General features: G+C 40.2%; 53 protein-coding genes and 2 pseudogenes (1 of these 55 running past the window's edge). 44 read left to right on the forward strand and 11 right to left on the reverse strand.

Annotated features, from left to right (window positions below; translation table 11 throughout):
* The 4 genes and pseudogenes from H5183_RS21965 to H5183_RS13115 form a co-directional block, all read left to right on the forward strand.
* A pseudogene (locus H5183_RS21965) lies at nucleotides 1-153 on the forward strand (transposase); the annotation flags it as partial.
* Between the two features lie 263 nt (nucleotides 154-416).
* Nucleotides 417-938 carry a hypothetical protein gene (locus tag H5183_RS13105; RefSeq protein ID WP_145241529.1) on the forward strand — a complete coding sequence of 174 codons (522 nt, stop codon included), beginning with the start codon at nucleotides 417-419 and terminating at the stop codon, nucleotides 936-938.
* Between the two features lie 478 nt (nucleotides 939-1,416).
* The gene (locus H5183_RS13110; RefSeq protein WP_182731886.1) at nucleotides 1,417-2,412 is read left to right on the forward strand and encodes a DUF2268 domain-containing putative Zn-dependent protease; all 996 of its coding nucleotides are present in this window, start codon (nucleotides 1,417-1,419) and stop codon (nucleotides 2,410-2,412) included.
* A 584-nt stretch (nucleotides 2,413-2,996) separates the two neighbouring features.
* Complete coding sequence (locus H5183_RS13115) at nucleotides 2,997-5,549, forward strand: excinuclease ABC subunit UvrA (protein WP_182731887.1); 2,553 nt, start codon at nucleotides 2,997-2,999, stop codon at nucleotides 5,547-5,549.
* A 50-nt stretch (nucleotides 5,550-5,599) separates the two neighbouring features.
* On the opposite strand, the gene H5183_RS13120 is transcribed toward H5183_RS13115, so the two are convergent.
* Nucleotides 5,600-5,854 (reverse strand): transglutaminase family protein, encoded by a 255-nt coding sequence (locus H5183_RS13120; RefSeq protein ID WP_182731888.1) that lies wholly within the window; start codon nucleotides 5,852-5,854, stop codon nucleotides 5,600-5,602.
* Nucleotides 5,855-6,286: 432 nt separating this feature from the next.
* On the reverse strand, nucleotides 6,287-7,066 hold the full coding sequence (locus H5183_RS13125) for a hypothetical protein (protein ID WP_182731889.1): 780 nt from the start codon (nucleotides 7,064-7,066) through the stop codon (nucleotides 6,287-6,289).
* A gap of 2 nt (nucleotides 7,067-7,068) precedes the next feature.
* Between H5183_RS13125 and H5183_RS21970 the strand changes: the two are divergent.
* Nucleotides 7,069-7,471: pseudogene (locus tag H5183_RS21970) on the forward strand (transposase); the annotation flags it as partial.
* 38 nt (nucleotides 7,472-7,509) lie between these two features.
* Here H5183_RS21970 and H5183_RS13130 read toward each other — a convergent pair.
* Nucleotides 7,510-8,403: a LysR family transcriptional regulator gene (locus tag H5183_RS13130; protein WP_145241538.1), complete on the reverse strand. Its 894-nt coding sequence runs from the start codon at nucleotides 8,401-8,403 to the stop codon at nucleotides 7,510-7,512.
* Between the two features lie 117 nt (nucleotides 8,404-8,520).
* Here H5183_RS13130 and H5183_RS13135 point away from each other — a divergent pair, with 117 nt between their 5' ends.
* The 3 genes from H5183_RS13135 to H5183_RS13145 all read left to right on the forward strand — a co-directional run bounded on the left by H5183_RS13135 (nucleotide 8,521) and on the right by H5183_RS13145 (nucleotide 10,712).
* Nucleotides 8,521-9,168, forward strand: a complete 648-nt coding sequence (locus tag H5183_RS13135) for a DsbA family protein (protein ID WP_182731890.1) — start codon at nucleotides 8,521-8,523, stop codon at nucleotides 9,166-9,168.
* A 67-nt stretch (nucleotides 9,169-9,235) separates the two neighbouring features.
* The gene (locus H5183_RS13140) at nucleotides 9,236-10,117 is read left to right on the forward strand and encodes an MBL fold metallo-hydrolase (protein WP_182731891.1); all 882 of its coding nucleotides are present in this window, start codon (nucleotides 9,236-9,238) and stop codon (nucleotides 10,115-10,117) included.
* An 85-nt stretch (nucleotides 10,118-10,202) separates the two neighbouring features.
* Entirely contained in the window at nucleotides 10,203-10,712 is a 510-nt protein-coding gene (locus H5183_RS13145) for a nuclear transport factor 2 family protein (RefSeq protein WP_259397261.1), read from the forward strand.
* A 168-nt stretch (nucleotides 10,713-10,880) separates the two neighbouring features.
* Here H5183_RS13145 and bcp read toward each other — a convergent pair whose 3' ends face one another.
* Nucleotides 10,881-11,357, reverse strand: a complete 477-nt coding sequence (gene bcp, locus H5183_RS13150) for a thioredoxin-dependent thiol peroxidase (protein WP_145241547.1) — start codon at nucleotides 11,355-11,357, stop codon at nucleotides 10,881-10,883.
* A gap of 10 nt (nucleotides 11,358-11,367) precedes the next feature.
* On the reverse strand, nucleotides 11,368-11,901 hold the full coding sequence (locus tag H5183_RS13155) for a glycine cleavage system protein R (protein WP_145241549.1): 534 nt from the start codon (nucleotides 11,899-11,901) through the stop codon (nucleotides 11,368-11,370).
* Between the two features lie 352 nt (nucleotides 11,902-12,253).
* On the opposite strand from H5183_RS13155, the gene bamC reads away from it, so the two are divergent.
* On the forward strand, nucleotides 12,254-13,315 hold the full coding sequence (gene bamC, locus H5183_RS13160) for an outer membrane protein assembly factor BamC (protein WP_182731892.1): 1,062 nt from the start codon (nucleotides 12,254-12,256) through the stop codon (nucleotides 13,313-13,315).
* Nucleotides 13,316-13,382: 67 nt separating this feature from the next.
* Nucleotides 13,383-14,801, forward strand: coding sequence for a YjiH family protein (locus H5183_RS13165; protein ID WP_182731893.1), 1,419 nt, complete (start codon nucleotides 13,383-13,385; stop codon nucleotides 14,799-14,801).
* A gap of 59 nt (nucleotides 14,802-14,860) precedes the next feature.
* Here H5183_RS13165 and H5183_RS13170 read toward each other — a convergent pair whose 3' ends face one another.
* Nucleotides 14,861-17,230: an EAL domain-containing protein gene (locus H5183_RS13170; RefSeq protein ID WP_145241554.1), complete on the reverse strand. Its 2,370-nt coding sequence runs from the start codon at nucleotides 17,228-17,230 to the stop codon at nucleotides 14,861-14,863.
* Between the two features lie 249 nt (nucleotides 17,231-17,479).
* On the opposite strand from H5183_RS13170, the gene pyrC reads away from it, so the two are divergent.
* The 9 genes from pyrC to H5183_RS13215 all read left to right on the forward strand — a co-directional run bounded on the left by pyrC (nucleotide 17,480) and on the right by H5183_RS13215 (nucleotide 26,214).
* Nucleotides 17,480-18,532 carry a dihydroorotase gene (gene pyrC / locus H5183_RS13175; RefSeq protein ID WP_145241556.1) on the forward strand — a complete coding sequence of 351 codons (1,053 nt, stop codon included), beginning with the start codon at nucleotides 17,480-17,482 and terminating at the stop codon, nucleotides 18,530-18,532.
* A gap of 322 nt (nucleotides 18,533-18,854) precedes the next feature.
* The gene (locus H5183_RS13180; protein WP_145241558.1) at nucleotides 18,855-19,064 is read left to right on the forward strand and encodes a cold-shock protein; all 210 of its coding nucleotides are present in this window, start codon (nucleotides 18,855-18,857) and stop codon (nucleotides 19,062-19,064) included.
* Nucleotides 19,065-20,126: 1,062 nt separating this feature from the next.
* The gene (locus H5183_RS13185; RefSeq protein WP_145241560.1) at nucleotides 20,127-20,897 is read left to right on the forward strand and encodes a DUF3450 domain-containing protein; all 771 of its coding nucleotides are present in this window, start codon (nucleotides 20,127-20,129) and stop codon (nucleotides 20,895-20,897) included.
* A 6-nt stretch (nucleotides 20,898-20,903) separates the two neighbouring features.
* A complete protein-coding gene (locus tag H5183_RS13190; RefSeq protein ID WP_145241562.1) occupies nucleotides 20,904-22,268 on the forward strand; it encodes a MotA/TolQ/ExbB proton channel family protein in 1,365 nt (454 codons plus the stop codon).
* Entirely contained in the window at nucleotides 22,268-22,792 is a 525-nt protein-coding gene (locus H5183_RS13195; protein ID WP_145241564.1) for a MotA/TolQ/ExbB proton channel family protein, read from the forward strand. Before H5183_RS13190 ends, H5183_RS13195 begins: the two co-directional genes overlap by 1 nt.
* Nucleotides 22,793-22,806: 14 nt before the next feature.
* Nucleotides 22,807-23,211 (forward strand): biopolymer transporter ExbD, encoded by a 405-nt coding sequence (locus H5183_RS13200; RefSeq protein WP_054205753.1) that lies wholly within the window; start codon nucleotides 22,807-22,809, stop codon nucleotides 23,209-23,211.
* Complete coding sequence (locus H5183_RS13205) at nucleotides 23,211-23,828, forward strand: energy transducer TonB (protein WP_145241566.1); 618 nt, start codon at nucleotides 23,211-23,213, stop codon at nucleotides 23,826-23,828. Before H5183_RS13200 ends, H5183_RS13205 begins: the two co-directional genes overlap by 1 nt.
* Before the next feature lie 11 nt (nucleotides 23,829-23,839).
* The gene (locus tag H5183_RS13210; protein WP_145241568.1) at nucleotides 23,840-25,099 is read left to right on the forward strand and encodes a hypothetical protein; all 1,260 of its coding nucleotides are present in this window, start codon (nucleotides 23,840-23,842) and stop codon (nucleotides 25,097-25,099) included.
* Between the two features lie 62 nt (nucleotides 25,100-25,161).
* Complete coding sequence (locus tag H5183_RS13215) at nucleotides 25,162-26,214, forward strand: hypothetical protein (RefSeq protein ID WP_182731894.1); 1,053 nt, start codon at nucleotides 25,162-25,164, stop codon at nucleotides 26,212-26,214.
* 16 nt (nucleotides 26,215-26,230) lie between these two features.
* Here the strand turns inward: H5183_RS13215 and H5183_RS13220 are convergent, their stop codons facing one another.
* Both H5183_RS13220 and H5183_RS13225 read right to left on the reverse strand, forming a co-directional pair.
* Nucleotides 26,231-26,575 carry a TraR/DksA C4-type zinc finger protein gene (locus tag H5183_RS13220; protein WP_145241572.1) on the reverse strand — a complete coding sequence of 115 codons (345 nt, stop codon included), beginning with the start codon at nucleotides 26,573-26,575 and terminating at the stop codon, nucleotides 26,231-26,233.
* Between the two features lie 71 nt (nucleotides 26,576-26,646).
* Complete coding sequence (locus tag H5183_RS13225) at nucleotides 26,647-27,603, reverse strand: tRNA-dihydrouridine synthase (RefSeq protein WP_182731895.1); 957 nt, start codon at nucleotides 27,601-27,603, stop codon at nucleotides 26,647-26,649.
* Between the two features lie 208 nt (nucleotides 27,604-27,811).
* On the opposite strand from H5183_RS13225, the gene H5183_RS13230 reads away from it, so the two are divergent.
* From H5183_RS13230 to recR, 8 genes are all read left to right on the forward strand, one after another.
* Nucleotides 27,812-28,327, forward strand: a complete 516-nt coding sequence (locus H5183_RS13230) for a hypothetical protein (protein WP_182731896.1) — start codon at nucleotides 27,812-27,814, stop codon at nucleotides 28,325-28,327.
* Nucleotides 28,328-28,444: 117 nt separating this feature from the next.
* Nucleotides 28,445-29,269, forward strand: coding sequence for a DUF692 domain-containing protein (locus H5183_RS13235; protein WP_145241663.1), 825 nt, complete (start codon nucleotides 28,445-28,447; stop codon nucleotides 29,267-29,269).
* 1 nt (nucleotide 29,270) lies between these two features.
* The gene (locus H5183_RS13240) at nucleotides 29,271-30,020 is read left to right on the forward strand and encodes a DUF2063 domain-containing protein (protein WP_182731897.1); all 750 of its coding nucleotides are present in this window, start codon (nucleotides 29,271-29,273) and stop codon (nucleotides 30,018-30,020) included.
* A 73-nt stretch (nucleotides 30,021-30,093) separates the two neighbouring features.
* The gene (locus H5183_RS21830; RefSeq protein WP_257325665.1) at nucleotides 30,094-30,216 is read left to right on the forward strand and encodes a hypothetical protein; all 123 of its coding nucleotides are present in this window, start codon (nucleotides 30,094-30,096) and stop codon (nucleotides 30,214-30,216) included.
* A 137-nt stretch (nucleotides 30,217-30,353) separates the two neighbouring features.
* Complete coding sequence (apt, locus tag H5183_RS13245) at nucleotides 30,354-30,899, forward strand: adenine phosphoribosyltransferase (RefSeq protein ID WP_145241580.1); 546 nt, start codon at nucleotides 30,354-30,356, stop codon at nucleotides 30,897-30,899.
* 3 nt (nucleotides 30,900-30,902) lie between these two features.
* Nucleotides 30,903-33,269, forward strand: coding sequence for a DNA polymerase III subunit gamma/tau (dnaX, locus tag H5183_RS13250; RefSeq protein ID WP_182731898.1), 2,367 nt, complete (start codon nucleotides 30,903-30,905; stop codon nucleotides 33,267-33,269).
* Nucleotides 33,270-33,324: 55 nt separating this feature from the next.
* Complete coding sequence (locus tag H5183_RS13255) at nucleotides 33,325-33,651, forward strand: YbaB/EbfC family nucleoid-associated protein (RefSeq protein WP_145241584.1); 327 nt, start codon at nucleotides 33,325-33,327, stop codon at nucleotides 33,649-33,651.
* An 8-nt stretch (nucleotides 33,652-33,659) separates the two neighbouring features.
* On the forward strand, nucleotides 33,660-34,268 hold the full coding sequence (recR, locus tag H5183_RS13260; protein ID WP_145241586.1) for a recombination mediator RecR: 609 nt from the start codon (nucleotides 33,660-33,662) through the stop codon (nucleotides 34,266-34,268).
* A gap of 84 nt (nucleotides 34,269-34,352) precedes the next feature.
* Here the strand turns inward: recR and H5183_RS13265 are convergent, their stop codons facing one another.
* Nucleotides 34,353-34,970 carry a LysE family translocator gene (locus H5183_RS13265; RefSeq protein WP_145241588.1) on the reverse strand — a complete coding sequence of 206 codons (618 nt, stop codon included), beginning with the start codon at nucleotides 34,968-34,970 and terminating at the stop codon, nucleotides 34,353-34,355.
* 294 nt (nucleotides 34,971-35,264) lie between these two features.
* Between H5183_RS13265 and H5183_RS13270 the strand changes: the two genes are divergently transcribed.
* The 5 genes from H5183_RS13270 to ihfA all read left to right on the forward strand — a co-directional run bounded on the left by H5183_RS13270 (nucleotide 35,265) and on the right by ihfA (nucleotide 40,861).
* A complete protein-coding gene (locus tag H5183_RS13270; protein WP_182731899.1) occupies nucleotides 35,265-36,320 on the forward strand; it encodes a DUF2066 domain-containing protein in 1,056 nt (351 codons plus the stop codon).
* Nucleotides 36,320-37,030 carry a DnaA inactivator Hda gene (hda, locus tag H5183_RS13275; protein ID WP_182731917.1) on the forward strand — a complete coding sequence of 237 codons (711 nt, stop codon included), beginning with the start codon at nucleotides 36,320-36,322 and terminating at the stop codon, nucleotides 37,028-37,030. Before H5183_RS13270 ends, hda begins: the two co-directional genes overlap by 1 nt.
* A 151-nt stretch (nucleotides 37,031-37,181) precedes the next feature.
* Nucleotides 37,182-38,162: a phenylalanine--tRNA ligase subunit alpha gene (pheS, locus tag H5183_RS13280; protein ID WP_182731900.1), complete on the forward strand. Its 981-nt coding sequence runs from the start codon at nucleotides 37,182-37,184 to the stop codon at nucleotides 38,160-38,162.
* A 15-nt stretch (nucleotides 38,163-38,177) separates the two neighbouring features.
* The gene (gene pheT, locus H5183_RS13285; RefSeq protein WP_182731901.1) at nucleotides 38,178-40,565 is read left to right on the forward strand and encodes a phenylalanine--tRNA ligase subunit beta; all 2,388 of its coding nucleotides are present in this window, start codon (nucleotides 38,178-38,180) and stop codon (nucleotides 40,563-40,565) included.
* Between the two features lie 2 nt (nucleotides 40,566-40,567).
* Entirely contained in the window at nucleotides 40,568-40,861 is a 294-nt protein-coding gene (gene ihfA, locus H5183_RS13290; RefSeq protein WP_016707763.1) for an integration host factor subunit alpha, read from the forward strand.
* A 58-nt stretch (nucleotides 40,862-40,919) separates the two neighbouring features.
* Here ihfA and H5183_RS13295 read toward each other — a convergent pair whose 3' ends face one another.
* Nucleotides 40,920-41,720 (reverse strand): DUF2989 domain-containing protein, encoded by an 801-nt coding sequence (locus H5183_RS13295; RefSeq protein ID WP_145241594.1) that lies wholly within the window; start codon nucleotides 41,718-41,720, stop codon nucleotides 40,920-40,922.
* Nucleotides 41,721-41,896: 176 nt separating this feature from the next.
* On the opposite strand from H5183_RS13295, the gene H5183_RS13300 reads away from it, so the two are divergent.
* The 10 genes from H5183_RS13300 (at nucleotide 41,897) to H5183_RS13345 (ending at nucleotide 54,156) form a co-directional block, all read left to right on the forward strand.
* On the forward strand, nucleotides 41,897-43,339 hold the full coding sequence (locus H5183_RS13300) for a glyceraldehyde-3-phosphate dehydrogenase (protein ID WP_145241596.1): 1,443 nt from the start codon (nucleotides 41,897-41,899) through the stop codon (nucleotides 43,337-43,339).
* A gap of 208 nt (nucleotides 43,340-43,547) precedes the next feature.
* Nucleotides 43,548-44,678 (forward strand): carboxypeptidase family protein, encoded by a 1,131-nt coding sequence (locus H5183_RS13305; RefSeq protein ID WP_182731902.1) that lies wholly within the window; start codon nucleotides 43,548-43,550, stop codon nucleotides 44,676-44,678.
* Between the two features lie 370 nt (nucleotides 44,679-45,048).
* Entirely contained in the window at nucleotides 45,049-46,554 is a 1,506-nt protein-coding gene (locus H5183_RS13310; protein ID WP_145241599.1) for a sodium:alanine symporter family protein, read from the forward strand.
* A 181-nt stretch (nucleotides 46,555-46,735) separates the two neighbouring features.
* A complete protein-coding gene (locus H5183_RS13315) occupies nucleotides 46,736-47,062 on the forward strand; it encodes a hypothetical protein (RefSeq protein ID WP_145241601.1) in 327 nt (108 codons plus the stop codon).
* 1 nt (nucleotide 47,063) lies between these two features.
* Complete coding sequence (locus tag H5183_RS13320) at nucleotides 47,064-47,345, forward strand: YeaC family protein (RefSeq protein ID WP_182731903.1); 282 nt, start codon at nucleotides 47,064-47,066, stop codon at nucleotides 47,343-47,345.
* A complete protein-coding gene (locus H5183_RS13325) occupies nucleotides 47,335-50,019 on the forward strand; it encodes a DUF349 domain-containing protein (protein WP_182731904.1) in 2,685 nt (894 codons plus the stop codon). Before H5183_RS13320 ends, H5183_RS13325 begins: the two co-directional genes overlap by 11 nt.
* Before the next feature lie 95 nt (nucleotides 50,020-50,114).
* Complete coding sequence (locus H5183_RS13330; RefSeq protein ID WP_182731905.1) at nucleotides 50,115-50,669, forward strand: DUF1439 domain-containing protein; 555 nt, start codon at nucleotides 50,115-50,117, stop codon at nucleotides 50,667-50,669.
* A 264-nt stretch (nucleotides 50,670-50,933) separates the two neighbouring features.
* On the forward strand, nucleotides 50,934-51,704 hold the full coding sequence (locus H5183_RS13335; RefSeq protein ID WP_145241609.1) for a hypothetical protein: 771 nt from the start codon (nucleotides 50,934-50,936) through the stop codon (nucleotides 51,702-51,704).
* Between the two features lie 307 nt (nucleotides 51,705-52,011).
* Complete coding sequence (locus H5183_RS13340; protein WP_145241611.1) at nucleotides 52,012-52,314, forward strand: H-NS family nucleoid-associated regulatory protein; 303 nt, start codon at nucleotides 52,012-52,014, stop codon at nucleotides 52,312-52,314.
* Between the two features lie 84 nt (nucleotides 52,315-52,398).
* Nucleotides 52,399-54,156: a DEAD/DEAH box helicase gene (locus H5183_RS13345; protein WP_182731906.1), complete on the forward strand. Its 1,758-nt coding sequence runs from the start codon at nucleotides 52,399-52,401 to the stop codon at nucleotides 54,154-54,156.
* Between the two features lie 21 nt (nucleotides 54,157-54,177).
* On the opposite strand, the gene H5183_RS13350 is transcribed toward H5183_RS13345, so the two are convergent.
* Nucleotides 54,178-54,513: a ribonuclease E inhibitor RraB gene (locus H5183_RS13350; protein ID WP_182731907.1), complete on the reverse strand. Its 336-nt coding sequence runs from the start codon at nucleotides 54,511-54,513 to the stop codon at nucleotides 54,178-54,180.
* A 203-nt stretch (nucleotides 54,514-54,716) separates the two neighbouring features.
* Between H5183_RS13350 and H5183_RS13355 the strand changes: the two genes are divergently transcribed.
* Both H5183_RS13355 and H5183_RS13360 read left to right on the forward strand, forming a co-directional pair.
* A complete protein-coding gene (locus tag H5183_RS13355; protein WP_257326364.1) occupies nucleotides 54,717-56,402 on the forward strand; it encodes an autotransporter assembly complex family protein in 1,686 nt (561 codons plus the stop codon).
* Nucleotides 56,402-57,671 carry the 5' end (the start) of a translocation/assembly module TamB domain-containing protein gene (locus H5183_RS13360; protein WP_182731908.1) on the forward strand. It continues 2,417 nt past the right edge of the window, so only the first 1,270 of its 3,687 coding nucleotides appear in the window; its start codon is at nucleotides 56,402-56,404; the stop codon falls past the right edge of the window. The genes H5183_RS13355 and H5183_RS13360 overlap by 1 nt, the downstream gene beginning before the upstream one ends.

The raw sequence follows: 57,671 nt of genomic DNA on the forward strand, positions 1-57,671 counted from the left end.
ACGACTTGGCTGTATAGAGCCTGCTTTCCTTTAAATAAACAGCGGAATATTACAGTTAACAAAGGCATGAATAAATTGACCTTACGCGGTCAAACGAAAGTGAATGCCCAATGGCAACTGTATTGTTTAGTTCATAATATAGAAAGGCTGTAAAACACGATACATTAATAAAGGTAAGCTGCTACCTCTGCAAATAAGCCACTTAAACACCTGCAATCCCTTCCAAAATGCTAATTAAAACAACACCTAGTCCTCTTTTTATATTTTACGTAAAATCGAGGTAACCGATTGAATCAAAATAGGAACTCAGCTATGGTTAATGCATCAATAAAAATAAATTAAAAACGAGTTATTCTACAGGCTCGTTATGTTTACATTCGTAGCTTGATGGCTATGTTGATATCAAAGAGAGAAGTATGAAATTATTATATGTATTTATGTTATTTATCATTACTGGTAATTCACAGGCAGAAGAATTAAAAAAAATCGAAGCGCTTGGTGGAAAAGTGTCAATTCTTGCCCCACAAAACTTTGGGAAAATGCCTTCTGATATTCTAGAAATAAAATACCCGGCATCAAGAAGACCTAGTGAAGTATTAAGTGATAAAACGGGAGGTGTAACATTAGCCTTTAATCACACAAACAACGCAATGCAACCATCACAAGTTAAAGATGCTCACAAATCCATATCCAAAATGTTTCATAGCATGTACCCGTCAGCAACTTGGTTAAGAGATGAGGTAATTGTTCAAAATGGTAAAACCTTTATGGTTATGGAATTAATCACTCCCGCAATAGATACCAAAATCCATAACATTATGTACGGCACTTCTGTTGATGGGCGTTTTTTATTAGCGGCATTTAATACTACCACTGAACAGGCTGACGAGTGGTTACCTATAGGTAAGAGAATAATGACTTCACTGTCTATAAAGTAAACATAACACATATGAGCCTTAACTCTATCAATAGGCACTAGTATTTTATTTGACCGTTTTTATTCAGTGACGGTCAATTCTAAACCAATAAACAAATTCGTTTACTTCGTCTGTCGATGTGGCTGTTAAGCAAGTAGCTTATGGCAAATACATATAAGGGTCGCTGCGCAATAATCCTTACGTTATTAGCACAGCATTTACTTATACTCCTTTAAAGCGTAGCGCCTCTTAACCTATTTGTGAATAATTCAATTAAAAGTTTTTTGCACAAAGAGCAGAGAAAGAGAAGTAAATGAGGGTTATTTTAAAGGCTAATATCAGCATGCGTAAAACACGATGCATTAATAAAGGTAAGCCCTTATTACCTCAAATAAGCCACTCAAACACTTTTCAAAACGCCAATTAAAGCAACAGCAAATCCTGTTTTATATTTTATGTGAAAGTCAGTTGTCGATTGAATCAAAATAGGAACTCGGCTATGGTTTATGCATCAATAAAAATAAAAACGAGTAATTTTGCAGGCTCGTTAACCTTACTGAGATTATTTATCAGAATTATGCGAAATTTTTCTAAAATTCATCTACTAACAATACTTGTATTTGGGATATTGTCATTTAAAACACTTGCCCACGACCAACCAGGTGCCTACGAAATAATTAATCTTGCTGATGATTTTTACTCTGTATATCAGTCAAGCAAAAAGTTATCCCCTGAAAAGAGAGCAGAGCGGTTTTCACAATATTTTACCACTCAGTTTGAACCCTTTTATAGTAATAAGAACTTTGTTAAATCCATTGAAAGTTTCAGTGAGATAGAAAAAGTATACTTATTAAAAAGCAATCAGCTATCTAAGGATTTAAATGGCAGCATGAAGTCATTTATTGCTACTTTTGCAGATTTTAAATCTGAAACACCAATATATATACTTCATTCGCTCGGTAGGTTTAATGGTGCAACACGTGATTTGAAGGGTAAGTCTTACTTAATGTTTGGTGTAGATCTAATGGCTAAATACCATAACTGGAATAATGACACCCCATTTTTTCATCATGAGTTATTTCATGTCTATCATGAAAACTTTTTTCAATGTAATGATGAACTCTGGTGCTCGCTTTGGACTGAGGGCTTAGCAACGTACGTGTCACACCAGTTGAATTCGTCCGCGAGTAATGATGAATTGATGCTAAACATACCTGACAGTATGATTAAAAATGTCCGCTCTAGACTGCTTTATTCGCTTACTGATCTTAAGAGAAAGTTTTACTCCAAAAACCCTGAAATATATTCCTCATTCTTCAATTTCAGAAAGGATGAGACAAATTTGCCATATCGCAGAGGTTATTACTTAGGCTATATTTTAGTTAAAGAAATAGGCAAAGATTACAGTATAGAAGAGTTGGCTAAAATGGAGAAAAAGACCGTAGAGCTATTATTACTAAAAGAACTTGATTCATTTATTGAATCGGAAGGCTAACAAATAATTAAACTGGGACTTAAAACAGTTTATTTTCTTCGTTCCTCAAAATTTTAACAAACTATTTTAAGCTCGTTAATGTCGATATTGGTGCGTCAGGCTAGGCTTGATCCATCTTACATAGTGTAAGGCCCTGTCGGGTAAGGTTTAACCAACCACCTGTATTGAGTTTTGCGCATTTGGCGGAGTGCGGGATTAGCAATGGCTTTTCAGCTGTGAAGACTGCACCACACGAACAAGATTGGTGAAGCGTACACAGAGAATTATAGGCATAGGGATTATCGTGATTCTGAAGTGCTGGTATCGCTCCGATAAATATTAGATCTGACTGCCGAGGTTTGCAACCCCATCGAAGTCCATGCAAAACAGCCGTATTGGTAAGGCTATGGCGAGTCTGCGGGGTTTTAAAGCCGTGGCATGTATAAAGAGATGGTTTGAGATGTTATGGCTCTTTCATTAGGTAAGGAGTCAAGTCTGACTTATCCTGCCAAAATAAATTCATTCCAATCAATTATGCTGAATAATTTTAGCCTTGCTAATTTATCATCAACCTCCATATCTATAAAACCGTAAGATGGTTTTTTATGCCAACACGCGACAAAAAGGAGATAACAATCGTTCGACAAAAAAACAAACCTAGTTATATCGAGCCTGATGAATGTATCCAAGTTAGAGGTGCACGGGTTCACAACTTAAAAAACATCGATGTTGATTTGCCCCGTAATGCCTTGGTGGTTTTTACTGGTATTTCTGGCTCAGGAAAGTCGTCATTGGCCTTTGGCACTTTGTTTGCTGAATCTCAGCGTCGTTACCTAGATTCTGTTTCGCCTTATGCCCGTCGCTTGATTGATAAAGTAGAGGAGCCAGATGTTGATTCAATCGAAGGGTTACCGCCAGCAGTAGCACTGCAACAGCAGCGAGGAACTCCATCGGTGCGTTCATCTGTTGGTAGTGTTACCACGATTTCTAATGGCTTGCGCATGCTTTATTCCCGTGCAGGGCAATATCCAACAGGTCAAAATATACTTTACGCTGACGCCTTCTCGCCAAATACCCCAGAGGGCGCTTGTGAGCGATGCCATGGTATAGGTCGTGTATTTGAAGTGACAGAGAAGTCGTTGGTACCAGATGACAGCAAGACCATTAGGGAACGCGCTATCGCGGCATGGCCGCCAGCATGGCAAGGGCAAAACTTATTGCGTATTTTGATTGCATTGGGCTATGAAGTTGATACTCCCTGGAAAAAATTGCCGCAAAAAACGCGGGATTGGATCTTGTTTACCGATGAAACCCCTGAAGTGCCGGTTTATCGAGACTACAATATTAGCCAAATACGAGAGGCAATTGATAAAGGGGAAAAGCCCAATTACATGGGGACCTATACAAGCGCCAAGCGTTTTATTTTGCAGTCGTTTGCTACTACGCAAAGCCCGCGTACCAAAAAGCGGGTGTCGCAGTTTATGCAGATTTCTCAATGCCCCGAATGTCAGGGAAAAAAACTCAAACAAGCGTCACTGTCGGTTAAATTTGCTGGACTTGATATTGGTGAATTGTCGCAATTGACGCTGACTGAGTTGGCGTTGCGGTTAAAGGATACTGCTAATAGCAAGCCCGACGATAACACCGCTAATCGAGAAAAAGCCATCGTCGCACAGCGTATTGCCAGCGATATCCTTACTCGTGTTGAAGCGCTTACTCGACTTGGTTTGGGTTATTTGTCGCTTGAACGTGGTACGCCCACGTTATCTCCGGGCGAACTACAGCGCCTGCGCCTTGCAACGCAGATCCGCTCTCAATTATTTGGTGTCGTTTACGTATTAGACGAACCCTCAGCCGGTCTGCATCCCGCTGATACTCAAGCATTGCTAGGTGCCTTAGATGAATTAATCGCAGCGGGTAATTCAGTATTTGTGGTAGAGCATGATGTTAGCGTTATTCGCCATGCAGATTGGATTGTTGATGTAGGTCCCAATGCTGGAACCCATGGCGGAGAAATTATTTACAGTGGTCCGCTTGAGGGCTTACGCGAGGTAACCGAGTCTCACACTGGTCGATTTGTGTTTAATAAAGATGACAGTGCAGCACATAGGCCAAGACAGCCGAATGCTTGGCTCAAATTAGTTCAGGTTAAGCGAAACAACCTGAAGAATATCGACATTGAGTTTCCGCTAGGGCTTATGACTAGCGTTACCGGTGTATCGGGTTCAGGAAAATCGAGTTTAGTCAGTCAGGCGCTGGTGGAGCTTGTGTCTGATGCCCTTGGTCAGCAAAATACCGTCGAGGCACCCAATGATGAGACTGATTTACTTGAGGAAGAATTAGAAATCGCCACCAGCGGTAAAATTGTTGATGGCATACAGCACATCCGACGTTTAGTGACCGTGGATCAGAAAGCTATTGGCCGCACACCACGCTCAAACCTTGCCACTTACACCGGTTTGTTTGATCATGTACGTAAGCTATTCGCCGCCACACCCAAAGCAAAAGCGAGGCGCTACAACGCAGGGCGTTTTTCGTTTAATGTAGCTAAGGGGCGTTGTTCGAATTGTGAAGGTGTAGGATTTGTGAGTGTCGAATTGTTGTTTTTGCCTAGTGTTTATTCGCCTTGTCAGGTATGCCAAGGGCAGCGTTACAATGACGAAACGCTCGATATTACTTATCGAGATAAAAATATCGCTGAAGTGCTTAATTTAACCGTTGAAACTGCCCGTGAATTTTTTATGGATGAGCCTTTAATAGCGCGCGCTTTGGATGCCTTGTTGCAAGTGGGGCTCGGCTACTTAAGGCTTGGTCAGCCTGCTACCGAATTATCGGGCGGTGAAGCGCAACGGATAAAATTAGCTACTGAGTTGCAACGGGCGCAACGCGGTGACACCTTGTATATTCTCGATGAACCCACTAATGGCCTTCATCCCGCAGATGTTGCTATGTTGATGTTGCAATTAAATGGTCTGGTAGACGCAGGTAACACCGTAATCATGGTTGAACACGATATGCAGGTCGCGAGCCGTAGTGACTGGGTCATTGATATTGGTCCTGGTGCGGGCGATGAAGGTGGGAATATTGTTGCTCAAGGACCACCGGCCAATGTCGCTAAGTCAAAGGCCAGCCAAACAGCACCCTTTTTGTCGCCTTAGCATTAGCCTGACTTTAGGTTATCGACGTTTTTCTTTACTTAAGTTGGTGATTAATTGCGATGTTGCGCTGCCCCGTATACCACCATAAATAGGCATGGTGTTTTCGGGGGGGCGCTGGACGCGACAGCAAAGTGGGTATTATCAGTCAAAATACCATGGTTGGGGTTAAAACCTAACCAACCTGTACCAGGTAAAAAACCTCTGCCAAGCGTGCAGTTCATCGAAGGGGTTTCCATATCAAAATAGAAATAGCCGCTGACAAAACGCACGGCAATGCCAAAATGGCGCAGCAGATTAATTTGCATCTAAGACAATTCACTACAAGATCCTTTGTTAATTTTAAAGGTTTTATTAGCGGGTAATGGTGGGCTATCTTCGCGATATTCAATACTAAAATCTTGGTGTATCTAGGTGATATAGAGCTTGAACGTCTCACTAAAAATCAGTGATATCTACTCATTTAAAAACGTTGTGTGAGTGATGATATAAAAAGGGATGATTTTTAATCTAAAAGAGCAAGCTTGGTAACACAGTTTTGGTTGCTCAATAAAAGTGGCTGTCTAGTTTGATTTTTATGTTTTCTAAAAGAGTTGACTGAGACTATAACAACTAAAAGATAACCCACACTTACTATACAAAAAAGCTTCTGTACTAGTACAAAAGCTTTTCTGATTAAGATAAATTGAATCGACCTAAGCTGAAAATTCGATAAAGGTTTATCAAGCAAGATTTAATCATTATGGGGTGAGTTGGTCACAGATTTCAAATGTGTGCTCAACAACATCATTTGAGTTAGCACGTAAATCTAATTGCCATTCTTCCTTATGATCATAATCTCCTTTTTCGGTGTTTTTTATCCAAGTAACAGGATAATCATCTGGTTCTACACGATATAAAAAAGGTGCAAGTATTGAAAAATCTTTGGTTTTGCCAATAGTGATTGTTTGATTGTCAGAAACGGACTGATCTAATTCTCCCCCTTCTAACGTGAAATCTAATGAGTTAAATTTAAGCTCAAGCTCAGTAGGGCCGCTATACCCTTCACAAGCTGTCAAACCAATACGGACATTTTGCTTAATAAGTGCTGTTTTTGTACCTAAATCAATAGTGAAGTGGTTGGTAGTTACCTGCTGCTCTCTCACAACGGTAGCAGATGTAAATGGAGAGCTAAAACCCATAATGCTAAATTTCTTCTCTACTCCTACGCCTATTACTGCTTGATAATAGCCATTATCATCCGTAGAGAAATATAAACTGTCTATTATTGCTTCACTTGAAAACAGATCGACATTAGCAAGGCCGCGCCCTAAAGCATCAACCAGACGACCGCTAACACTACCAAGCCAGCTAACATCATGCAGAGAAACAGCAATTAAAATCTGCTTTACAACCGTATTACCCGCATCGTCCGTTACACTAACCGAAGCAGTATAAGTACCAAGGGTTAGTGGCGTAAATGAGGTTATCGCTTCAGTGGTATTTGCTAGAATTGAATTACTAAGTCTTGGTTTACTCAACAATAAGCAAGACAATAAGCAAGACACTCAGCCTAAAATTTGGTCATTGTATTTCCCTGTGTGTACGCCGTACTGTTTTATGCGGTGAAGACCGTTTTACAGGTCAGTCCTACGAGCACCGCAGAGGCTGGGTAAAAGATAAACTATTCGAATTGGCTAAGTAAGGTAGTTGCATTGATGTGTGTGCGTATGCAGTGATGAGTAATCACACGCATTTAGCACTTAAGTTGATGATAAAAAACAAATAGACTTAATGACAAAGCTATAATTCTACGCTGGCATAAGCTGTGTAAAGCTACGTTATTGACGAAAAAGTATTTGCAAGATGTAAAATTGTGTAAAACAGAGCTCACCTTTTTGAATCAAACGATTGAGCAATACCACGAGCGTTTAAGTAGCATTAGCTGATTTATGCGCTTATTAATTTTAAGTTATTTATATTTTTAAGTGTCTGTTTTTTCAAAATGCGCAATTAGGCGCTCGAGTAACTTTCTAATCGCGATAGATTGATGTTTGCGAGAACGGTATATGGCGTAAATACCTAAGGACGCTGGCTCATAGTTGGGGAGCACATGAACCAGCTTTTTATCATTGATCAACTGTTGTACGGCATGTTTAGGTTGCAAAGAGATACCGCGTCCTTTGAGTGCTGATTGAAGTAAGAGCATTGATTCATTCGCACTGAAGTTGCCGGCGACTGAAGTAACAACCGCGAGTTCTTCTTTGCTGAAATGCCACAAACTTTTTCCAAAATTAGAATAAATTAAGCAATTATGTTTGGCCAAATCATCAGGGTAAACAGGGTAACCAAAACGATTTAGGTAATCTTCGGTGGCGCATAACACTGAGCGGCAACGACCCAGCGGGCGTGCAATGATATTGGGGTCTAAGTCGTTGGTAATACGTATTGCTAGATCGATTCTATCTTCAACTAAATTAGTTACTTGGTTACTGATATGAATATCTATATGTACTTTGGGATACTCATCTAAAAACTGATCAATTACTGCTGGCAATAAATTAGCGGCGACAAATTGAGAGCAAGAAATACGGATCGACCCTTCAGGTTGTGCGACATGATCTTGCTCTAAAGGGATAGACACTTGTTTGGCTAAATCTAATAACGACAGACAATTTACAAAAGCTTTTTCACCTGCGGCGGTGAGCGTGAGTTTACGCGTAGAGCGATGTAATAACTGACTATTCGCCCAACTTTCCATTTCGCTTAAGTACCTAGTTACCATCGAGCGCGACATATCTAACGAATGCGCTGCGCTGACCATACTACCTTGCTCGACAATTCTAACAAAGACTTGAGCTGCGGTGATCCTGTCCATTTTATTTCCTATATGTTCGATATATGCAATTAACTATTGCCTGTTGTGATGTTTATTGCAACATATTTGCAATTTATACTTGTTTCATAAATTTAATACTGCTGACAGGAAAATAAAATGAAGACCTTGCATTTCATTATGGATCCGCAGTGTGGTTGGTGTTATGCCGTCGCACCGCTGATTGATGAGCTCACTCAATTAACAACAATAGATATTAAGCTGTATGGCGGCGGCTTATTTTCAGGGGCTAATAAACGTCAGTTATCAGCTGATTTTCATCAGCAAATAATCGCCATGGATAACAGGATCACGAGTTTAACGGGGCAAGTATTTAGTCCAACTTATTATGAAACGTTATTAGATGATAAGCAGCGAATTTTAGATTCAGATACGCCGATCACGGCGCTATTAGCTGGTGGATCTTTAGGTCTTAATACTGTTGCCATGCTGCATAGAATGCAAGTTGATCAATTTGTACTTGGCCGTTCTCAGTCTGATATAGCTAATTTAGCTAACATAGCCACTCAACTTGGTGCTAGCTCTAGGGCTTTTTTAAATGCGTTTGACCTTTTTAGTGGCGAAAAAACGCAGCAGCAAATAATTAAAGCGCGGCAGATGTTGAATTTAGTTGGCGGTAGTGGGTTTCCAACACTTGCGTTTGAGCACAGCGATGGCGCATTTACTAAATTAGACCACTCGCGTTATTACGGTCAGCCACAGCAGTGGTTAGCTTATGTAAAACAATTAATTAATACGATTGATTAACCAATAATTTTACACGTTTAAAAACACCCAATTTACTCGCTAAATGAGCGACATTTTAGAGGCTACTATGACATTTTTATCTAAATTAATTCAGGCAAGCACGCTTGCTACAATGATGGCAGTATCTGCCAATGCGGTTAGTGCAACACTTGAAACCAGTGTGTTTAATCCACAACAAAAAAGCACGTTCCCAGTTAGTTCGGTGTTGATCAGCGGTCCAACCGAAGCGGTTTTAGTTGATGCGCAATTTCAGCGTAATGATGCACAATCAGTGGTTGAGTTGATTAAAAAATCAGGTAAAAAATTAACCACTATTTACATTAGTCATGGTGATCCTGACTATTATTTTGGCTTAGACGTGATCACCGAGGCCTATCCTGATGCTAAGGTATTATCAACTGCTAAAACCCGAGATTATATTAAAGCGTCAATGGCGCCTAAAAAGGCTTATTGGGGGCCAATTCTTAAAGAAAACGCACCGCAAAAACTAGTTTTGCCAGAAGTATTGCAAGGCGACACCTTATTGGTTGATGGTGAAAAAGTGAATATTGTTGGTCTTGACGGTCATGATCCAAAACATACTTTTGTATGGATCCCTTCGACTAAAACTATGTTGGGTGGTGTTGTGGTATTTAACAACATGCATGTTTTTTTAGCAGATACGCAAACACCTGAATCACGTCAAAGTTGGTATAAAACCCTTGATGTTATTAAGCAGCTGCATCCTAAAACTGTGATCTCTGGTCATATGTTAGGTGATAAGCCATTGACTATTGAAGCGGTGCACTTTACTCGCAAATACATTCAAGACTTTGAAGCTGCAGCCAAGTCTTCAGCTAATTCAAGTGAATTGATGAGTAAAATGAAAGCAAGCTATCCAAATATTGGCGGCGATAGCGTATTGGCGTTAAGTGCCAAAGTTATTATGGGCGAGATGCCTTGGGGCTAATTACTACAGCTTAAATTTATTTAGGGCTTTTCAAGCTGCTTGCAGTTTGAAAGGTCTGTTCAACTCTTTGTACAGGCTTCATTTCATGGGGGAAATTCAGCGAGTAATCACGATAGTAATGGCTTTGGCTATGCTTCAAGCATGCAGTACCACTGCCAAAATATCGTCATTAGAACATTACAATAGTTTTAATCTGGAGACTAAATCGATGACCAATCTTGATATTGTAAAAAGTACTTATGAAGGTAAGACCTCAGAAGAAAACGGTAAAAACCTCAAGCGTTATATAACAAACGAAACACAATGGACGGAAGCCGCTGGTTTTCCATATGCCGGAACCTACCAAGGCTTTGATGAAATTGAAAAAAAAGTATTTGTACGGTTAGGCAGTGAATGGAATGGTTATAATTTTGCGGTAGAAGACTATGTTGCTGCTGGCGACAAGGTGTTTGCTTATGGTAGCTATAGCGGAACCAATAAAGCCACAGGCAAATTTTTTAAGGCCAGAGTCGCCCATTTATGGATACTCAAAGAGGGTAAGATCATCAGTTTTGAACAATTTGTTGATAGTAAAACCGTTAGCGATGTCATGTAAAAAAGTAGTTTTTTAATAACAACTACAAGTATGTTGTAGGTGCGCTTTTATTTCGTACTCTCGTGCATAAAAAAAGCGTTGCCAATAGGCAACGCTTAAGTTCAACTCTGTAGCACCTAGCACCTAGCACCTAGCACCTAGCACCTAGCACCTAGCACCTAGCACCGATTATTTAGTCAAATAATCCAGCACCACTTGATGATGGTCTTTGGTTTTAAATTTATCGAAAAAGTGCTTTATTGTTCCGTCTTGGCCGATCAAGAAGCTTAAACGGTGAATACCGTCGTACTCTTTACCCATAAACTTTTTGTAGCCCCATACGCCGAATGCTTCTGCAATCGCGTGATCTTCGTCTGAAAGTAGGTCAAAGTTTAATTCTTTTTTGGTTTCAAAGTTCTTTAATTTTTTTACCGGATCAGGGCTGATACCAACCACGCGGGTATTTAGCTGTGCTAACACGGCTTTTTCATCACGTAAGTTTTCAGCTTGCACGGTGCAACCAGGTGTTGATGCTTTTGGATAAAAGTACACTAATACTTGCTGCTCTTTTAATAGCTCTGCAAGGACGATTGTTTCGTCATCTTGATTTTGTAGGCTAAAAGCGGGTGCTTTGTCACCGGCTTGTAATGGATTAATTGTGTTCATGCTTTGCTCCTTAGCGAATGCGTCGAAATATGTAATCTACGTTTAGAGTACGCGACAGATCTTCAAATTGGACTTTAAACGTATCAATGTCAACCTCAACAGGAATGTTAAACTCCAGTTCACAGCGCATTTTTGTATCTTTTTCTTCGTCATAGGTATCTGACTTTAAAGAACAAATACTAATGTGGTTGTCGGCAAAAAAGCGGGTAACTTTACTTAACGTGCCTGGTGTGTCGATACCTGTATATTCGAGGGTGTAGCCGGCACAAAATTCACTTTGAGTATGACTGGCTGTCCGCTTCATCATAGTGAGTAAGCCCAGCTCCATGCCTTTGAGGGGCAGGGTGTGTTCAATGCGGCTGATTGCCGACATATCACCTGATAACAGCATAATAAATGTAAATTCATTGCCTAAGATGGCAATGCGACTATCAATAATATTACAGTGACAGTCACTGACTAATTGGGTTAATTCACTGACAATACCAGGGCGATCATCGCCAATAGCAGTTAAAACGATCTGATGATTTGAAAAAGCAGTCATGAATTCAAGTACCTAGGTTATATTATTAATAACAATCAGAGTAAGCTGAGCCGGCAATTACCACCACACGGCGGCGAAGTTTAACACAAAACAATCGCTAAACTACAGGCCGAGATAATTAAGCTGTTATTAAAGCACGGTGTTTCTTGTTTTTAGTGGCATGGGAAAGTACCATAGTTAAAATTTTGCATATAGACTGGCTTACATTTACGTTTAGCCGTGCCCTAAAGTAACGGGGTTTGCATAAAAACAAGATACGTAAAGTTAATATTGGCTTTACACTGAACCAAATCGGCATAACCCACTCATATATTTGTTAAAACAATTAAGGGTATGCTAAGGAGAATTATCTGTGCAGTATTGGATCCCAAAAGCGCTTGCTGTAAGCGTATTGGTTAGCTTGTCAGGATGTGGTGTGTTCACTGACGAAGCGCATCAAAAACGTAATTACCGTGCCAGTGAGCCGGTACAAGTGCCAGGACAATTGGCTCAGCCAGCTTTAGACCCCATTTATAAAATGGATGTGGCAGAATATAATAATGATCCGGATTCAACAAACTATCGTCCCCCAGCACAAGTATTAACTGTGGCAAAAGGCAGTTGGGTTGAAGAAGGTGATAAACAAGCACGCGTTTATTTTGATAAAAACGATGGTATTGCAAATTTAGATGAGTTTATTTGGGATTCAGTACACGCTGTGTTAACTGAGCATCAAACAAAGGCAATCAAACAAGATAAGTCATTAGGTTCGATTGAAACTGACTGGTATGCGATTATCAAACCCGAGGAAGGTTGGTTGTGGAATAGCGATACCGCTGTATCTGAGCAACGTTTTATTTTTACTATTGAAGAGAAGTCACATCAGCGTACTGCTTCGTTAAGCGCTAAGCTAGCGGAATACAATAGTAAAGATGTGCCATTGACGCCAATTTTGCAACAGCAACTAGAAGTGCGTGCACTAAATCAAGTTGTGGCTGAATTTGATTATCGTTATCGTCAACTTGAAGTTGAAATTCGCAAACAACATGGCATTATTTCGTTGGAAATGGGCTTTGACAATAAAGGTAATGCGGCGCTGGTAACGGAACAGGATTACTCATTAATATTTGATCGTTTCTCAGGGTTCCTTGAGCGCTTGTCGTTTACGATTGTTGAAATTGACCAAGATCGTGGTTTGATCACAGCTGATTACAACAAACCTGAATCAAGTGTTTGGGATTCAATTTGGGGTGAAGAGCTTGCTGAATTACCGATTGAAAATGGCCAATATCAAATTTTAGTCAGTCGCACCAAAGAAGGTGGTACTAGCTTAACGTGGATGGACGATGAAGGCACAACGTTAGAGCCTGGTACGATGAATGACTTACAACAAGCGTTAGAAAGTGCTTTGCGTCAACGCGGTATTAAAATTTAATAATAAATAATAATAACACCACAAAAAGAGCTTTTGCTCTTTTTGTGGTTTTTACAGGTTGAAAACAATGTCTAATCTAACTTCCTCTCACCCGCAGTTTGACTTTAAGATATGGTTTAATTTTTTAGTTCCGTCTCTGATTGGGGTTCTCTTATTCATGACTCCAGTGCCAATGGACGGGGCAATGACTATTCCTATCGCTGTTATGGCAAAAGCGGTGCAAGCTCATATTACATCGTATGCCGATACGTTGATTACATTAATTATTTGTACTACAGGTGTTTTATCATTGATATTCAAGGTTTTTAAGCCTGCGGTATTAATGAAATCTACTATTTTAAAGCATCTTTTTGATGTGCATTGGCTTTGGCTAGTGATCCGTTTATTTGGTATGGCGTTTATTATCTTAACGGTTTTAAGCATTAATAATCCGGATTTTAAATCGACATTACCAGAGTTTTTAATTCCGCTTTTCGATGGTATTACATCAGGAAGTACCGGTGGCTTAGTGCTAAAAGATTTATTACCAGTGCTATTTTCGGTGTTTATTTTAGCGGGCTTATTACTGCCTTTATTGTTAAATTTTGGTTTGCTGGAGCTAGTAGGCACGTTATTAACTAGAGTAATGCGCCCGTTATTTGGCGTGCCAGGACGAAGTGCTGTTGATTGTGCAACCTCTTGGTTAGGCGATGGCAGTGTGGGTATTTTAATGACCGCGCGCCAATATGAAGAAAAGCATTACACTCAGCGTGAAGCTGCGATTATCGGTACTACATTCTCTGCGGTATCAATTACGTTTTGTTTGGTGGTATTAGGCCAAGTAGGACTAGAAAAATTATTTGCCCCATTTTATTTAACGGTTTGTTTAGCGGGAGTTGTTGCTGCGCTGATCGTGCCACGCATACCGCCATTGAGCTTTAAGAAAGATATATATATTGATGGTAGTCAGCCTGATCAGCACAAAGAGCGCGTGCCGCATGGCAAAAATGTGTTTAAACATGCCCTACATGTCGCGCTGCACAAAGCTAAAAACTCACCGGGCTTTGCAGGTACAATGAAAGAAGGCATTCACAACGCATTAGATATGGTGTTTGCAGTATTACCTGTAGTGATGGCTGTGGGCACATTCGCATTAATTATTGCTGAATATACGCCGATATTTGCTTATTTAGGTAAACCGTTCATCCCATTTTTAGAGTTATTACAAATACCAGAAGCAGAAGCTGCCGCGCAAACGATCATGGTTGGCTTTGCGGATATGTTTATTCCATCAATCTTAGCTGCTGGCACGATTGAAAGTGATGTTACTCGCTTTATTATTGCGGCAATGAGTGTAACCCAGTTAATTTACATGTCAGAAGTGGGCGCGCTTTTATTGGGTAGTAAAATCCCAGTAAATATATTTGAATTGTTTGTAATATTTATTCTCAGAACCTTGATCACGTTACCCGTTATTGCTCTGATGGCACATTGGTTGGTTGGCTGATTCTGCCTGTTTTTTATTTGCAAGAAGCCCTGATTAATCAGGGCTTTTTTATGGTTGTTTTAAAGTGGTTTATCAATCAATAAAATTGCTTGAGCGGCGGGCAGGGGTTTGGCTTTTAAGAAGCCTTGGCCAAAATCACATTGAGTTTTTTGCAATATGGCTAGTTGCTCTTGCGTTTCAATTCCTTCGGCTACAACATCTAACTTAAGTGATGATGCCAATGACAAAATGGCATCAACTAATGGCGTGGCGGTGTCTTTAAGACGGTCAATAAAGCTCTTATCAATTTTTAGCACATGAATTGGCAGTTGGTGTAAGTAACCCAAAGAAGAGTATCCGGTGCCAAAATCATCTAAACATAACTTTACTTTTAATGGCGCTAACCCTTCAATTATCTTGGTTGCTAATTCTAAGTTTTCGATCAAACCTGATTCGGTGATCTCTAAACATAAGGAGCCTAATGCTAGCTCATATTTATTATAAATAGCATGAATTTGCGAGATAAAGTCTACACTTGCAAAGTGTCGTGAGGAAACATTCACCGTCACACGCAAGAAACGTTTACCTTGTTGTTGCCACGCAGCTATTTGTTTTCCTGCCAGATCTAATAAATGCAGGTCGAGATTAATTATTTGCCCAGTGTTTTCTGCTATTGAAATAAAATCATTAGGTGAAACAAAGCCTTTGCGTGGGTGGTGCCAACGAACGAGCGCTTCAAAACCTACAACGTTACATTGCTGTATAGCAAAGATCGGCTGATAATATAACTCAAATTCATGATGCTCAATGCCATGTTGTAGATCATTTTCTATATCTGCGTGACTTTTAAGCTTTTTACGCATGGTGTTATTAAAAAACCTGACTTGGCCACGGCCTGTTGATTTAGCTTCGTACATTGCAGCATCTGCATGCTGTAATAACTGATAGGCTTTATCATTTTCGTTTTCGCAAAATGCAACGCCAATACTAGTAGAAGCTTGCAGTAAATGGCCATCAATATTAAGTGGTTTAGCGAGTACTTTTTTAATCCGCTTTAATGCATCATTAACTTGGTTTTTATGAGTGATGTTTTCCATAAAAATAGCAAACTCGTCACCACCGAGTCGTGCGAATGTATCGGTATTTCGAATTGTGCCTTTAATTAACTTACAAATGGCGATTAAAAAGTGATCGCCCACTTCATGCCCTAAAGAATCATTGATGCTTTTGAAGCGGTCGAAATCTAGATACAGCAACGCATGATATCGCCCTTTGGGTGTTCGAGTTAGCCGTAAGATGCCGTGCTTAATGCGGTCAATCAGTAAAGAGCGATTAGCAAGCCCAGTTAATTCATCATGCAAAGCGCGATGTTCAAGTGCTTGGCGAGATAGTTGTCTGTCGATAGCCATACTAATTTGGCGGCTGACATACGTCAGTAGAGCGCGGTCATGATCATTATAATGGTGAGTTTTATCGTAACTTTGTACTACGATCACACCACTTATATGTTCGCTTACTTTAAATGGAACACCAAGCCAAGATTCTGACTGGCGGCCTACCATTTTAAAATGGCCATCATTTATATGTTGTTGATATTCTTTTTTATTTAATAGTAATGGCTGTTCGGAATTTAAAAGGTAATAGGATGCGGTATGTTTTAGTTGCTCTTTTGATATTTTTTTATGAGCATTTGAACGTACTCCTTCCTCGACAATGTAAACAATATCGAGGATATCGATATTTTTGTTGTATAGCCCTACCAAAAAGTTATCAGCGCGTAGCAAGTTGGTCATAATGCCATGCAATGCTTCTAAAAAAGTATCTAAGTCATTGGCTTGATAGGTTAAATTTGCTATTTGTAAGAGCGTTCCTTCTAGCTTTTGTGCAGCATTTAATTTACTCACCGTTTGTTGCAAGTTCTCAACAGTATTGACCTGATTTATTTTGGCACTGAGTAAATGCGCAACGGTGGTTAAAATTTCAAGATGGGCATCACTAAAATAGTTACGCACCGGGTGCTCGCAGTCTATAACTCCTAAAACCTGCTGCTTATAAACTAATGGTACGCATAGTTCAGACATTGCAGGGCGTACATCTGCGATATAACGGCTATCAGTACTGACATCACCAATGATAACAGCGCGACTTGTAGAAGCAACATAACCAGTAATGCCTTGATTAAATGCGATAGTTTTTCGTTCTACGGCATAGTTACTATCTGCAGGTGACACTCCCATTGATGCGACTTCATGTAAGGTTGTAGCACTTTCATCGGCAATATAAATAACACAATCGACAAAGCCTAACCGCTTAACTACTTCAGTGGTCACGTAGTCGAATAATTCATCGAGTTTATCTAACTGTAATAAGCTTGAAGAAAACTGATTAATAATACTCAGTTGCTCGGTTTTTGCATCAAGCGCTGAAGATAAGTCTACTTTATTCTGCATATGCCACGCGTGAATATACCGTTTTGTGTCATTGATATACTTATAGATTAACGGAATGTTAACGTTTAGACAAAGAATAAATAAAATTAACGAGGTATGTTTGTAAAGGTAAACGCACGCCAAACGATTGATGAACCAGTGTTTTCATTCTATCTGTTGATAAAAAGCATCAGGAAAAACCGCAATAAAATCTTTACTCAGATAGGGCATATGCATATGATCAACTAAATTCAGCCGAGGAAACAAGTAATGACAAAGCAAGCCTTCGACACTCAGTCAACGTTAACTATCACTCGTCCAGATGACTGGCATGTTCATTTACGTGATGGGGATCAACTAAAAGATACAGTGCGTGATATTAGCCGCTATATGGGACGCGCTATTATTATGCCAAACTTAGTTCCTCCGGCAACCTGTACTGAAACTGCTTTAGCGTATCGCGACCGTATTATGGCGGCAGGGCCACAAGGAAATTTTGAGCCATTAATGGTGCTTTATCTAACAGATAATACGAGCGCGGATGAGATTAAAAAAGCACATGCAACTGGTAAAATTGTTGCTGCTAAAGTGTATCCAGCAGGTGCGACAACAAATTCTGATTCTGGTGTAACATCAATTAAAAAGATTTACCCAGCATTAAAAGCCATGCAAGAAGTCGGTATGTTATTGCTGATCCATGGTGAAGTGACAGATTCATCGATTGATATATTTGATCGTGAAAAAGTATTCTTAGAAACTATTTTAGTGGATGTTGTACAAGACTTCCCAGATTTAAAAATTGTGCTTGAACACATCACCACTAAAGATGCCGTTGATTTTGTAAATAATGCCTCTGATAATGTGGCTGCAACCATTACTGCACATCATTTATTGTATAACCGTAATCATATGTTAGCGGGAGGGATCCGCCCACATTACTACTGTTTACCAATATTAAAGCGTAATACACACCAACAAGCACTTATTAGTGCTGCGACCAGTGGCAGTGCTAAGTTTTTCTTAGGTACAGATTCGGCGCCGCATTATAAAGATAAAAAAGAAGCCGCATGTGGATGTGCCGGTGCATACACCGCTCATGCTGCACTTGAGTTATACGCTGAAGCATTTGAGGAGGCCGGAGCGCTTGATAAGCTTGAAGGCTTTGCAAGTCATTTTGGTCCAGACTTTTATGGTTTAGCACGTAATGCAGATACTGTTACCCTTATAAAGCAACCATGGACAGTGCCAGCAAGTTACCCATTAGGAAATGATCACGTGGTGCCAATTAAAGCCGAAAGTACAATTGATTGGCTGATCAAATAACCATAGAGTAAGTAAAGCACAGCTGAGAAAGGTGTGCTTTTTGTATTAAAATTAATCACTTGAACAGTTTTATTGAGTTGATGTTAAAAGCATTAAAATAATTCTGAATTAATAGAGCTAAAACAATTATATTGTGTTAACCTTAACTTGCTTTGAGTTTTTGCGTATTGAATTTTTTGGTTAATGTGCGGCGTGTAAGGTTTCCGGTTAATGGTTATTACTTCTTCCTGTACTTTATCCCAGCGATTTATTGGGCATTCACTCAGGGAGGATATAGCCAATCTGGCTGAATTTTAATTATTGACTTACAGGAAAATTTGGTATGTCAAACACGGTTACTGGTAAAGTTAAGTTCTTCAACGAAGCTAAAGGTTTCGGTTTTATTGAACAAGAAAATGGTCCTGACGTATTCGTACATTTCAGCGCTATTACAGGCTCAGGTTTTCGCACTCTAAGCGAAGGCCAACAAGTGTCTTTCGGCATCAAGCAAGGCCAAAAAGGCCCTGAAGCTGAGAACGTAGAATTAGCATAATTTTTATTATGTGAACCTAGGTTCAACTTGGTGAAACAGGACTCTGTTTCACCATAATTTCCCCCTCATCAAATTCTTTTTTAAAATAAACTTTCTACCGCTACTTTTTAAATTCAATAAATATACACTAAATTCTGAATGCTATTTCACTAGACCAAATGCTGCTCAATACAAGCGGTGTACATCTTTGCGTCCCTCAATAAACTTTTTATACCAACTGTATACAGTTAGTCAGCTACTCAACACCAATAACGATGATGTTTTTAATTAATACCAATCGACTTAAATATTTAACCATTCTAGCGAGCTAAATAAAGCGCTAACTGCGTTATAATTTTTTCAAGTAGAACAATTACATGTCAAAAGTTACGCCTTGTTATCACTGTATTTATATGTCGCTATAAATGGTCAGTAACTTAACACGATTGGTATAAATTAGTATTTAATTAGATAATGCTATTTTACCTCTGATTGTTCATAGACAAGTTTGGCACGGTTAGTAATCGGTATAAAAGAAATTGGGTATATAGCGTTATTATTTCGAATATATTGGTAACATTTACAGTGCGCCTTTAAGTCTTGTAGATAAAAAAACAAATATAACTTCTGTTTGTAAAATTGCGGCTACGTTTTCTTTTAAAGGTCGGGCGCTTGTTTTTTGTACGAAACACCTAGGTTATTGCTGCATAAAAAGGCTTTTTTACTGAATGATTACGCTTATTCGAAATTATTATGAACTTTTTTTAACCCTGCTTGATTACACATAAAATGTTACATTAATGTTTTCTCTTTCATTAAGGGAGGTAAAACTGTTGTTAGTAAGCGGCTTTCATCCTATATGAAAATCCACCTCTGTTACATTTATGTTAATCCTTTGTTTTTTGTGTTTTAGTTTGCAATGATTGAATTAATTTATTTATGGTTAATTCCAAACATCAAGTTGACAGCGTGCATTGCATTTAGCATTATTGGAGGGTTGATATCTATTAAAAGATATCAGGGTTGTCTCCTTCGGGAGGTAATTAAATTATAAAAGTAACATTACTTAATTGGTTGGGAACTATGTCTGTTAAAATCAGAAAGAGTCTTGTAGCAACTGCGTTGGTTGGCGCTTTTGCATTCGCAAGCAGCAATGTGATTGCAGATCCTTTGAATGACGTGCAAAAAGCAGGTCTACAAATTCAAACGGCTGCGGTTAAGTCTCAAACTAAAATTGACAATGTATATGGTCAAACTCAAGAGCTATTAGCTGAGTACCGTAGCGTTGTTGATGAATCTGAGCTATTAAAAGTATACAACGATCACGTTGCCCGTTTGGTCGCTGACCAAAACGCGTCAATTGAATCGTTTGACCGTCAAATCGCTACGATCGACAACACAAAACAAAACGTTGTGCCTTTGATGTATCGCATGATCGATACGCTCGAGCAATTCATCAAAGCGGACGTTCCGTTTAACAGTGACAATCGTTTGGCGCGTGTTGAAAGATTACGTGAAACAATGGTTTCTTCTTCTGTTACTACTTCAGAGAAGTTCCGTCAAGTGTTAGAAGCGTACACTATCGAAGCTGCATATAGCTCTTTAGTAGCTGCTTCACAAGGTACTTTAGAAGTTGATGGCAAGAGCATTAACGTTGATTTCGGCCAACTTGGTCGTATCACTTACGTTGCTCAATCGTTTGACTTAAAGCACGCATGGGTATGGGATAACAATACTAAACAGTGGAAAGAATTAGGTGATGAATACCTAAAACCTGTTAAAGAAGTTATTCGTATGGCGCGTAAGCAAGCGACATTAGAACTTGTTAAACTACCAATCTTTGGCGCGGAGTAATCAATAATGAAGAAACTATTTAAAGGTTTTGCTGTTGCAGCAGTACTATCTGTTTCTGCAGGTACCGCGCTTAATGCACATGCAAATACCACTGCTTTAGATAAAATTCTTGAGCAAGTAAAGCAAGAGCGTATATCTGAAGGCAAAATCAATAAGCAACGTGAGCAAGAATTCTTATCAGATCGTGCTGATAAGCAAGCGTTACTTAATAAAGCAAAAAGCCAATTAGCTGCTGAAAAAGCTCGTGGCGATCGTTTAACTAAAGAATATGCACAAAACGAAAATACTTTAGCTGAGAAAGAGGCTGCTCTTCAAAGCGCACAAGGTACGTTGGGTGAAATGTTTGGTGTTGTACGTCGTGCTGCGCAAGATGCAATTGGTTCAATCGAAGCATCACTTGTTTCTGCTGAAAAACCTGGCCGTGCTGAAATCTTACGTTCATTAGCTGCTGCTAAAGAACTACCAACAGTTCGTGAACTTGAAGAGCTTTGGATTTCACTACAAACTGAAATGACTGAGTCAGCTAAAGTTTCAACATTCGAAACTGAAGTTGCAGGTCTTGACGGTAACGCGACAGTTAAGAAAGTAACACGTATCGGTAACTTCAACTTAGTAACAGACGATGGCTACTTAATCTATTCGCCTGAAACTAAATCAATTCAGCCTTTAGGTAAACAGCCTGATGGTTACATCCTTGCTGGTATTAAAGACTTAGAAAATACGTCTTCTGATAACTATGCTGGTGTATACGTGGATCCGACTCGTGGTGCTATCTTACGTATCAATACACAAAAAGCGACACTTGATGAATACTTCCACCAAGGTGGCGTAGTTGGTTACATCATTACTGCGTTATTAGGTTTAGGTATCTTAATCACACTAGTACGCTTTATTGACCTTACACTTACTCGTAGTAAGATTAATAGCCAGCTTAAAAACGTGTCTACACCGAATACAAATAACCCACTGGGTCGTATTCTTAAAGTGTATCATGACAATAAATCGCAAGATGTTGAAAACCTTGAGCTTAAACTTGATGAAGCGATTCTTCGTGAAACGCCACGCATTGAAGCTGGTATCAATATCATTAAAATCCTTGCTGCAATCGCCCCGTTACTTGGTCTACTAGGTACGGTAATCGGTATGATCTTAACGTTCCAAACAATCACATTGTTCGGTACAGGTGATCCGAAGATCATGGCAGGTAACATCTCTCTAGCACTTGTAACTACTGCGCTAGGTCTAATTGCTGCACTACCACTTATTCTTCTTCACGCTGTTGTTGCGGGTCGTAGTAAGTCGGTATTACACATCCTTGATGAGCAAAGCGCAGGTATTATTGCTACTCACGCGGAGAAGGAGAAAGCCTAATGCTAGTCCTGATGGAGATCTGGGAATCTATCAGGGATTTTGTTGGCACAGGCGGCCAGGTTTTATACGTGGTCGCGATAGCACTCTTTCTTATGTGGGTTTTAATGATTGAGCGCTATTGGTTCTTACTTGCAGAATTTCCTCGTTTATCGTCGGAAATTGTAGCAAAGTGGGATGCCCGCCAAGACACTACGTCTTGGTACGCACACAGAATCCGTGAAGCATGGATTTCTGAAGCGTCTGAAAAATTAGATCAGCGTATGTTGTTGATTAAAACATTAGTAGCTGTTTGTCCTTTAATTGGCTTACTTGGTACAGTAACAGGCATGATCGCGGTTTTTGAAACCATGGCAAGCCAAGGTACAGGTAATGCACGTTTAATGGCATCAGGTATTTCAATGGCAACAATCCCAACAATGGCTGGAATGGTTGCGGCATTATCTGGAGTATTCTTTAGCTCACGCCTTGAGGCAAGAGCGAGAATGGTGAAAGCCAAGCTTGTTGATAGTATGCCTCATCACTAGAGAGAGAATTAAATATGGCACGTAAACAACGTTTTCGTGAAGAAGAAGATGCAACGGTAGATATGACACCGATGCTTGACATCGTATTTATCATGCTTATTTTCTTTATCGTAACTACATCGTTCGTTAAAGAGGCTGGTATCGAGGTCAATAAACCAAAAGCGGCCCAAGCTACGAAGCAAAAAAATGCTAACATTTTTATTGCAATTCGTGACAACGGCGAAATCTGGATTGATAAACAGCAAGTTGATGTTGAACGTGTTTCAGCAAAAATTGAAAGTTTATTAGCAGAACAACCTACTGAAGTTGTAATTTTGCAAGCTGACAAAGATGCAAAACACGGCGTAGTGGTTAAAGTTATGGACCAGATCAAAGCGACGGGCGACAACCTGAGAATTTCAATAGCTGGAGATCAGTAATGATTCGTTTTCTGTTTTCACTGATTGCAGGTGGGGCAGTTACTTTCGGCTTGTTCTACTTCATGGCCTTCCTCATCTCTGGTGGGGCTGACCGTAATACGGAACAAAAAGAGCAGATCATAGTCGAAATTATGACGAATCCGCCTGAATCTAAGGTGCAGGAACGGAAGCGAGTACCGCCTCCGCCGCCTCCACCGCCAAAGCAGCCGCCTAAACCGCAGCCGCCACAGCCGGAAAACAACAACCCAAATCCAGGTGCTATGTCATTTAACATGCCAAGCATTAATGTGGGAAGTTCGGCAGGTGGTCTAAGTGGTCCAGGGGCATTCGGACGAGACGGTGATGCGACACCAATCGTTCGTATTGAACCAAAATATCCAACACAAGCAGCACGTGATGGCAAAGAAGGTTGGGTACAACTTTCATTCTCAATCGATGAATTGGGTGGGGTTACTGATGTTGAAGTAATCGACGCAGACCCTAAACGTATTTTCGATAGAGAAGCTAAACGCGCCTTGAGCAAGTGGAAATACCGTCCTAAAATTATTGACGGTAAGCCACAAAAGCAAGTTGGCTTACAAGTTCAGCTAGACTTTAAAATTAACCAAGGCAATTAAGGAGGCAAGTAATGAGAAATTTATCTAAAGTAACAGCACTTGCGGTACTTATGTCTTTCTCGGGTGCAGTATTTACTGCACCGGTTCTAGCAGCGCCAGATCCCGCGAAAATTGAAGCGCGGAAGAAAGCAAAAACTAGAATCATGGGTGAGCGCACTGGTAAAAAAGTTATAAAAGCGTTTGACTTATATAACGAAGAAAAGCTAGACGAAGCAATTGCCATGTTGAAAGAGATCGATGCTTCTGATGATTTCGACAAAGCAACAGTTAATCGCTATTTAGGTAGTATGTATGGCCAGAAAGAGCAGTACAAAACTGCGATTGGTTACTTAAAATTAGCTGTTGCCCCTGATGTTTTGAACTTTGCCGATCAAGAACAAAGTTTAAAAACATTAGGCGATATGTATGCTGGTACTGAGCAGTATGAAAAAGCCAAAGATGCTTATGTTGCATGGATGGACTTTACTGGTGAAGAAGATGCAACGGTTTATACTCGTATAGCCCAAGCTAATTACCAGTTACAAAAGTTCAAAGATGTTTTTGCACCTGCAGATAAAGCAATTAAACTTCAAAAAGAGCCTAATAAAGGCCCTTACCAATTAAAATTAGGTTCTTATTTTGAACTTAAAGACTATAAAAATATGGTTAAAATTGGTGAAGAAATTGTTCGTATCTGGCCAGATGATAAAAAAGCATGGGTAAGTTTAGGTAAATACTACCTTCAGACGGAAGACTACAAAACTGGTCTTGCGACGATGGAAGTAGCTTACAAAAACGGTTATTTTGAAACTGAAGTTGATTATAAAGTTTTGTCTAACTTCTATTCATTGAATGAGATCCCTTATAAAGCCGCTAAGGTTTTAGAGAAGTCTATCGATGATAAGATTGTGAAGCGTAATAAACAAAATATCAGTGCAGTGGCAAGTAACTACCATCGCTCAAAAGATATTGCAAAAGCAGCTAAGTACTATGAAGAAGCGGCAAAATTTGATGACGATGCTGAGCTTTATCGCAAAGCAGGTTCATTACTTTTACAATCGCAAAATTATAGTGCTGCCGTTGTTCGTCTGAACAAGGCGCTTGAATTTGGTTCTGATAAGAAAGGAACTATTTATTCAGATTTAGCGGAAGCTTATTACTATCAAGAAAAGTATAAGCAAGCTTATGCTGCAATTACTAAAGCAATGGATGACCCTCGCACGCGTAAGTTTGCGAAAGGTTGGTCTGTATTTATTAAAGATAAAGCCGCTCGCAACGGTGTTAAGATTTAACTTTAATTCGCTATAGCAATTTATAAAAAGCCCCTATGGGGCTTTTTTTATTGGATTAACTCATGATAAAACACCTAATATGGATATGCTTCTTAGCGCTTTTCTTGAGCGCATGTGGTGATACGAATAATCAGTATCAAAGTAAAGAGCAAGCTCAGCAAGCGTTGCAAACACTAAATCAATTTTTAAGACCAACAGGTGAAATTAAACCAGTTAACGAGCAACAGTTTCCATTCAGTGATGCGTATTTAAAAGAGCGCCACAGCATATATCAAGCAATGCAAACCCTTGAATTAACTCCTGTCGCTCAGCGCACATTGGATTACCTCATTATTGCAGAGCGTTTTCCGCAGCGTTACTTTACGTGGCCGGTGTATATTCCTGTGCTCGATAACATGCTTGCCTATAACCAGCAACACGATATTACTGCAAACATAAACAATTGGCTTAGTTTTACCCAGCAGCAGTTAATACTTGCTAAAGAGAGCAAACTTAGACTCAACTCAATCGAGCTTAATGCCTTACAAGCGCAGGTAACTAAAAATCTTGCTCGCGTTGATCTTCCAGAAAATCTTAAACACACTCTAACTGAATTTAATGATTATTTAGCTCTCTATACACCCCGAGGTAGTGTTGGTTTACATGGCATATCAAATGGTGGGTCTTGGTATCAAAGTAAGTTAAATTACTTCTCAGGCGTCACTAAAGCACCAATAAATTGGCTAGTAGCAGTACAATCTCAGTTGAAGGAAATGCAGCAAGAAGCATATTCTATCCATGTAGCAGTTGATCATCGCTATTCCGTGCTTGCACAGCGTTTTGCATTGTCTAATAAAAAGCTTGTTGGCTTTGATTGGGCACAAGATTATCAGAGTCTGATAGGCTATGCTGGGCAAGCTGCAACAGGACTAAGTAATGAAGAGCGTACTTTTTGGTTAGCTATGATGGAAACCGATCTTGGCATACATTACCATGCTTGGACTGTCCAACAAGCGAAAGTTAATTTGCTTAAACGGCTGAAAATGACGCCACAACAAGTCGATTATTTAGTGGCTGATATCATTTTTTATCCGGCGCAAAGTTTTGCGTTTGCAACACTTTTAACAACTTCGTAAGTCCGCTTGCTGATTTTTATAGCCTTGGCTCGCAGTTGCCACAGCGCTGCGCTGTTGGATCGGCATTCAGCCGTTGCGAGTCAATTTTTTCTTCACAGTCACAGCAATAACCATATTGGCCGATATCGATTTGGCAGACCGCCGCTTCAAGTTGTTCTAAGCGTACTATGATATCTTTATATTCAGTGCCAAGTTGCTTTTGCGTAAGCTCTAACCATTGTTCAGGGTTATTTTTGTGCAAGGTTTCAGCTAGCGAGTGATGCGATTTGTTACTTGAGCTTGATAGTGTCGTAAGCAAGCACTGCCTTACTTGCTCTAACTCTGTATTAAGTCTTAGAAGGTGATGTTGAGCATTGATCATTGTCATTGTCCTCGTTGAGCAATGCTGCAGTATTCATTAATTTAAAAAAGCCGACTATGATGTGTGTCAAATTAAGGTGCGATAGCATATTTTTTCAAAACACCTGCAACATCTTCTTTTGTTTTAAGGCGCCTGATCTCATCGAATAAAGTATCGGCCTGGCTATATTGGCGCTTTAAATAGCCTAGCCACTGTTTAGTACGAGAAGCAAAATACTTTTCATCTTTCGCTGGGTCATGATGTATGGCTGAATGGATCAGATGATAGAGAATATGCTCCCACTGCAGGCCATCATAGTGCTCATCATTAAAGTGTGCTTTTATTTTACGTGCTAAATCAGGATGCGATAATGCACCGCGACCAAGCATTAAGTCTGTGCAACCACTACGTTGCTGGCAAAGTAGTGCATCTTTTACTTGCCAAATTTCACCATTTGCGACCACGGAGATGTTTTTATCTTTGATCAGTGGTGGAATCTTCTCCCAGTAAGCGGGCGGGTTATAACCGTCTCGCTTTGTACGGGCATGTATGGCAATACTATTGGCACCGGCACTGACAACGGCATCAACAATTTCTTGACTGTTACTGTCATCATCAAAACCTAAACGAATTTTAGCGCTTACTTGATGCTCGCTTGGCACGGCATCACGGACTGCTTTAATGATTTCATACATGTGTTCAGGATCTTTTAGTAGTACGGCGCCGCCTTTACTGCGATTGACTGTTTTAGCAGGGCAACCAAAATTAAGATCAACGCCGTGAGAGCCAAGCTCTATTACCTTGATTGCGTTTTCAGCCAATGCGTGTGCAACTTGGCCAAGTAATTGGATACGCACAGGAGTGCCTGAACGAGTGAAACCGTTATTATTTAGCTCTGGGCAATAGCGATGAAATACTTTATCAGGCAGGCAGGCATCAATAACACGAACAAATTCAGTGACGCATAAATCAAAACCGCCAATTTCGGTGAGTAGTTGACGCATTTTAAAATCGACAACCCCTTCCATAGGCGCTAAAACTAATTTCATGATAGGGGCACTTTGACTTTACATAAGGAGGCGTATTTTACCTGTAACATTGATAAATGCCAATTTTACTCCCATAGTTAACTCCAGTTTTGTACTCCTTTGTAGCGTTATCATCAATAATAAATAAAAATATGTGATTAAATGAAATATTATTTTTGTAGCAAGGTCTACTTAGTACAACCTTTGTATGTTTAGAGAGAGTCATAAAATGAATACACTTAAAAAAAATTCAATCGCGTTAACATTAGGCGCGGTAGTAGTAGGTAGCACAAGTTTTATTTCTGCAGATGTTCAAGCGAATCCGTTTGAATTTCAACAAATGGTAACGGGCTACCAAGTCGACGCGACAGAAGGAAAATGTGGCGAAGGTAAGTGCGGCGAAGGCAAATGTGGTGGCGATGCCAAACACGACAAAGCTAAAAAAGAAGGCAAGTGCGGCGAAGGCAAATGCGGTGGCGATGCTAAACATGACAAAGCTAAAAAAGAAGGCAAGTGCGGCGAAGGCAAATGCGGTGGCGATGCTAAACATGACAAAGCTAAAAAAGAAGGAAAGTGCGGCGAAGGCAAATGCGGCGGCGATGCTAAACACGATAAAGCAAAAAAAGAAGGTAAGTGCGGCGAAGGAAAATGTGGCGGCGACGCTAAACACGATAAAGCTAACAAAGAAGGTAAGTGCGGCGGCGATGCTAAAGCTAAAAAAGAAGGCAAATGCGGTAGCCATTAATTAGATAAGTTAAGTAACCTGCACTTTAGCTAAGTAGTATGTTTATAAAAGGGCCGCATTGTGGCCCTTTTAAATGAAGGAGTTGATATGACTGTATCTAGTAACAGTGAATTTGGCATGGTAGGGCTTGGGCTGCGTAGAGAAATGCTCGATGAATTGCTGATGCAGATACCAAAGCAAATTGATTTTATGGAAGTGGCGCCTGAGAACTGGTTAAAACTCGGTGGTCGCTTTGCTAAGCAGTTTAAGTCACTGACCGATACAAATAATTTTGTTTGTCATGGCTTGTCATTATCCATCGGCTCTCCTGAACCGTTAGATATTGAATTTGTTAAAGCATTAAAAGTCTTTTTCAAAGCACATAATGTTAAGCTTTTTAGTGAGCACCTTAGTTATTGTTCCGGCAGCGGCCACATGTATGATCTGATGCCGATCCCATTTACTGAAGCTGCGATTGCCCATGTTGTTGGGCGGATAAAACAGGTGCAAGATATTCTCGAGCAGCAAATAGCTATCGAAAATGTGTCTTATTATGCCGCACCTGGTCAGCAAATGAGCGAGTTAGAATTTACCACTGAAATATTACAGCAAGCTGATTGTAAGTTATTACTCGATGTAAATAATATTTATGTGAATTCGATAAATCATGGTTATGATGCAGAACATTTTCTAGCTAGCTTGCCATCGCAACGTATAGCATATGGTCATGTCGCAGGGCATTTCAATGAGGCGGATGATTTACTTATTGATACTCACGGCGCTGACGTGATTGACCCTGTTTGGCAATTACTTGATCGTGCTTATCAACATCATGGAGTGTTTGCGACTTTATTGGAACGTGATTTTAATATTCCAGCTATCGCTGAGCTTACCAAAGAGCTGGATATAATTCATCAACTACAAGCCAAGCACGCAATAATACAGCGTAAAGAAAGTGCCTGATATGAATTTTATTGAAACCCAACAAGCGTTTATGGCGCATATTCGAGCGCCAGATACACAACCAAAGCCCGATGACATTGAAGAGCGTCGTATGGCGATCTACCGTGATTTATTTTTCAATAATATCAATGGCTTTATTTCCTCAGCATTTCCGGTTCTGAAAACACTCTACAGCGATAACAATTGGTTAAGATTAGTTCGCCAATTTTTTGCTGAACACGATTGTCAATCACCTTATTTTTTGGATATTGCTAGTGAGTTTATTGCGTATTTAAGTAGTGATTACCAATTGCAAGAAATTGATCCCCCCTTTATGCTTGAACTTGCTCATTATGAATGGATTGAGCTTGATGTCTCGGTTGCGCATGCGGATCCAACTGATTGCATCATTAATGCACCGCTGAGTAATGTGCCTCTTTATATGAGTAGTTGCGCGCGAAATTTAAGTTATCAGTTTGCTGTACAGCATATCAGTGTTGATTTTCAACCACAGCAGCCTAGTGAACAGCCTCATTATTTTGTGGTGTATCGCGATACCGATGACGAAGTACAATTTCTTGCTACCAATGCAATGACCGCATTATTACTGGCAATTATAGACACAACACCGAGTATCAAATTAGCTTCGTTGGTGGAGCAAGTTGCTTTACAAGCGCCGCAATTTACTACAGAACAGCTTGTTCAAGGTGCTACAGTAACATTACATGCAATGGCGGAACGTGGCGTTATCGTGACAAAAAATCACCCTTAAAGTCTTTATTGATTATTTTACATCGTCTATTATGTGCGCCTTAATTCGTCGCGCTTAATAAAAGGTAGTACCTATGTCAGAAGATAAAGATTTTAAAGATCCGTTTAATGCAATGTATTTTCTTGCGTTCTTAGCTGTGTTTGCAGGAATCGGCTGTTTAAATGCAATCCTAGGCTGGATCACCACAGTCTCTTAATTTAGCACTGCTAAATTATAATAAGGCTGTATATAATACAGTCTTATTACTTAATTATTTAACTTCTTACCGACAACTCATTTTTGTGATGTTATAATTGTCTGCTTTGTAATATTACAGATAAAACAGTTTAAATTATGACTCAAGTAACTCCATCTATCATTAAAGATAGCATAACTACTATTGCAGATTACCCTAAAGCAGGCATTATGTTCCGTGATGTAACTACGCTAATGGCTAATCCCGCTGCATTTCAAGCAACAATTAATGCATTTATTTCAGCTTATAAAGATCAAGGTTTTACCAAGATTATAGGTACTGAATCACGTGGTTTTATCTTCGGTGCGCCGCTTTCATATGCATTAGGTATTCCTTTTATTCCAGTGCGTAAACCGGGCAAACTGCCACGTGCAGTGATCTCTCAAGATTACCAGCTAGAATATGGTGAAGATGTATTAGAGCTGCATATAGATGCCATTGTCCCAGGTGACAAAGTGCTTTTAGTCGATGACTTATTAGCAACCGGCGGTACCATTGAAGCGACCGCTAAATTAGTCAATAAGCTGGGTGGTCATGCGACAGATGCAGCATTTGTAGTCTCTTTACCAGAACTTGGTGGCGAGCAACGCATTGCAAAAATGGGGATTAAAATCCTAAAATTGGTTGAATTCGAAGGCGAATAATTAATGAGTTATCAAGTCCTAGCGAGAAAATGGCGTCCACAGACCTTTCATGAATTGGTCGGTCAGTCCCATGTGAAACAAGCGCTTATTAATGCTTTAACACAAAACAGACTGCATCACGCTTATTTGTTCACTGGGACTCGCGGGGTGGGTAAAACCACCATCGCACGTATTTTTGCAAAAAGCTTAAATTGTGATGAAGGCATTTCGGCGCAACCGTGTGGCAAGTGTAGCAGCTGTATAGATATCGAAACTGGTCGTTATATTGACTTACTTGAAATAGATGCAGCATCGCGCACTAAAGTTGAAGATACCCGTGAGATATTGGATAACGTGCAGTACGCGCCAACTCGCGGTCGCTACAAAGTGTACCTGATCGATGAAGTACACATGCTTTCAAAGCATAGTTTCAATGCATTATTAAAAACCTTGGAAGAGCCGCCTGAGCACGTTAAGTTTTTATTAGCGACGACGGATCCACAGAAACTGCCTGTCACCATTTTATCGCGTTGTTTGCAGTTTAATCTTAATGCGTTATCGCAACCTGAAATACTCCAACAACTTGAATATGTGTTAGGCGAAGAAAAATTAAGTTTTGAAACTCAAGCCCTGCAAATTATCGCCAAAGCGGCTGATGGCAGTATGCGTGATGCATTGAGTTTAACTGATCAAGCGATTGCTCAAACGAATGGTGATATTAAGCATCAAGCGGTGCAAGCAATGCTAGGGTTGATGGACAACCATTATAGCCAGCACTTGCTGGTTGCATTATTAGCCCAAGACGGCCATGCATTGATGGCGCAAATCGAGCAAGTTGCCACCCAAAACCCAAATTATATTGCTTTGTTAGATGATCTAATTGGCCTTACACATTTAGCACAATTAACCCAATTAGTGCCCGATGCCGCCAAGTTAGATGAATATAATCGCGAGTTTATTAATGAAGTAGCAAAGAGCTGCGATTCACAACAAATCCAAATTTATTATCAATTACTGCTTAATGGCAAAAAAGACTTACAATGGGCGCCAGAGCCTCGTTTAGGTTTTGAAATGGTTATGCTGCGCTTACTGGCATTTCAACCAGTTGATAGCCAAATGCTTGCAAGTACTGCGGCGCAGGCTCCAGCGGCCGATAACAACCGGTCTCGCTCAGCAGCATTGAGAGATATTCTCAATAAAAATAAGCCTGCAACACCACAGCCTGTTGATAACCAAGTATCATTGCCTCAAGCTGCACCGCTACAAACGACCGTGAGTGCGCCTGAACAAGCCGTTGCAACAACTGAACACTCTGTAACCAGTGAGCAAATTGCACCTGTCGATACGCAGCCAACTGTGACCACAGCACCACATACAAATTCGGGAATTATGCACGAAGCCGCGCATGGTAATGAGCATGATTCAGATGCTGAGCTTGAGCAACAATTAGTATCCCAATATGATGAGGTAATGAATAACGCATTGGAGCAGGGCTTTCATAGTGGCTTTGAGCATGCGCCAGAACAATCTTTACCTGAGCATCAACATAGCGCAGAGCAAACCGCTCCAGCACAAAATAACAGCTCATTCTCTGACTATTCAGATACCACAGATATTAGCCAAAAAGAAGCACAAGCGCAGTCCGCAATTGCACGTATTTTACGAGATAGAAATATTTCTGGTGCAGGTACGCTCTCTGGTGGTAAAACATCTGTGGCGCCATCAACGAATAAACCAGCTGCGGTTGAGCGCGGTACTGCGGTAAAAAAGTCACAGCCCCAGATAACGGGGGCAAGTAGTCAGCCTGAGACTGATGGTTACACGCCGAATATCGCCCCAAATAAGCGTGTGAAACCTGACTTTAAAGAAAAACATCAGACTATTACTGAGAATTTAGCACCGGAATTGCTAGAGCAAATTAATCCACAAAAAGTAGTTGCTGCACCTGATCCTGAAATAAATATTCAAATACCGGATGATTTTCAAAGCCCGATCAGCGATATTCGTTTTGCACATCAACAAGATGAGTGGGCATACTTAATTAAGCGGATGGGACTTGGCGGGCGGATGCGTCAATTTGCTTTGCATTCAATTTATTCAAAGCAACAACAACAGCTGCACTTAGAAGTGGATGAATCGCAAAAACATCTCGATACCCCTATGTTAAGACAAAAGCTTAGTGCGGCGCTGGCCAGTATTTACGGGTATAATGTTGAGCTGACAATCAATTTTGCCCCTGGGGTGATAGATTCGCCTTACTTAATTCAGCAAAAGATTGATGCAGGGCGCCATCAGCAAGCAATTGATGTGATCAACGGTGATGAAAATATCGTACAGTTACAGCAGCTATTTTCTGCAATTATCGATGAAAACAGTATTCAGGCATTGTAATTCACTGCAATAGCCCTTATCTTCATGGCAATTAGAAATAGAAAGAGAGAAAGTTATGTTTAAAGGTGGAATGGGTAACATGATGAAGCAAGCGCAGCAAATGCAAGAGCGCATGCAAAAAGCCCAAGACGAAATTGCTAGCTTAGAAGTGGTTGGTGAAGCAGGTGCTGGTTTAGTTAAAGTAACTATGCTTGGAAACCATAATGTTCGACGTGTTGAACTTGATGAAAGTTTAATGGAAGACGAAAAAGATCTTATTGAAGACTTACTTGCCGCTGCGTGTAATGACGCAGTTCGCCGTGTAGCAGAAGAAACACAAGAGCGCATGGGTAAAGTAACTGGCGGTATGCAATTACCACCAGGTATGAAAATGCCATTTTAAGATAAAATATGCAGCTTTCAGAGAGTTTAAACCAGCTAATTGAAGCATTGCGCTGTCAGCCGGGCATAGGCCCAAAGTCAGCGCAGCGCATCGCGTTCCATTTGCTTGAGCGTGACCGTAAGGGGGGCACTCAGCTTGGTAATGCACTTACCAAAGCGATGACTGCTATTGGACACTGTCAATCGTGTCGTACTTTTGCAGAGCAGCCGCAGTGTGAAATCTGTTTAAGCCCCAAACGTCAAGATAGCGGAATTTTATGTGTGGTTGAATCACCTACCGATGTGTTGGCGATTGAACAAACTGGCCAGTATAAAGGTTTGTACTTTGTATTGATGGGACATTTATCACCTATCGATGGTATTGGTCCAAATGAAATTGGCCTTGATATTCTTGAAAGTAAGTTGCAACAAGGTGGGATAAACGAGGTTATATTAGCGACCAACCCTACAGTTGAAGGGGAAACTACAGCGCATTATATTGCCCAGCTTTGTCACCGTTATAAAGTTGATGCATCGCGGATAGCCCATGGTATTCCGGTCGGTGGCGAACTTGATTTGCTCGATGGCATGACATTAATGCATGCATTTAGTGGCCGACGAGTGGTTAGTCAAAATTAGCTTTGCAGTTAAGTAAATAAATTCTTTGAAAGCGAAAAGCCTGCATTTGCAGGCTTTTTTATAGTCGCTCTAAAATAAAGCGACTCAGCTAAGCGCTAACCATACTCCAACGCCAACCATCAAACTGCCAGCGATGCGGTTCATCCACTTGATATTGTCACCTTGGTTTAAAAACAGCCGTAAACTTTTACCGCCAGTGGCATAGAGCATCATGCAAGTGAACTCGCTGAGCATAATGATGGCGACTAACATACTCAATTGTGGCGCAATCGCGTAGTCAATATTTATAAACGGCGGTAGCAGGGAAATCATAAACGCCCAGCCTTTAGGGTTGGCAATCGCGGTGATAAACCCTTGTGAGAATAGCGCTTGGCGAGATACTTTTAATTTACTGTCTGCGCCTAATTTGATGGTTGCTTTTGCTCGCCACATTGCAACCCCAATATAGACTAAATAACCTGCACCGAGCCATTTTAATACGCTAAAAAGTGTCGGGTAGTTGAGCATGATACTTGCCACCCCTGCGACTGCTGCAACAGCCACAATAGCAACGCCAAGTAATTCGCCAATCATCATCCACATAGTTCTGCGCACGCCAATACTCATTCCTAAGGTCATGGCTAAAGTCATACACATCCCAGGTGTAATAGAGACAAAAAAGAAGGTGGGTATAAATACCCCCAGGACTGCGAAGTCGAGCATGTAAGCATCCGTTAGTTGCTGTAATAGAATGCGCAATGGTAATTGTTTTTGAAAGAGTTAGAAACCAATTTGGGATGGTTAAGCACAATTAAGAGATTGTTAGCACTGGCGATAAAGCATAAGCTGATTACTAATACGCAAGCTAATTTAGATCTTTGAGGAGCATGTAGCAGGAAGCTTCTATGCACTGATCACAAGCACTTATTTGTAAGTGGGTTTTAACAAATATATTTTTGCTTTGTTGGGTGCTTTGAATTAGGATCAAAACAGTTTAAAACCAAGAACTAATGCCCTGTGTCTAGATTATTTATTGCTATTATCATCATTTTCCTAAGTTTTACTGCGACTGCTGTTGAAGTTACTGATCTATATCAGGACGTATTAAAAGTATCTGACAAATCTCGCGATGCTCGACTCAGCGCCAGCCGAGAGGCGTTGCTCAATGTACTGGTTAAGGTTAGTGGCGATCCGAATGCGGATCAAAATCCAATCGCTCAGCAACGTAGTAAAGATATATCAGATTACATGCTCAAATTTGAATACGACGAAAAAGCCAATGGTCAACTTAATCTCGTGGTTAAATTTGAAGCAAATAAAATTAATGCACTCGTCAAAGAGCTTAATTTACCATTGTGGGGTACGCGTCGCCCGCTGGTGGCTATTTGGCTTGCCATTGAAGATAACTGGCGTCGTGAACTTGTTACCCAAGAAAGTTATCCGCAGCTAGAGCAACTAATTTATAGCACCGCAGCGCGACGTGGCTTGCCAGTCGTGGTACCGTTGCTTGATTTACAAGACCGTGCATTAGTGGGAATACCTGAGGTGTGGGGTAATTTCTCCACGCCAGTCGAACAGGCATCAAGCCGTTATAGTGCAGAACGCAGTATTACCGCGCGTTTATACAAACAACCTGACAGCGAGATTTGGTTGTTGGATTGGCGCTTTACTAATGATGAGCTGTTTGAAGCAAATAGAGTAAGCGGTGATAAACAACAAGCCATAGCCTTAATGATCGACAGCTTAGCAGCTGGCTTGGCCAATGAATATGCGGTTGATCCAAATTCTACAACGCAGCTTGCCCAAGCGGTATTTAAATTAAAAGGCACCACTAACTTTGTCGATATTGAGTTGGCTAAACGTCAGCTTCAGAGCTTAAGCGTAGTTACCCAAGTGACAATTCGTTCTCGTACTGCTGATGTAGTTAGTTTTGCGATCAATCACACTGGTAGTATGCATGATTTACAAAAAGCCTTAGAGCTCGACCGTGCTTTTCAACCATTTGTTGATCCTCGTGCGTTTTATCCCGTAATAGCGCAAGACGATTTAGAATATCAATGGGTTGGTTTGTAATGCAGACAATTGAGCCGGTGCAAATGGCATTACCGGTAACGTTGCCGGATGATGAAACCTTTGCATCTTATTTTGGTGGTGAAAATTCACTGGAAGTGAGTCATTTAAAAAATGCTTTTAAAAGTTTAGCAACCACTTTTCAATATACATATTTATGTGGCTTAGGAGATTCGGGTAAATCACATTTACTGTATGCAACCTGTATTCATGCTCAAGAGCATGGCCTATCGACTATGCTGCTATCAATGCGCGAAGTGATTGATTTTGGCCCTATGGTGCTCGATGGCTTAGACGCGCTTGATGTGTTGTGTATTGATGATGTGCACTTAGTAGCTGGTAACGATGCGTGGGAAAAAGCGTTGTTTAATTTTTTTAACCGTTTTAACGAACCGGGTAAATGCTTGGTAGTGACAGCGGATCTGTTACCAGACATGCTTAACATTAACTTGCCGGATCTTGAGTCACGATTAAAATGGGGTACGACATTTCAAATCCGTTCTATGAGTGATGATGATAAAGCCGAAGCCTTAGTAAAGCGCGCCAATATGCGCGGTTTAGAGCTTAGTGATGAATGTGCGCGCTTTTTATTAACGCGTTTGAGTCGTGATATGCGAGCGTTACTTGATGTGCTTGATAAACTTGACCATGCCTCGATGGCTGCACAACGTAAATTGACAATTCCTTTCATAAAATCCACTCTAAAACTCTAGTTTTCTCTACAAAATCGTCTAACTTCCCATTTTGCTTAACCAGAATGGGAAAGAATTCAATAAGATTGGTATAAGGTCTGGAATCTAGCCATTGCTTTCAGTTATCATTAGCTATTACTTAAATCACCTTCTGTGACAGATCAGGTATCGAATGAACTTAGAAAATATATTAGCGCAAGCACTTGAGGCGGTCGCCAGTGCCAGTGAAATCGCGCAGCTTGAAGATATCAGGGTTAATTACCTTGGTAAAAAAGGCGAAATCACGAATCTATTAAAAACCCTTGGTAAAATTGCCCCTGAAGAACGCAAAGAAGCAGGCCAAGTAATTAACCAAGCTAAGCAAGATGTACAAGTTGCGATTAACGACAAGCGCGAATTATTAGCAACCAAAGCCCTTGAAGAGAAATTAGCCGCTGAAACAATTGATGTAACATTACCCGGTCGTGTTATGCCAACAGGTGGTTTACACCCAGTGACGCGTACCATTGAGCGGATTGAGAGCTTTTTTGGCGAATTAGGTTTTGCGGTTAAATCTGGCCCAGAAGTAGAAGATGATTTTCATAACTTCGACGCGCTAAATATTCCTGAGCATCACCCAGCGCGTGCTGATCACGATACTTTTTACTTTAATCCAAAACTGGTGTTGCGTACGCAAACCAGTGGTGTGCAAATTCGAACCATGGAAGCTGAGCAACCGCCGCTGCGTATTATTTCTCCAGGGCGTGTATACCGCAACGATTACGACCAAACACATACGCCGATGTTCCATCAGGTTGAAGGGTTGATGGTTGATACTGATGTAAGCTTTACTGAGCTTAAAGGTATTTTGCACGATTTCTTGCGTAACTTTTTTGAAGAAGATATGGAAATTCGTTTCCGTCCTTCATTTTTCCCATTTACAGAGCCTTCAGCGGAAGTTGATGTGATGGGTAAAGACGGAAAATGGTTAGAAGTATTAGGTTGCGGAATGGTGCACCCTAACGTGCTTAAATCAGTGGGAATTGATCCAGAAAAATACACTGGTTTTGCCTTTGGTATGGGTGTAGAGCGTTTAACCATGCTGCGTTATGGGGTAAATGACTTACGTGCGTTTTTCGAAAACGATTTGAAATTCCTTAATCAGTTCCGTTAAGAGTGAAGAAATAACATGAAATTTAGTGAAAAGTGGTTAAGAGAGTGGGTTAATCCTGCAATTGACACGCAGGCTCTTTCGGAACAGTTATCGATGGCCGGCCTTGAGGTAGATGGCGTAGAGCCCGCTGCGGCAGAATTCTCTGGCGTTGTTGTCGGTGAAGTAGTTGAATGTGGTCAGCATCCTGATGCAGATAAACTACGTGTAACTAAAATCAATGTCGGTGGCGATGAGCTATTAGATATTGTATGTGGTGCGCCAAATTGCCGTTTAGGTATCAAAGTTGCAGTAGCTATGGTTGGCGCTGTATTACCGGGCGATTTTAAAATTAAAAAAGCCAAACTACGTGGTCAACCGTCTCACGGCATGCTGTGTGCATTCGTGGAGTTGGGTATTAGCGAAGAAGGCGACGGTATCATGGAGTTGCCACTTGATGCACCTGTTGGCACAGACTTACGTGAATACTTAAGCCTTGATGACAACATTATTGATGTTGATTTAACCCCGAATCGTGGTGACTGTTTAGGTATTAAAGGCATCGCTCGTGAAGTGGGCGTACTTAACAGTATTGATGTTAAAGCCCTAGAAATACCAGCGGTTGCAGCAACTATTGATGATAAAGTATCAATTGAACTAGTAAACGATGAAGCCTGCCCTCGTTATTTAGGGCGTGTGATCAAAGGCATCAACCTTGACGCCACAACACCACTTTGGATGGTTGAGAAGCTTCGTCGTAGTGGCGTGCGCGCAATTGACCCTGTGGTTGATGTAACTAACTATGTGTTACTTGAACTTGGCCATCCAATGCATGCTTTTGATTTAAATGCGATTGAAGGCGGTATCAAAGTACGTAGCGCCCATGCTGGTGAAGAGCTGGTATTACTAGATGGTAATACTGCTAAGTTGAATGAATCTACCTTAGTAATAGCCGACCATAACAAAGCGCTGGCGATTGCCGGTATCTTTGGCGGTGAGCAATCAGGCGTTACCGAGCAAACAACGGATATTCTATTAGAAAGTGCGTTTTTTAATCCAGTTGCTATCGCAGGGCAAGCTCGTAGCTATGGTTTACACACAGATGCATCGCATCGTTATGAACGCGGTGTGGATTTTGCGCTGCAACATGATGCAATAGAACGTGCAACTGCGTTGTTACTTGAGATTGTAGGCGGTCAAGCAGGCCCTGTAGTTGAAGCTGTTGCAAAAGATAAGCTTCCTAAGGTCACTGAAGTGCGTCTTCGTCGTGCGCGTTTAGACCGTGTTATTGGTCATCATATTGAAGATGCGAAAGTAACCGACATTTTAACCCGTTTAGGGCTTGATGTGAAAATTGTCGATGGTGTGTGGAGTGCAGATGTACCAAGCTACCGTTTTGATATTCGTATCGAAGAAGATCTAATTGAAGAAGTTGCTCGCGTATATGGTTACAACAGTATTCCAAACGTAGCACCGACTGCTAAATTAAAAATGACCACTCATAACGAAGCCAATATTGCAGTGAGCAAATTTCGCAATACGCTAGTGACTCGTGGTTATCAAGAAGCGATCACATACAGCTTTGTTGACCCTAAAGCACAAGCTATTTTACACCCAGACAGTGACGCGCTGGTTTTGCCACATCCAATTTCGATTGAAATGTCGGCAATGCGTGTGAGCCTTATGCCAGGTTTACTGGCATCAGTAATGTATAATCAAAACCGCCAGCAGCCACGTATTCGTTTATTTGAGCATGGCCTTAAATTTCTACGTGATGAAAACGCAGAGAATGGCGTAAACCAAGTTGCAGTTATTGGTGGGGCTATTACTGGTCTGGCACATGGTGAACATTGGGTTGAAGAAAAGCGCACCGTTGATTTTTATGATTTAAAAGGTGACGTTGAAGCATTACTTTCATTAACCAATGATATAACGCGTTTTGAAATCAAAGCAGAGCAATCAGATGGCTTACATCCGGGCCAATCTGCGGTGATTTATGTTGAAGGTAAAAAGGTCGGTTTCTTTGGTGCTATTCATCCTCAAGTACAAAAATCGTTAGATATCAATAATGCGACTTATGTGTTTGAAATTGAAATGTCAGCCATTGAAAAAAGAAATTTACCAGAGGCTGTAGGGGTTTCGAAGTTCCCTTCAAACCGCCGCGACATCGCTATTTTAGTGGAAGATCAGGTGAAATCTGGCGACATTTTATCAGTGATAGAAAAAGTTGGCGGAAATCAATTGGTTGACCTAAACTTATTCGATGTGTATAAGGGCAAAGGTATTGAGCCAAATTATAAGAGTTTGGCGATTGCTCTAACACTGCAAGCGGTTGATAGAACACTCGAAGAGAAAGATATCAATCTAGTAGTTGATAACGTGGTGGCCGCACTGGCCGAACAGTTTAATGCATCGTTGAGGGACTAGATATGGCGCTTACTAAAGCCGACATAGCTGAACACCTATTTGAAAAATTGGGGATCAATAAAAAGGATGCCAAAGATTTAGTTGAAGCGTTTTTTGAAGAAATCCGCTCAGCGCTTGAAAAAGGCGAGCAGGTTAAGCTCTCTGGATTTGGTAACTTTGATCTTCGTGACAAGAAAGAAAGGCCTGGCCGTAATCCGAAAACTGGGGAAGATATCCCTATTTCGGCACGACGCGTCGTCACCTTTCGACCAGGTCAAAAGCTCAAAACTCGTGTTGAAGTTGGTACGAGCAAATAAATTAAAAAAGGCAGCGTCAGCTGCCTTTTTCTTTTCTATAAACTAAGTTTGAACACGATTAAAAATCCCGTGGTGAAACAAACTGCCCAGCTTGAATACTGTCGTAGGTTTGCTGTGCGAGGGTATCTAATCCGCTGAGACTTTTTCCTGTTGCTGTGAGTTGCTGCTCAATCGGGAATATTTCAACATTGGTTATCCCAGAAAGCTGTGCAATTTTTGCAAAAGTATAGGCATGCTTATATTTTTCCTGTTTATAAAATAAACTGATCAATGAGGTGTAAATCTCGGGGTTTGGAGTTTGTTCAGCTTTGTTTAGCTCTAACGTTTTATACAGTAAGTCTATGGTCTTATCTTCATCAAACTTAATATAATAACTGGCTAAGAAAAACTGGATTTCAGCGTCCTCAGTGACACTAGGATCGTTTTCAAGCGCAAGTAATTTAGTCAGGGCTGATTGGTCATTATTGCGAGACCAATGATAATACAACAACCCAGGGTGGTTAGTATTTTTGGTATCTTGAAATAACCGCGTCATTTCCTTGATACTGGTTAAATGTGCTTCAACGCGGGAGGTGGTTTTTTCTTTTAATTTGATATGTTCAATTTTTGCCGCCAGCGATACGCATTGATCGTATTTTTCAAAACCTTTTAATAATAAATATTTGTTATTATCAGTCGGTTGTTTGTATTCATGGTAACGCGCCATGATCACATCAGCACGTTGGGCTTTACAGTGACTATCTTTATTTAAATCATTACATAAACCTGGGGTTTCTTTACACACCTGTGCAAGTGTCAACGGTTCTTCACACCCAGTTAATGCCAACAAACTCAGTAAAACACTTGCTCTTAGTAACATCCCTTAACCTCACCTTAATAATTACCTTGTTATTCTAGCGTAATGAATTGCTCTCTAACAGTGGAGAATAAAGTTAGTTTAAATTAGAATAGCGAAGCCCACTGAGGCGTGTTGCTCTCAAAACTCAATACGTCTTATGGCTATCCGTTCAAAAATTGTTTAATTAGGTAAATAAAATGACCTCATCTCACGAGTTAGAATACACAAATAGTTGGCAAGAACGCCAAGATTACGCAGAAAGCATGCAACCTATCATTGGAAAGCTTTATCGTAATCGTGGTATTGAAATCGCGGTATATGGCCGTCCTCTCGTCAATGCCAGTACAATTGATATCATCAAATCTCACAAAACAGTGGCGCAGTTTGAAGGCACTAAACTTCGTTTACGTGAAAGCTTTCCGTTTTTAGAAGCTATTAGCAAAATGGATTTAAACTCTGCACGTATCGATATTGGTAAACTGGCTTATGGTTATTTATTTAACGATGTTGCAAATGGTCGTTCTATCGAAGAGTATTTAAACGACGAGTTAGCTGAAATTGTAAACTCACAAGCCAAAGAGCCACGCGATGTGGTGTTATATGGTTTTGGTCGTATCGGTCGTTTACTAGCGCGTTTGTTAATTGAAAAATCAGGTCCTTATGCGGATTTACGCTTACGTGCAATCGTTGTTCGTGGTGGTAAAGACGGCGACCTTGAAAAGCGTGCTAGCCTATTACGTCGTGATTCAATTCATGGTCCTTTTAATGGTTCAATCACCATTGATAAAGAACGTAATGCAATAAAAGCCAATGGTAGCTACATTCAGGTGATCTATGCTAACTCTCCAGATGAAATTGACTACACAGCATATGGTATTGAAAACGCATTGATCGTTGATAATACGGGGATCTGGAAAGATGAAGCTGGCCTTGGCTTACATTTAAAATCAAAAGGCGCTGCAAAAGTACTATTAACAGCACCGGCGAAAGGCAATATCAAAAACATCGTATATGGTGTTAATAACCACGATATCAAACCGGAAGATAAAATTGTTTGTGCAGCAAGCTGTACTACCAACGCAATCACACCAACATTAAAAGCACTTAATGATAAGTTTGGTATTAACAATGGTCACGTTGAAACAGTTCACTCGTACACTAATGACCAAAATTTGATTGATAACTACCACAAAGCAGATCGTCGTGGCCGTGCCGCAGCACTTAATATGGTGATCACTGAGACTGGCGCAGCTAAAGCCGTTTCAAAAGCATTACCAGAACTTGAAGGCAAATTAACGGGTAACGCAATCCGTGTACCTACACCGAATGTGTCTCTGGCTATTTTGAACTTAAACCTTGCGACCAGCACCACGGTTGAGGAGTTAAACTCGTTCTTACGCCATGCTGCTCTGCATTCAGAGTTACGCGACCAAATTGATTACACGGCCTCTACTGAGATTGTGTCTACCGATTTAGTCGGCAGTCGTTATGCGGGTGTGGTTGATTCAACCGCCACTATCGTTGATGACAACCGTATTGTACTTTATGTTTGGTATGATAATGAGTTTGGTTACAGCTGCCAAGTTGTGCGTTGTATGCGCGATATGGCCGAGGTTTCATTCCCAAGCTTGCCACGTTAATTGGTAATAGCTTAAAAATCTTTACAAAAAGCCAGCATTCGCTGGCTTTTTTAGTCATGAATGTTTTTTCAAAACCCAAGCCATGTGGTAGGCTGTCTCCAGTTTGCTACATTTTAATAACAATGCGCCCATTATAGTGGGCGTTATTTAATTTCTAACTAACAAGCGATAAGTTAGCGATTAATTTTTCATATATAGGTTTAATAAAATGAAAATCACCAGTAATTTTGACAGTGGCAATATCAAGGTCATTGCCGCGACCGATCCACTTAATATTCAGCTTGAGATCAATAAAGATCATTTATCTGATTTTTTTCAGTGGTTCCATTTCCGTTTAGAAACAACACCTTTTCAAAGCCATAAATTACATATCAATAACCTTGAAAATTCAGCTTACCCTGACGGCTGGGAAGGTTATCAGGCTGTTGCATCGTATGATCGCCAAACCTGGTTTCGTGTTCCTTCAAACTATGCTGATGGCACGTTATCATTTGAGATTGAGCCAGAATGTGGCTGTGTTTATTTTGCTTACTTTGCGCCATATAGCTACGAGCGTCACTTAGATCTAATCACATGGGCACAAAGCCAAGAAGCCTGTCAGCTTGAAACCTTAGGTGAAACACTTGATGGCCGTGATATGAGCGTACTGCGTATTGGTGGCGAAAGTGATGAAAATAAGAAAACAATTTGGATAACAGCCCGTCAACATCCAGGCGAAACGATGGCCGAATGGTTTGTTGAAGGTGTATTACATAAGTTATTAGATGATGAAGATCCACATGCAGCAGCATTGTTATCAAAAGCGGTATTTTATATTGTACCCAATATGAATCCTGATGGTAGTGCTCGTGGGCATTTACGTACTAACGCAAAAGGAGTTAACTTAAATCGTGAATGGCAAACTCCAAGCATGGAAAATAGCCCTGAAGTATATTTAGTGCTAAATAAAATGCGTGAGACCGGTGTTGATATGCACCTTGATATTCACGGAGATGAAGCGATTCCATATAACTTTGTAGCCGGTAGTGAAGGTATCCCAAGCTATGATGCGCGCTTAAAAGACTTAGAAGACAGTTTTAAAGCGGCATTGCACATAGTGACTCCTGAGTTTCAAGATATCCACGGTTACCCGAAAGATGAGCCAGGTCAAGCCAATCTAACGGTGGGGTCATCAGCTGTTGCAGAAGAATTTAAAGCGCTTGCTTACACGGTTGAAATGCCATTTAAAGATAACGATGGTTTACCAGATCCTGATTATGGCTGGTCAGATCGCCGTTCATATCAATTTGGCCAAGACACCTTGGCTGCGATTGTTAACGTAGTAGATAAATTAAGATAACGTGTTTGTTACTAAGGGCATCATTCATATCGATGCCCTTAGTTTTTTTTATCGCGATGAATGGCATTAGCGACGCTAATAAAGCGATGATATTTGCTTAATGTGTTACTTAAATCTTTTCCAAGCTCTGTTCGAGCCGTATCTTTAAGTTACCTACATAAAACCATGTAGGGTTAATTAAATTTTAAAAGTAGTTATTTTGAAAATTAAGTGTTAACAAACTTAGAACGTTTAAGTTAATATTCAAAAAGTTGCAGGGGAGGTAGTAATGTTGTTACCTTATTTCCCATAGCCATATGTCGCGCATTCTGATTAGCTACAGCAGAGTATCGTAACTAGAAAATAATAAATATAACTATAGAGGATATCCATGGAAGCTTTTGTAAGCGCTGTTAATGATGTTGTTTGGAGTAACGCACTCATCTATTTATGCCTAGGCGCAGGCTTGTTCTATTCTGTATTAACCCGATTTGCTCAAGTTAGACATTTTAAAGAAATGTGCAAATTACTATTTAGCCCTAACACCTCAGATAAAGGGATCTCATCTTTTCAAGCATTGGCTGTGTCGTTATCTGGACGAGTAGGGGTTGGTAATATAGCCGGTGTAGCGGCAGCTATTGGTTTTGGTGGCCCAGGTGCTATTTTTTGGATGTGGGTTGTGGCTTTTTTAGGGGCAAGTACAGCGTACGCCGAATCAACATTAGGGCAAATTTATAAAACAGAAGAAGATGGCCAATATCGCGGCGGCCCAGCATATTATTTTGATCGCTGTTTAGAACAAAAATGGCTGGCGATTTTATTTGCCGTGTCGGCAATTATTGCATGTGGTGTTTTTCTGCCGGGCGTGCAAGCCAATGCTGTTGGCAACGCGTTTACCCAAGTGTTTGGTGATGGCACTATGGTCTCAACGAGTTTTGGTGAAGTCGGTAGCTTTAAATTGGTTGCTTTGGCAATTATTCTTATTGTTTTAGCGTTTATTATCTTCGGTGGTATTAAGCGTATTGCTAACTTTACTCAAATTGTGGTGCCATTTATGGCGTTAGGCTACATAGTATTAGCTTTAATCGTGGTATTTTTAAATATCGATAAAGTACCTGATATCTTCTCTTTAATCATAACAGATGCGTTTACCGCACAGGCCGGTTTTGGTGCCGCTATTGGTTGGGGTGTAAAACGTGGTATTTATTCTAACGAAGCTGGTCAAGGTACCGGACCGCATGCAGCTGCAGCGGCCGAAGTTGATCACCCAGCCCAACAAGGTTTAGTGCAAGCTTTTTCTGTTTATGTTGATACTATTTTTGTTTGTACTGCGACAGCATTAATGATTTTAATTACACAGCAATACAATGTAGTGGGTGAATTACCAGCAGGGCAATTTATTGTACAAAACGTTGATGCTGCAACTGAAGTTGGTTCAGCTGCTTTCACGCAAATGGCTTTATTCAGCGTGTTTGGTGGTTTTGGTGAAGCATTTGTTGGTATTGCATTGTTCTTCTTCGCTTTTACTACAATACTTGCTTATTACTATATTGCTGAAACCAATATTGCATATTTAAATCGTTATTTTAAAGGCACTATTCCGCTTGTGATGGTGAAATTTGTGATTATGTTTATGGTGTCATATGGCATGGTAAACAGCTCTGGTTATATCTGGAGTATTGGTGACATTGGTGTGGGTTTAATGGCTTGGATAAATATATTGGGCATTTTATCAATATTCTTTGTGGCTAGACCTGCGCTATTATGTTTGCGCGATTACGAAGATCAGAAGAAAAAAGGTGGGGATATCACATTTGACCCTGTTAAGTTAGGGATCAAAAACGCTACTTTTTGGGAAAAGCGTCTCGCAAAACAATCAAAAGACTCTCAGTTATAGGATTGAGTGGCGTAATCAGACATGTTTTGGTTATTGTAAAAATTAGATACTCGTTGTTTTTCGGATCTCAGCTATTGGCTGCAATTGAAAAAAGACAACGACAAATAAAACACGTACAATAAAGGGCGCCGCAAGGCGCCTTTTTTATGCGTAGATTTTTATGCGAAGTATGGAGAAAGATATGGCAATTGTTCGTTGTCCTAGTTGTAATAAGTCAATATCCGATAAACACCAACAGTGCCCTCACTGTGAGAATAATGTAGCGCAGCTTGATGATGAACAACGTCAACAGCTAGCGCGCGAAAAACGCATTCAAAAACAACAAATGTTTATGAATCATTCTTTTTTTGCTCTACTGATATTTTTAGGTGGTTTCTTTAGTTTATACTTTTTACATCCAGAACCTGAAACTCCATCGTGGTACGCATGCACCGCAGCCATTGCAATCGGTTGTATTTGGTATTTAATAAACCGCGTTATTTTAGTGACTTTAAAAAAGAAAAAATGACATGAACATCGATAATCTCGTAAAAACAATTACCCCAGAATTATTCGAACGCCTTCAGTATGGTGCAGCAACAGGTAAGTGGCCTGATGGCACGGTACTCAGTGACGAGCAAAAGCAGCAGACAGTGCAATTAGTTATGCTTTACCAAGCAAAAGTAGCGCAAACAAATGAGCAATTCACCATAGGTTCTAATGGTGAAATGGTGCAAAAAACCAAAGCACAATTGCAAAAAGAATTTACCGCAGACAACGAAATAGCAAGGTTTAGTGAAAATGATCTTTAAACACCTTTTTACCCCGAAGTGGAAGCACCCAAAGCAACAAGTACGTTTAGAGGCAATTGAAAAGCTAGATGTAGAGCGTGATGCGACGATTTTAAATGCATTAGCTCTGGAAGATAGTTCAGCAGAGATCCGTAAAAAAGCGCTTAATAAAGTCAATGATTTAGTGTTGTGGTGGCAGGCGTATAAACAAGATCAAAGTTTAAAAGAATTAGCAGAACAGCATATATCAAATGCCGTACTGAGTGATGAAAGTAACTTATCTAGCCAAATTAAAAACGAATACATAGAGCGTTTTGCTCCAGTAAAAACACTTGAAAAACTTGCATTTGCAGAAAAAGAACTACAAGTAAGAGTGAAGCTATTAAAACGCTTGGCTAATCCTAAGTTAGTTGAAAAGGCGTTTAAAGAAGGTTCAAGCGAACTACAAGTAAACCTTGTTGAGCAAGTGATCACCCATCAATTAGTGAAAAACTTAGTTAAGCATGCACATGATGAGGCAAAAGTAGCCCTTGAGACGCATATAGAAAATGAGCGTTTAGCAATTGAAATACCATTAAAAGTACAAAATGATACTCGTGTTATCTTGGCAAAACTTAATGCATTACGTGAAAAGCAAGACTATGCGCTTGTTACTCAACAATATGGCGAACTTACTCAGCAATGGCAGGCACTTGATCTAACCTGGTTAAATCCAGAACAACGCGAGACGGTTGCAAATAAATACATCGTACTAACCGAAAAATTAAATGAGTTAGTTAGTCAATTACAAGCTGTGCATGAGCAACAACAACAACGGTTAGCTCAGCAGCAACGACAATTATTGGCGTTGGCAAATTTAGAAGCGTTAAGTGATGAAATTGAAAATGCGCTACAAGTTGGCTTAGAAACACCAGAGCAAATACAACAAGATTGGTTGGAAGCTAAAGTTGCACAAGCACAGGAAACACTGACACAAAGCGAACTGCAAGACGGCGGGCAAAAAAACCAAGTGACTGGCAGATTAACAAGTTTGTTTAAGCAAGTAGCTAAATTACCAGAGCTTAGTGAAGCGATCAGGGTTTTTAAAACTTCATTAAAAGAATTGAGCAGTATCAACACTGACGATATTGACCAAGCAAATTATGATGAGGCTAATCGCCAATTTAAGCAGACGTATAAAGCGGCGAATGCATCTCTAGCTCAGTTACCTAAGCCTTTACAAGGGCCTTTTAAAGCACAATTAAATGAGCAACAACAACGCTGGGATAAAGCTGTTGCACCTATTAGTGATAAATTAACGAAAAATCAGCAACAAGCTACTCGCAAAGGACGCGATGTTCAGCGCCTTATTGAACAAGGCCGTTTTAATGTTGCATTTGGTGTGTTTAAAGGCTTTATTGAGCTGTATGAAACGTTAACTCCAGTTAGTCAGCAAAGTCTTGAAAAAGTCAAAGCAGATCTTGAGCAGCAGTTAGAAAATGCTCGTGATTGGCAAAAGTATGCGTCTGCCCCTAAGCGTGAAGAGCTACTAACTGAAATTACCAGTTTGCTCAATCAACCTTGCACAGATCCCAAGGCGCGTGCAAACGAAGTGAAAACATTACGTCGTCGTTGGAATGAGCTTGGGCGTTTAGATACCGAGCAAGAGCAGGCGCAAGGTAAAGAGTTTGATGACAAGATAGAGCTATTATTTGTACCATGTCGTGAACATTTTGCGCAACTAGAACAACAGCGCGAAACGACGAAACTTGAACGCGAAGCGATTATCACTCAGATGAAATCATTGGCTGATACTGATACGACGAGTGATGAGTTTGATTGGAAAGAGTTTGAAAGCCAATACAATCGTATCAATAAAGTATGGCGTAATGCTGGTAATGTAGAGCCAAAAGTATACCGTGCTTTGCAAACACAATATAAAGCGCAGCAACAGCAAGTATTCAATGCGTTGAATGCGTTTCATAAAAGCAACGCGGCAGCAAAAAATGCACTAGTTGAACAAGCACAGCAATTATCAGTAAGTGAAGACTTAGCTGATGCTTGTCAGCAGCTCAAAGAGCTGCAACAGCAGTGGCAGGGAATAGGCTTTGCGGGTGTAAAAGCTGAAAATGCATTATGGCAAAAATTCCGTCAATGCAACGATGTGACATTTGCTAAACGCAGTGAAGAGTTTGCTCAGCATAAGCAGCAACAAGCCGCCGACAACGCAGTTATCGCAGCACAACTGAGTGAACTTGAAGACGCATTACCAGCGGTTAATCAAAAAGCACAATTACTTGATTTACGCACTAAGCTAATTGCGCTTGAAGGGAGCAAAGAACTAAATAACCGCATGCAAAAGCTATTAGCTAACATTGATGGTAAATTAGCCGTGCTGACAGAGCAAGCAGCACAGGCTGATTTTAGCGCTTTATTTAGTGCGCTTGAAAACCAGCAAGCAATCCCTGCACAATGGCAAGGGGGTGCTGATACGCATTTAACCATTACACAACTGATGCTAAGAATGGAAATTCTAGCTAATGTTGCCAGTCCTGAGGGAGCACCGCGTATGGCTGAGCAGGTTGCAATGCTTGACGATAAGCATCGCGGTGAACAAGCTGATCTACATTATTACTTAAAACAGTTATTGGCTCTGGGTCAAGGTTCAGTTGATGCTGACACACTAGGACGTTTAAAAGCGGTATTTAGCATTTAAATAATCTAGGGCGCTGTAGATTAAATAAAAGCCGCCGTTGTGCGGCTTTTATTTTTATTTGGTTTTGACGATAATATTATAGTAAAGGAAAAACAATGAAGTATATTTTATTAATTAGTTGCTTATTACTCTCTGCTTGTAACACCACGAACGGCGTATCGGTTTATTCATTTACTAGCAGTGAAATTGAAACAGCACTTAACCAGCAATTACCAAAACTTAGTGAAAAAGTCAGCTTGATGGGATTACCTGTACAGTTTAATGTGAATGATTTGAGCGTGAATGTCGGCCCTGATAATCGTGACGTAATCTTATTAGGTGCAGATTCTAGTGCTGTTATAAATGCTTTCGCACTTAAATACCCAGTGCGTTTAAAGCTGCAAATAGAAGGTGCGCCATTTTATGATAGTGAGAAAAAGGCGGTATTTTTACGGAATGTAAAATTGCTTGATTCAACTATCGACGCAGGCGGTTTTAAGGGAAACCTAGCGGTACTTGATGATGAAGCAATGAAAGTTATTAACGGATTTTTAGCTGTAAACCCAGTTTATAAACTAAATATGAATGACCCTAAGGTTGCGCTATTAAGTAAATTACCTTTAGATATGAAAGTAGAGCAGGGCGCAATTAAATTAGTACCTAGCATTTAAACTAATATTATTCAGATGGTTGAAGCCCTGCACGTACAGGGCTTTTTTGTATCTATAAGGTTATTATTAAATATTAGCACTATTACTGCGGCTTAATTTACAAGAGGAGGCACACGCTGTAAGGGCTGCTGTTTATAACCAGTCATCGAGATATAAATCAAAATAATAATTTTATAATATAGGTACAAGTTGTGTATTTAATCGACTATACTGATTGTTAGTTAATCACCATTAATTGCCTTCTTTATGGATAAAGAGCCTATTATGAAAAAATGTAACGTGATCTTCAATGCAACTCTAATAGCTGTATTCTCGGTTGTAGCTTTTGCTAATGAGCCCGATTTAAATTCTAATCCTTTTCTTGTAGAACCTTCAACACAACAGCAGGGCGCTCAGGTGTTTTCTTTTAAAGAAACGCCAATTGAACTGCACGAAAATGATAAAATTAATACAGCCCAAGATACAGGCTATTTACGGCTTGCTTTAGAGACTAAAAGCAATGGTTTTGCGTTAGTGGACACATCTCAGATCAAAGATATTGAAAAAGTGATTGCAGAGCACAAAAATGGCCATGAACTATTTCTGCGTAGTTTAAAACCTGAAATTATGGCGGCGCAATCAATCGCAGACCAAACTAATTTGTCGCAGCAATTTGCAGGCGATACAGTTAGCTTAGACAGTATCTTGTTACAGCAAGAGTTTATTACCTTTAGTAGAATGGTCGGTGGAAATTTTATTGCCGGTAGCGGCTGGGATCAGTTAACTCAGGTTGTCAAAAATGATACGTTTGGTACTGTGATTATAAAAATGTTTAGTTTTAGTCAAAGCAGTGGTGTATATATCGATGCGGACGCGGTGAATTATTATGTAAATAGCAATCCAGGGATCCTTTATGTACTTAAAGATAATAGCGATAATGTGTACACTAGTTTATCTTGGGCTGACGAAAATCAATCCTATTTCATTGGTATTGAAAAAAATATTAATGATATTGGTTTAAAATGGCGATTTGAAACGCTAATAACGTCGATGTAGTTGTATTATAAAGTGATCAAATGATTTTATGTAATTGCGAAAATATTAAACTGAACGTTCTTTTTTAAATAAAAGGATTGCATACTCTTTAGGTTAATTAAGCATGTTAAGTATATTTTTCAGCGCTGATAAAGTGAATAATAAACTACTTAACCTTAATAAATGACTATACTAATCTTATTGATTAATCCTCGTTTAAATAAAATCCTTAAAAACTGATTAATCAGCTTGGCCTATTTTAAAGAATAGGCTTATAATTTAGTTGAATCATATCTAATTTATAACTTTACAACTTAGTGAGTAAAAAATGAAAGAAGTTAAAGCTTTTATTAAATCAGCGAGTCTATCAGACTTAGAAAAAGCACAGGCATTACTTGGTGATGCGATTGCAAAATATACGCAGCAGCAGCAAGCTAAACAGGAAGTACTTGATCTGTTGAAAGAAAAAGGTCTTACTCTTGATGATCTTCAAGACGGTGCCAACGATAAACGCACAAAAGTAATGCCTAAATACCGTATTGAGTTTGAGGGTGAAATTGTTGAATGGACTGGCCGTGGTAAACGCCCTAAAGCATTCCAAGGTGTTGAACTTACCGACCACTTAGCTTAATACTGTAGGGGGTGTATACCCCCTCTTTATTTACAAAATAGTTTATTACTCCATTATTTTTTTGACCCCTTCGAAGTTGCTACTATGACGTATGTACTACGACCCTATCAACAAGAAGCGGTTGATCGCACAGTCGCTCATTTTCGTAAAACTTCAGATCCTGCTTTAATTGTATTACCTACGGGTGCAGGTAAAAGCTTGGTGATCGCTGAGTTAGCGCGAATTGCCAGAAAGAAAATTTTAGTACTTGCCCATGTCAAAGAGCTTGTTGAGCAAAATGCTGAAAAATATAAAAGCTTTGGTCTTCAGGCGAGTATTTTTTCTGCGGGTTTAAAACAAAAGTCATTGCTACATCAAGTAACGTTTGCCAGTATCCAATCGCTGTCACGCAATATTGAGCAACTTAACGAACATTATTCGTTAGTGATCATAGATGAATGTCACCGTGTCAGTGGTGAGCAAGATAGCCAGTACCAAAAAGTGATCGTTGCGCTAAAAGCATATAATCCGCAGTTAAAAGTACTTGGACTTACCGCTACGCCTTATCGTATGGGAATGGGCTGGGTTTATTATCGTCATTATCATGGTTTTGTTCGAGGCGATAAAGCGAGTCCATTTCGAGAATGTATTTTTGAACTACCACTGCGTTATATGATCAAGCATCATTATTTGACTGCACCAAAGGAAGTGGATGCGGCGATCAGTCATTATGATTTTTCTTCTTTACAAAGTGATTCATTCGGACGCTATACAGCCGATGATATGAACCAGTTACTAGAAAAGCATAGCAGAGCTACCAAAGCTATTATGCAGCAAGTTATTCAGTACAGCGAGCAACGCCAAGGGATCATGATTTTTGCTGCGACCGTACTGCATGCAAAAGAAGTCTATGGTTATTTGCCTGAACAACAAACGGCTTTGATCACCGGGGATACTCCTAACGCTGAACGTGACCGTATTATTATGGAATTTAAGCAGCGTCGACTAAAGTATTTAGTCAATGTATCTGTGCTCACCACCGGGTTTGATGCGCCTCATGTTGATTTTATTGCTATTTTACGCCCGACAGAGTCGGTTAGTTTATACCAACAAATTGTTGGTCGAGGCCTGCGTTTAAGCGAAGGGAAAACCGAGTGTTTGGTAATTGATTATGCAGGTAATGGCTTTGACTTATTTTACCCCGAAGTAGGAAGTAAAAAAGGCGATAGTGATAACGAGCCTGTACAAGTACTTTGCCCTGGTTGTGGTTTTGCCAATATATTTTGGGGAAAAACCGATACACAAGGTAAAGTGATTGAGCATTTTGGCCGTCGCTGCCAAGGTTTACTCGAAGATGATGATGGCTCAAAAGAGCAATGTGATTACCGTTTTCGCTTTAAAGAATGTGAAGCGTGTGGTGCGCAAAATGATATTGCCGCACGTCAGTGCCAGTCTTGCCATGAGGTAATGGCTGATCCTGATGATAAACTACGTGCTGCATTAAATTTAAAAGATGCATTGGTATTACGTTGCAGTGGTTTAAGTGTTGTTAGCCTTGCAAATAACGAACATATTATTAAAGTTACTTATTATGATGAAGATGGTGCTAGTTGCGATGAAATTTATGATTTCTCAAAGTCCGGCGCCCGTTATGCGTTTAATAAACAATTTGCTCAGCGTACTGCTAATAGTCAAACACCCACAGAATATAAGTCAGCTGGACAAGTTATTGCTAGACAGATGCAGCTTGTTGCACCGGATTTTGTTATTGCTAGAAAGAGTAAAAAATATGGCTGGAAGGTTGCCGATAAACTATTTGATTATCAAGGTAACTTTAGAAAGGCAAATCAGCTAAGCAATTAATAAGCTTAACTGATTTTAGACTTAGGCGTCGTCGCCATCCATTAATCCCCAGCCATCACCATAACCGTTATAGCCATTTGCAATACTTTCTAAATATTGCTCTGTTTGGCCAAGTAAAGTGTGATCTGGCACCATCTCGACCTGAGTTACCACTTCCCAAATACCCGTGTCTGTGCATTGCACTAATTCGGTGGCAGGGGAGAGTTCATCTTCGGCTATCGCGGTGGCAAACTTTTCGGCATCTACTTTTTGCTCAAATAAAATATAGAAATCAATTTTGTGCATCTGCGCCAAATCTATACCCGCAGCGGCGATTTCAGCTAAAAGTTGGCCATTGTCATCATCAGGAAAGTGCATTTAAAAACTCAATAAAATTATTTCAAATTAGTATCGACTATTGTAACCAAAATAAAGCACATAAGCGTACTAATTTTCACATTTGAGTTACTGCGTGAAGTCACTTCAATATGGTACTATTTCAATCATTATCGGTAAATTTTTTTAAGTAAGGAAATTACTTGCCTAGTTGGATATTAACTCGCTTTGCGGTTGGTTTATTTTTGTTGTTTTCATTTCATGTATTTGCAGCTTCGCAAGTGGTAACTAGTTATGAAATTAATGGTATAAAGGGCGATCTTGAAAAAAACGTTGCGCTGTACTTAAAACAACTAGATGGTGAAAAAGTAACCAGCACTTTGTTAAGTCATGCAAAAAAACAAGTGGCGATTAGCTTAAAAGCACTCGGTTATTATAAACCGACCATTAAGTTAAAATATAATAATGAAACACAAACTTTAGTCGCTACCATTGAGCGCGGACCTGTAACACGAATTGCAGATGTACGTATCACTGTTCAAGGTGATGGTAAAGATGACCCTCTTCTCAAGCAAAGCATCAATAGTATTAATTTAAAGCAAGGAGATATTTTAAATCACAGCAATTATGACGCGGCGCGTAAAAAAATTGAAGGACAATTGCTTGAGTTAGGATATTTTGATGTTAAATGGCAAGCACATCAACTCGCAATTTCATTAAAGAATAACAGTGCTGAAGTGATTTTAACGATCGACACCGGTATTCGCTACCAATTTGGTGAGTTAGTTTTAGGTGAAGAAACCCGAGCAGAGAAATACATTCGTTCAATTGCAAAATTTAAGCAAGGTGAAGCTTATAAAGCAACCTTGGTTTCTGAGTATAACTTAGCACTTTCAACCACACCTTATTTTGCCAGTGTGCGTGTTTACGCTGATATTGCTAATCGTGCGAATAAGCAAGTACCTATTAGGGTTGACGTACTACATCGACCTGCCAACAGTTATGAAATAGGTGGCGGTTACAGTACAGATCTTGGTCCAAAAGTGCGTTTTAAATGGTCCAAACCTTGGCTCACTGAAAATGGCCACTACCTTGAAAGCAACTTAAATGTGTCGCAGCGGCAACAAGATATTTCACTTGGTTACACAGTTCCTGTTGATGATCCAAATGATGATTTATGGCGTTTTTCTGTCGGTTACAAGTTAGAAGATGAGTTAACTAACGACGTTTACAGTAAAATCCTTACTGGACAACTACAACGCCAATGGTTGACTGATGATAATTGGGTTCGTACTGCCTTTTTACGCCGCGATCGAGAAACATACCGAATTGGTGATGCAGAGCAAAGCTCAAAAATGTTAATGCCCGGGCTCAGTTACGCAAAAAAAGTCACAGAGGGAGGCACAACGCCATTATCAGGATATCAATGGTTATTGTCGGCAGAGTTTGGCTTAAAGGACATGTTTTCAACCACAAATATCGTCAGAATGCAGATACAAAATGCTTGGTTGCAAACATACCTTGACCGACATCTGATTTTTTTAAAAGCAAATATTGGTGCAATGCTAGTCGATGATATTGATAACGTACCATTTTCACTGCGTTTTTATGCTGGTGGTGATCAAAGCGTACGTGGTTTTGCATATCAATCAATATCACCTGAAGATGAAGCCGGTCGTTTGATTGGTGGTAAATATCTAATTACAGGTACTGTTGAATATAATTATCAATTTGCAGAGAGTTGGCGAGCAGCCTTATTTGTAGACAGCGGTACAGCGACCAATGACTTTACTGATCGTGTCGAAGTGGGAGCTGGGTTGGGTATTCGTTATTTAACACCAGTAGGCCCTGTGAGAATTGATCACGCGTGGGGACTCACTAAAGAAAGTAAAAGTACACGATTAAGTATTACCATAGGGCCTGAAATTTAATGTCAAGAATGAAAAAAATCATCACTGTACTCACAGTGTTTCTCGCCTCGGTATTCGTGCTGGTATTTTGTTTATTATTTACAGCACCAGGTAATCAGCTGATTGCCTATACTGCAAATAAACTAGTCGATGGCTTACACATAGATATTAACAATGGCCGTTTTTTATATAACGATTCATTTGATGTGCAGTTTCAACAAGATGGCTTAGATTTTAATGCTAAAAACCTAAAACTCGACCTATATTGGTGGGGATGTGAAGGTATTTGCATCGAAAATATTAGTGCGCAGAGTATGGCACTGATATTGCCCGATATTTCACAAAATTTAGCTGATGATGAAGCGACTGTTCCAGAGCAGCCAGTTGCCAGTAGTACTGATGAGATCAGTTTACCGATAGCAATTTCGATTAAACGTATCGCAATTGCATCGTTTAAGCTTGCTCATCCCAGCGCTGATGTCACAGTGACAAAATTTGCGCTGTCAGCCTCGGCAGAGCAATCCCTTGTGACGTTAAACTCACTCTCAATTGCTCAAGTTGATGTGCTGCTCAAAGAGACTCAATCACCTCCTAGCGAACCACTAACTGCACTTGCGGCGTTACCTGACATCCATTTTAGCTCGCCGCTTGCAGCAACACTTGAGCAATTATTGGTATCGAAAGTAACGATTGTACAAGGTGAGCAAAGTCATGAAATTACAGATATTAAAGGTGCTTTCTCAATTGCAAAAAGCCAACTGATATTACCTTCATTCAGTGCTGATTATTTGCAATGGCATTTGAGTAGCCAATTGAAAGCAACCTTAGTTGATGATACGCCTGTTACGGCAAAAATAACTCTTAACAATCCAGAGCATCAGCTCAGTTTGGCTGTGGATGGTGATTTACACGATTTGCAACTAGATGTAATCACCCAAGGGCAATATCCGCTAAGTGCAAAAATAAACGCAGATTTAAAAACGATAAACTTTCCTTTTTCAGTCAATGCAAATATTACTCAGTGGCAGCTTGAAGTAGATAACAACGCTTTAGAGATTAGTGATGTGCAGTTAACTGGCAAAGGTAATGCTGATGATTATAAGTTACAGCTAATAGCACAAAGTCAGTTGGCGGCATACCCTAAGGTACAGTTAAAGTCCTCTCTTAAAGGTGGCCTAACCCAGATCCACGTCGATGACTTGTCATTGTTAGCGAACGAGAGTAAAGCCACTATTACAGCGTCTGCGCGTTGGGATGAAGGTATCCATAGTGAGTTTTCAGGGCAATTAA

The organism is Pseudoalteromonas sp. SR44-8 (genome assembly GCF_014163635.1).
GTDB lineage: Bacteria > Pseudomonadota > Gammaproteobacteria > Enterobacterales > Alteromonadaceae > Pseudoalteromonas > Pseudoalteromonas rhizosphaerae.

Excerpts from the sequence above, each read along its gene's own strand:
- H5183_RS13105 (WP_145241529.1), top strand. The coding sequence starts at position 417 with ATGAAATTATTATATGTATTTATGTTATTTATCATTACTGGTAATTCA.
- H5183_RS13110 (WP_182731886.1), top strand. The coding sequence starts at position 1,417 with ATGGTTTATGCATCAATAAAAATAAAAACGAGTAATTTTGCAGGCTCG.
- H5183_RS13115 (WP_182731887.1), top strand. The coding sequence starts at position 2,997 with ATGCCAACACGCGACAAAAAGGAGATAACAATCGTTCGACAAAAAAAC.
- H5183_RS13120 (WP_182731888.1), bottom strand. The coding sequence starts at position 5,854 with ATGCAAATTAATCTGCTGCGCCATTTTGGCATTGCCGTGCGTTTTGTC.
- H5183_RS13130 (WP_145241538.1), bottom strand. The coding sequence starts at position 8,403 with ATGGACAGGATCACCGCAGCTCAAGTCTTTGTTAGAATTGTCGAGCAA.
- H5183_RS13135 (WP_182731890.1), top strand. The coding sequence starts at position 8,521 with ATGAAGACCTTGCATTTCATTATGGATCCGCAGTGTGGTTGGTGTTAT.
- H5183_RS13140 (WP_182731891.1), top strand. The coding sequence starts at position 9,236 with ATGACATTTTTATCTAAATTAATTCAGGCAAGCACGCTTGCTACAATG.
- H5183_RS13145 (WP_259397261.1), top strand. The coding sequence starts at position 10,203 with ATGGGGGAAATTCAGCGAGTAATCACGATAGTAATGGCTTTGGCTATG.
- bcp (WP_145241547.1), bottom strand. The coding sequence starts at position 11,357 with ATGAACACAATTAATCCATTACAAGCCGGTGACAAAGCACCCGCTTTT.
- H5183_RS13155 (WP_145241549.1), bottom strand. The coding sequence starts at position 11,901 with ATGACTGCTTTTTCAAATCATCAGATCGTTTTAACTGCTATTGGCGAT.
- H5183_RS13165 (WP_182731893.1), top strand. The coding sequence starts at position 13,383 with ATGTCTAATCTAACTTCCTCTCACCCGCAGTTTGACTTTAAGATATGG.
- H5183_RS13170 (WP_145241554.1), bottom strand. The coding sequence starts at position 17,230 with ATGCAGAATAAAGTAGACTTATCTTCAGCGCTTGATGCAAAAACCGAG.
- pyrC (WP_145241556.1), top strand. The coding sequence starts at position 17,480 with ATGACAAAGCAAGCCTTCGACACTCAGTCAACGTTAACTATCACTCGT.
- H5183_RS13180 (WP_145241558.1), top strand. The coding sequence starts at position 18,855 with ATGTCAAACACGGTTACTGGTAAAGTTAAGTTCTTCAACGAAGCTAAA.
- H5183_RS13185 (WP_145241560.1), top strand. The coding sequence starts at position 20,127 with ATGTCTGTTAAAATCAGAAAGAGTCTTGTAGCAACTGCGTTGGTTGGC.
- H5183_RS13190 (WP_145241562.1), top strand. The coding sequence starts at position 20,904 with ATGAAGAAACTATTTAAAGGTTTTGCTGTTGCAGCAGTACTATCTGTT.
- H5183_RS13195 (WP_145241564.1), top strand. The coding sequence starts at position 22,268 with ATGCTAGTCCTGATGGAGATCTGGGAATCTATCAGGGATTTTGTTGGC.
- H5183_RS13200 (WP_054205753.1), top strand. The coding sequence starts at position 22,807 with ATGGCACGTAAACAACGTTTTCGTGAAGAAGAAGATGCAACGGTAGAT.
- H5183_RS13205 (WP_145241566.1), top strand. The coding sequence starts at position 23,211 with ATGATTCGTTTTCTGTTTTCACTGATTGCAGGTGGGGCAGTTACTTTC.
- H5183_RS13210 (WP_145241568.1), top strand. The coding sequence starts at position 23,840 with ATGAGAAATTTATCTAAAGTAACAGCACTTGCGGTACTTATGTCTTTC.
- H5183_RS13215 (WP_182731894.1), top strand. The coding sequence starts at position 25,162 with ATGATAAAACACCTAATATGGATATGCTTCTTAGCGCTTTTCTTGAGC.
- H5183_RS13220 (WP_145241572.1), bottom strand. The coding sequence starts at position 26,575 with ATGATCAATGCTCAACATCACCTTCTAAGACTTAATACAGAGTTAGAG.
- H5183_RS13225 (WP_182731895.1), bottom strand. The coding sequence starts at position 27,603 with ATGAAATTAGTTTTAGCGCCTATGGAAGGGGTTGTCGATTTTAAAATG.
- H5183_RS13230 (WP_182731896.1), top strand. The coding sequence starts at position 27,812 with ATGAATACACTTAAAAAAAATTCAATCGCGTTAACATTAGGCGCGGTA.
- H5183_RS13235 (WP_145241663.1), top strand. The coding sequence starts at position 28,445 with ATGGTAGGGCTTGGGCTGCGTAGAGAAATGCTCGATGAATTGCTGATG.
- H5183_RS13240 (WP_182731897.1), top strand. The coding sequence starts at position 29,271 with ATGAATTTTATTGAAACCCAACAAGCGTTTATGGCGCATATTCGAGCG.
- H5183_RS21830 (WP_257325665.1), top strand. The coding sequence starts at position 30,094 with ATGTCAGAAGATAAAGATTTTAAAGATCCGTTTAATGCAATGTATTTT.
- apt (WP_145241580.1), top strand. The coding sequence starts at position 30,354 with ATGACTCAAGTAACTCCATCTATCATTAAAGATAGCATAACTACTATT.
- dnaX (WP_182731898.1), top strand. The coding sequence starts at position 30,903 with ATGAGTTATCAAGTCCTAGCGAGAAAATGGCGTCCACAGACCTTTCAT.
- H5183_RS13255 (WP_145241584.1), top strand. The coding sequence starts at position 33,325 with ATGTTTAAAGGTGGAATGGGTAACATGATGAAGCAAGCGCAGCAAATG.
- recR (WP_145241586.1), top strand. The coding sequence starts at position 33,660 with ATGCAGCTTTCAGAGAGTTTAAACCAGCTAATTGAAGCATTGCGCTGT.
- H5183_RS13265 (WP_145241588.1), bottom strand. The coding sequence starts at position 34,970 with ATGCTCGACTTCGCAGTCCTGGGGGTATTTATACCCACCTTCTTTTTT.
- hda (WP_182731917.1), top strand. The coding sequence starts at position 36,320 with ATGCAGACAATTGAGCCGGTGCAAATGGCATTACCGGTAACGTTGCCG.
- pheS (WP_182731900.1), top strand. The coding sequence starts at position 37,182 with ATGAACTTAGAAAATATATTAGCGCAAGCACTTGAGGCGGTCGCCAGT.
- pheT (WP_182731901.1), top strand. The coding sequence starts at position 38,178 with ATGAAATTTAGTGAAAAGTGGTTAAGAGAGTGGGTTAATCCTGCAATT.
- ihfA (WP_016707763.1), top strand. The coding sequence starts at position 40,568 with ATGGCGCTTACTAAAGCCGACATAGCTGAACACCTATTTGAAAAATTG.
- H5183_RS13295 (WP_145241594.1), bottom strand. The coding sequence starts at position 41,720 with ATGTTACTAAGAGCAAGTGTTTTACTGAGTTTGTTGGCATTAACTGGG.
- H5183_RS13300 (WP_145241596.1), top strand. The coding sequence starts at position 41,897 with ATGACCTCATCTCACGAGTTAGAATACACAAATAGTTGGCAAGAACGC.
- H5183_RS13305 (WP_182731902.1), top strand. The coding sequence starts at position 43,548 with ATGAAAATCACCAGTAATTTTGACAGTGGCAATATCAAGGTCATTGCC.
- H5183_RS13310 (WP_145241599.1), top strand. The coding sequence starts at position 45,049 with ATGGAAGCTTTTGTAAGCGCTGTTAATGATGTTGTTTGGAGTAACGCA.
- H5183_RS13315 (WP_145241601.1), top strand. The coding sequence starts at position 46,736 with ATGGCAATTGTTCGTTGTCCTAGTTGTAATAAGTCAATATCCGATAAA.
- H5183_RS13320 (WP_182731903.1), top strand. The coding sequence starts at position 47,064 with ATGAACATCGATAATCTCGTAAAAACAATTACCCCAGAATTATTCGAA.
- H5183_RS13325 (WP_182731904.1), top strand. The coding sequence starts at position 47,335 with ATGATCTTTAAACACCTTTTTACCCCGAAGTGGAAGCACCCAAAGCAA.
- H5183_RS13330 (WP_182731905.1), top strand. The coding sequence starts at position 50,115 with ATGAAGTATATTTTATTAATTAGTTGCTTATTACTCTCTGCTTGTAAC.
- H5183_RS13335 (WP_145241609.1), top strand. The coding sequence starts at position 50,934 with ATGAAAAAATGTAACGTGATCTTCAATGCAACTCTAATAGCTGTATTC.
- H5183_RS13340 (WP_145241611.1), top strand. The coding sequence starts at position 52,012 with ATGAAAGAAGTTAAAGCTTTTATTAAATCAGCGAGTCTATCAGACTTA.
- H5183_RS13345 (WP_182731906.1), top strand. The coding sequence starts at position 52,399 with ATGACGTATGTACTACGACCCTATCAACAAGAAGCGGTTGATCGCACA.
- H5183_RS13350 (WP_182731907.1), bottom strand. The coding sequence starts at position 54,513 with ATGCACTTTCCTGATGATGACAATGGCCAACTTTTAGCTGAAATCGCC.